At 65.4% G+C, this 54,077-nt stretch carries 62 protein-coding genes and 1 tRNA gene (3 of these 63 running past the window's edge); 39 read left to right on the forward strand and 24 right to left on the reverse strand.

Annotated features, from left to right (window positions below; translation table 11 throughout):
* Nucleotide 1: a 1-nt sliver of a ParA family protein gene (locus FHS50_RS09250; protein WP_183934157.1), read on the reverse strand. It extends 782 nt beyond the left edge of the window; just 1 of its 783 coding nucleotides falls inside the window; its start codon straddles the left edge of the window (only 1 of its three bases is visible, at nt 1); its stop codon lies off the left edge, out of view.
* Nucleotides 1-558, reverse strand: the 5' portion of a protein-coding gene (gene rsmG, locus FHS50_RS09255) for a 16S rRNA (guanine(527)-N(7))-methyltransferase RsmG (protein ID WP_246333110.1). Its footprint begins 3 nt before the window's first position; only the first 558 of its 561 coding nucleotides appear in the window; its start codon is at nt 556-558; its stop codon lies off the left edge, out of view. Before rsmG ends, FHS50_RS09250 begins: the two co-directional genes overlap by 4 nt.
* A 52-nt stretch (nt 559-610) precedes the next feature.
* Nucleotides 611-2,413 carry a tRNA uridine-5-carboxymethylaminomethyl(34) synthesis enzyme MnmG gene (gene mnmG / locus FHS50_RS09260; RefSeq protein ID WP_183934158.1) on the reverse strand — a complete coding sequence of 601 codons (1,803 nt, stop codon included), beginning with the start codon at nt 2,411-2,413 and terminating at the stop codon, nt 611-613.
* Nucleotides 2,414-2,467: 54 nt separating this feature from the next.
* The gene (gene mnmE, locus FHS50_RS09265) at nt 2,468-3,754 is read right to left on the reverse strand and encodes a tRNA uridine-5-carboxymethylaminomethyl(34) synthesis GTPase MnmE (RefSeq protein WP_183934159.1); all 1,287 of its coding nucleotides are present in this window, start codon (nt 3,752-3,754) and stop codon (nt 2,468-2,470) included.
* Nucleotides 3,754-4,488 (reverse strand): YjbE family putative metal transport protein, encoded by a 735-nt coding sequence (locus tag FHS50_RS09270; protein ID WP_183934160.1) that lies wholly within the window; start codon nt 4,486-4,488, stop codon nt 3,754-3,756. Before FHS50_RS09270 ends, mnmE begins: the two co-directional genes overlap by 1 nt.
* A 64-nt stretch (nt 4,489-4,552) precedes the next feature.
* Complete coding sequence (gene rho / locus FHS50_RS09275) at nt 4,553-5,809, reverse strand: transcription termination factor Rho (protein WP_183934409.1); 1,257 nt, start codon at nt 5,807-5,809, stop codon at nt 4,553-4,555.
* A 171-nt stretch (nt 5,810-5,980) separates the two neighbouring features.
* On the reverse strand, nt 5,981-6,433 hold the full coding sequence (locus FHS50_RS09280; RefSeq protein ID WP_183934161.1) for a CopD family protein: 453 nt from the start codon (nt 6,431-6,433) through the stop codon (nt 5,981-5,983).
* A gap of 4 nt (nt 6,434-6,437) precedes the next feature.
* The gene (hemE, locus tag FHS50_RS09285) at nt 6,438-7,460 is read right to left on the reverse strand and encodes a uroporphyrinogen decarboxylase (RefSeq protein ID WP_183934162.1); all 1,023 of its coding nucleotides are present in this window, start codon (nt 7,458-7,460) and stop codon (nt 6,438-6,440) included.
* A 295-nt stretch (nt 7,461-7,755) separates the two neighbouring features.
* Here hemE and FHS50_RS09290 point away from each other — a divergent pair, with 295 nt between their 5' ends.
* The 10 genes from FHS50_RS09290 (at nt 7,756) to FHS50_RS09335 (ending at nt 13,801) form a co-directional block, all read left to right on the forward strand.
* Complete coding sequence (locus FHS50_RS09290) at nt 7,756-8,340, forward strand: Maf family protein (protein WP_183934163.1); 585 nt, start codon at nt 7,756-7,758, stop codon at nt 8,338-8,340.
* Nucleotides 8,337-9,161: a shikimate dehydrogenase family protein gene (locus tag FHS50_RS09295; RefSeq protein ID WP_183934410.1), complete on the forward strand. Its 825-nt coding sequence runs from the start codon at nt 8,337-8,339 to the stop codon at nt 9,159-9,161. The genes FHS50_RS09290 and FHS50_RS09295 overlap by 4 nt, the downstream gene beginning before the upstream one ends.
* Nucleotides 9,158-9,751: a dephospho-CoA kinase gene (gene coaE, locus FHS50_RS09300; RefSeq protein WP_183934164.1), complete on the forward strand. Its 594-nt coding sequence runs from the start codon at nt 9,158-9,160 to the stop codon at nt 9,749-9,751. Before FHS50_RS09295 ends, coaE begins: the two co-directional genes overlap by 4 nt.
* 8 nt (nt 9,752-9,759) lie before the next feature.
* Nucleotides 9,760-10,467: a DNA polymerase III subunit epsilon gene (gene dnaQ, locus FHS50_RS09305; RefSeq protein ID WP_183934165.1), complete on the forward strand. Its 708-nt coding sequence runs from the start codon at nt 9,760-9,762 to the stop codon at nt 10,465-10,467.
* Between the two features lie 54 nt (nt 10,468-10,521).
* The gene (gene hpf, locus FHS50_RS09310; RefSeq protein WP_183934166.1) at nt 10,522-11,091 is read left to right on the forward strand and encodes a ribosome hibernation-promoting factor, HPF/YfiA family; all 570 of its coding nucleotides are present in this window, start codon (nt 10,522-10,524) and stop codon (nt 11,089-11,091) included.
* Between the two features lie 68 nt (nt 11,092-11,159).
* Entirely contained in the window at nt 11,160-11,624 is a 465-nt protein-coding gene (locus FHS50_RS09315) for a PTS sugar transporter subunit IIA (RefSeq protein ID WP_183934167.1), read from the forward strand.
* Nucleotides 11,605-12,078, forward strand: a complete 474-nt coding sequence (locus FHS50_RS09320; protein WP_183934168.1) for a PaaI family thioesterase — start codon at nt 11,605-11,607, stop codon at nt 12,076-12,078. The genes FHS50_RS09315 and FHS50_RS09320 overlap by 20 nt, the downstream gene beginning before the upstream one ends.
* A complete protein-coding gene (locus tag FHS50_RS09325; protein ID WP_183934169.1) occupies nt 12,075-12,419 on the forward strand; it encodes a DUF1491 family protein in 345 nt (114 codons plus the stop codon). The genes FHS50_RS09320 and FHS50_RS09325 overlap by 4 nt, the downstream gene beginning before the upstream one ends.
* 180 nt (nt 12,420-12,599) lie before the next feature.
* Nucleotides 12,600-13,253: a cell wall hydrolase gene (locus FHS50_RS09330; protein ID WP_246333111.1), complete on the forward strand. Its 654-nt coding sequence runs from the start codon at nt 12,600-12,602 to the stop codon at nt 13,251-13,253.
* A 77-nt stretch (nt 13,254-13,330) separates the two neighbouring features.
* Nucleotides 13,331-13,801: an MmcB family DNA repair protein gene (locus tag FHS50_RS09335; protein WP_183934170.1), complete on the forward strand. Its 471-nt coding sequence runs from the start codon at nt 13,331-13,333 to the stop codon at nt 13,799-13,801.
* On the opposite strand, the gene FHS50_RS09340 is transcribed toward FHS50_RS09335, so the two are convergent.
* Nucleotides 13,798-14,397 carry an ankyrin repeat domain-containing protein gene (locus FHS50_RS09340; RefSeq protein ID WP_183934171.1) on the reverse strand — a complete coding sequence of 200 codons (600 nt, stop codon included), beginning with the start codon at nt 14,395-14,397 and terminating at the stop codon, nt 13,798-13,800. The two genes, FHS50_RS09335 and FHS50_RS09340, sit on opposite strands and share 4 nt — an antisense overlap.
* A 57-nt stretch (nt 14,398-14,454) precedes the next feature.
* Between FHS50_RS09340 and FHS50_RS09345 the strand changes: the two genes are divergently transcribed.
* On the forward strand, nt 14,455-14,892 hold the full coding sequence (locus FHS50_RS09345; protein ID WP_183934172.1) for a YcgN family cysteine cluster protein: 438 nt from the start codon (nt 14,455-14,457) through the stop codon (nt 14,890-14,892).
* Nucleotides 14,846-15,565, forward strand: a complete 720-nt coding sequence (locus FHS50_RS09350) for a M48 family metallopeptidase (RefSeq protein ID WP_183934173.1) — start codon at nt 14,846-14,848, stop codon at nt 15,563-15,565. Before FHS50_RS09345 ends, FHS50_RS09350 begins: the two co-directional genes overlap by 47 nt.
* On the opposite strand, the gene FHS50_RS09355 is transcribed toward FHS50_RS09350, so the two are convergent.
* Nucleotides 15,533-17,665, reverse strand: coding sequence for a transglycosylase domain-containing protein (locus FHS50_RS09355; RefSeq protein WP_183934174.1), 2,133 nt, complete (start codon nt 17,663-17,665; stop codon nt 15,533-15,535). The two genes, FHS50_RS09350 and FHS50_RS09355, sit on opposite strands and share 33 nt — an antisense overlap.
* Before the next feature lie 46 nt (nt 17,666-17,711).
* Entirely contained in the window at nt 17,712-18,113 is a 402-nt protein-coding gene (gene msrB, locus FHS50_RS09360) for a peptide-methionine (R)-S-oxide reductase MsrB (protein WP_183934176.1), read from the reverse strand.
* Nucleotides 18,114-18,202: 89 nt separating this feature from the next.
* Here msrB and FHS50_RS09365 point away from each other — a divergent pair, with 89 nt between their 5' ends.
* The 5 genes from FHS50_RS09365 (at nt 18,203) to FHS50_RS09385 (ending at nt 24,191) form a co-directional block, all read left to right on the forward strand.
* Nucleotides 18,203-18,736 (forward strand): DUF4402 domain-containing protein, encoded by a 534-nt coding sequence (locus FHS50_RS09365; RefSeq protein WP_183934177.1) that lies wholly within the window; start codon nt 18,203-18,205, stop codon nt 18,734-18,736.
* Between the two features lie 160 nt (nt 18,737-18,896).
* Entirely contained in the window at nt 18,897-19,475 is a 579-nt protein-coding gene (locus FHS50_RS09370; protein ID WP_183934178.1) for a DUF4402 domain-containing protein, read from the forward strand.
* Between the two features lie 211 nt (nt 19,476-19,686).
* Entirely contained in the window at nt 19,687-20,502 is an 816-nt protein-coding gene (locus FHS50_RS09375; protein ID WP_183934179.1) for a fimbrial biogenesis chaperone, read from the forward strand.
* Nucleotides 20,503-20,524: 22 nt separating this feature from the next.
* Complete coding sequence (locus FHS50_RS09380; RefSeq protein WP_183934180.1) at nt 20,525-23,230, forward strand: hypothetical protein; 2,706 nt, start codon at nt 20,525-20,527, stop codon at nt 23,228-23,230.
* 280 nt (nt 23,231-23,510) lie between these two features.
* Nucleotides 23,511-24,191, forward strand: a complete 681-nt coding sequence (locus FHS50_RS09385; RefSeq protein WP_183934181.1) for a phosphoribosyltransferase — start codon at nt 23,511-23,513, stop codon at nt 24,189-24,191.
* A gap of 89 nt (nt 24,192-24,280) precedes the next feature.
* Here FHS50_RS09385 and FHS50_RS09390 read toward each other — a convergent pair.
* A tRNA-Leu gene (locus FHS50_RS09390) sits at nt 24,281-24,367 on the reverse strand.
* 158 nt (nt 24,368-24,525) lie between these two features.
* On the opposite strand from FHS50_RS09390, the gene FHS50_RS09395 reads away from it, so the two are divergent.
* On the forward strand, nt 24,526-24,762 hold the full coding sequence (locus FHS50_RS09395; RefSeq protein ID WP_183934183.1) for a hypothetical protein: 237 nt from the start codon (nt 24,526-24,528) through the stop codon (nt 24,760-24,762).
* Here the strand turns inward: FHS50_RS09395 and FHS50_RS09400 are convergent, their stop codons facing one another.
* On the reverse strand, nt 24,763-25,722 hold the full coding sequence (locus FHS50_RS09400; protein WP_183934184.1) for a zinc-ribbon domain-containing protein: 960 nt from the start codon (nt 25,720-25,722) through the stop codon (nt 24,763-24,765).
* 86 nt (nt 25,723-25,808) lie between these two features.
* Between FHS50_RS09400 and ftsE the strand changes: the two genes are divergently transcribed.
* The 4 genes from ftsE to FHS50_RS09420 are packed head-to-tail and all read left to right on the forward strand — an operon-like array spanning nt 25,809 to nt 28,619.
* On the forward strand, nt 25,809-26,534 hold the full coding sequence (ftsE, locus tag FHS50_RS09405; RefSeq protein WP_246333112.1) for a cell division ATP-binding protein FtsE: 726 nt from the start codon (nt 25,809-25,811) through the stop codon (nt 26,532-26,534).
* Complete coding sequence (locus FHS50_RS09410; RefSeq protein ID WP_183934185.1) at nt 26,531-27,403, forward strand: cell division protein FtsX; 873 nt, start codon at nt 26,531-26,533, stop codon at nt 27,401-27,403. The genes ftsE and FHS50_RS09410 overlap by 4 nt, the downstream gene beginning before the upstream one ends.
* Nucleotides 27,400-27,936 carry a YdcF family protein gene (locus FHS50_RS09415; protein ID WP_183934186.1) on the forward strand — a complete coding sequence of 179 codons (537 nt, stop codon included), beginning with the start codon at nt 27,400-27,402 and terminating at the stop codon, nt 27,934-27,936. The genes FHS50_RS09410 and FHS50_RS09415 overlap by 4 nt, the downstream gene beginning before the upstream one ends.
* The gene (locus tag FHS50_RS09420) at nt 27,933-28,619 is read left to right on the forward strand and encodes a lysophospholipid acyltransferase family protein (protein WP_183934187.1); all 687 of its coding nucleotides are present in this window, start codon (nt 27,933-27,935) and stop codon (nt 28,617-28,619) included. Before FHS50_RS09415 ends, FHS50_RS09420 begins: the two co-directional genes overlap by 4 nt.
* A 27-nt stretch (nt 28,620-28,646) precedes the next feature.
* On the opposite strand, the gene pheT is transcribed toward FHS50_RS09420, so the two are convergent.
* From pheT to FHS50_RS09445, 5 genes are all read right to left on the reverse strand, one after another.
* Nucleotides 28,647-30,998 (reverse strand): phenylalanine--tRNA ligase subunit beta, encoded by a 2,352-nt coding sequence (gene pheT, locus FHS50_RS09425; RefSeq protein WP_183934188.1) that lies wholly within the window; start codon nt 30,996-30,998, stop codon nt 28,647-28,649.
* Nucleotides 30,995-32,059, reverse strand: a complete 1,065-nt coding sequence (pheS, locus tag FHS50_RS09430) for a phenylalanine--tRNA ligase subunit alpha (protein ID WP_183934189.1) — start codon at nt 32,057-32,059, stop codon at nt 30,995-30,997. Before pheS ends, pheT begins: the two co-directional genes overlap by 4 nt.
* Nucleotides 32,060-32,136: 77 nt before the next feature.
* The gene (rplT, locus tag FHS50_RS09435) at nt 32,137-32,502 is read right to left on the reverse strand and encodes a 50S ribosomal protein L20 (RefSeq protein WP_183934190.1); all 366 of its coding nucleotides are present in this window, start codon (nt 32,500-32,502) and stop codon (nt 32,137-32,139) included.
* A 12-nt stretch (nt 32,503-32,514) separates the two neighbouring features.
* Entirely contained in the window at nt 32,515-32,718 is a 204-nt protein-coding gene (gene rpmI, locus FHS50_RS09440) for a 50S ribosomal protein L35 (protein WP_183934192.1), read from the reverse strand.
* Nucleotides 32,719-32,860: 142 nt separating this feature from the next.
* Nucleotides 32,861-33,793, reverse strand: a complete 933-nt coding sequence (locus FHS50_RS09445) for a ribose-phosphate pyrophosphokinase (protein ID WP_183934193.1) — start codon at nt 33,791-33,793, stop codon at nt 32,861-32,863.
* Between the two features lie 102 nt (nt 33,794-33,895).
* On the opposite strand from FHS50_RS09445, the gene FHS50_RS09450 reads away from it, so the two are divergent.
* Genes FHS50_RS09450 through ribH form a run of 9 tightly spaced genes read left to right on the forward strand, consistent with a single transcriptional unit; the run spans nt 33,896 to nt 41,550 of the window.
* Entirely contained in the window at nt 33,896-35,554 is a 1,659-nt protein-coding gene (locus FHS50_RS09450) for an NAD+ synthase (RefSeq protein ID WP_183934194.1), read from the forward strand.
* Complete coding sequence (locus FHS50_RS09455; protein WP_183934195.1) at nt 35,551-35,991, forward strand: META domain-containing protein; 441 nt, start codon at nt 35,551-35,553, stop codon at nt 35,989-35,991. Before FHS50_RS09450 ends, FHS50_RS09455 begins: the two co-directional genes overlap by 4 nt.
* A gap of 5 nt (nt 35,992-35,996) precedes the next feature.
* Nucleotides 35,997-36,512 carry a hypothetical protein gene (locus tag FHS50_RS09460; RefSeq protein WP_183934196.1) on the forward strand — a complete coding sequence of 172 codons (516 nt, stop codon included), beginning with the start codon at nt 35,997-35,999 and terminating at the stop codon, nt 36,510-36,512.
* A 23-nt stretch (nt 36,513-36,535) separates the two neighbouring features.
* On the forward strand, nt 36,536-37,840 hold the full coding sequence (gene gltX, locus FHS50_RS09465) for a glutamate--tRNA ligase (protein ID WP_183934197.1): 1,305 nt from the start codon (nt 36,536-36,538) through the stop codon (nt 37,838-37,840).
* A gap of 54 nt (nt 37,841-37,894) precedes the next feature.
* On the forward strand, nt 37,895-38,218 hold the full coding sequence (locus FHS50_RS09470) for a hypothetical protein (RefSeq protein ID WP_183934198.1): 324 nt from the start codon (nt 37,895-37,897) through the stop codon (nt 38,216-38,218).
* A gap of 20 nt (nt 38,219-38,238) precedes the next feature.
* Nucleotides 38,239-39,189, forward strand: coding sequence for a bifunctional diaminohydroxyphosphoribosylaminopyrimidine deaminase/5-amino-6-(5-phosphoribosylamino)uracil reductase RibD (ribD, locus tag FHS50_RS09475; RefSeq protein ID WP_183934413.1), 951 nt, complete (start codon nt 38,239-38,241; stop codon nt 39,187-39,189).
* 12 nt (nt 39,190-39,201) lie between these two features.
* The gene (locus FHS50_RS09480) at nt 39,202-39,804 is read left to right on the forward strand and encodes a riboflavin synthase (RefSeq protein WP_183934414.1); all 603 of its coding nucleotides are present in this window, start codon (nt 39,202-39,204) and stop codon (nt 39,802-39,804) included.
* A gap of 46 nt (nt 39,805-39,850) precedes the next feature.
* Nucleotides 39,851-41,131: a 3,4-dihydroxy-2-butanone-4-phosphate synthase gene (gene ribB, locus FHS50_RS09485; RefSeq protein ID WP_183934199.1), complete on the forward strand. Its 1,281-nt coding sequence runs from the start codon at nt 39,851-39,853 to the stop codon at nt 41,129-41,131.
* The gene (gene ribH, locus FHS50_RS09490; protein WP_183934200.1) at nt 41,131-41,550 is read left to right on the forward strand and encodes a 6,7-dimethyl-8-ribityllumazine synthase; all 420 of its coding nucleotides are present in this window, start codon (nt 41,131-41,133) and stop codon (nt 41,548-41,550) included. The genes ribB and ribH overlap by 1 nt, the downstream gene beginning before the upstream one ends.
* Here the strand turns inward: ribH and FHS50_RS09495 are convergent.
* Both FHS50_RS09495 and FHS50_RS09500 read right to left on the reverse strand, forming a co-directional pair.
* Nucleotides 41,547-42,167 carry an SOUL family heme-binding protein gene (locus FHS50_RS09495; protein ID WP_183934201.1) on the reverse strand — a complete coding sequence of 207 codons (621 nt, stop codon included), beginning with the start codon at nt 42,165-42,167 and terminating at the stop codon, nt 41,547-41,549. The genes ribH and FHS50_RS09495 overlap by 4 nt on opposite strands.
* Nucleotides 42,164-43,252: an alkene reductase gene (locus tag FHS50_RS09500; protein ID WP_183934415.1), complete on the reverse strand. Its 1,089-nt coding sequence runs from the start codon at nt 43,250-43,252 to the stop codon at nt 42,164-42,166. The genes FHS50_RS09495 and FHS50_RS09500 overlap by 4 nt, the downstream gene beginning before the upstream one ends.
* A gap of 90 nt (nt 43,253-43,342) precedes the next feature.
* On the opposite strand from FHS50_RS09500, the gene FHS50_RS09505 reads away from it, so the two are divergent.
* From FHS50_RS09505 to feoB, 4 genes are read left to right on the forward strand one after another with little or no spacing between them, the layout of a single operon-like run.
* Nucleotides 43,343-44,230, forward strand: coding sequence for a DMT family transporter (locus FHS50_RS09505; RefSeq protein WP_183934202.1), 888 nt, complete (start codon nt 43,343-43,345; stop codon nt 44,228-44,230).
* Nucleotides 44,227-44,874, forward strand: coding sequence for a COQ9 family protein (locus FHS50_RS09510; protein ID WP_183934203.1), 648 nt, complete (start codon nt 44,227-44,229; stop codon nt 44,872-44,874). The genes FHS50_RS09505 and FHS50_RS09510 overlap by 4 nt, the downstream gene beginning before the upstream one ends.
* A gap of 38 nt (nt 44,875-44,912) precedes the next feature.
* Nucleotides 44,913-45,182 carry a FeoA family protein gene (locus tag FHS50_RS09515; RefSeq protein WP_183934204.1) on the forward strand — a complete coding sequence of 90 codons (270 nt, stop codon included), beginning with the start codon at nt 44,913-44,915 and terminating at the stop codon, nt 45,180-45,182.
* Nucleotides 45,179-47,029 (forward strand): ferrous iron transporter B, encoded by a 1,851-nt coding sequence (gene feoB, locus FHS50_RS09520; protein ID WP_183934205.1) that lies wholly within the window; start codon nt 45,179-45,181, stop codon nt 47,027-47,029. Before FHS50_RS09515 ends, feoB begins: the two co-directional genes overlap by 4 nt.
* Nucleotide 47,030: 1 nt before the next feature.
* On the opposite strand, the gene FHS50_RS09525 is transcribed toward feoB, so the two are convergent.
* Complete coding sequence (locus FHS50_RS09525) at nt 47,031-49,193, reverse strand: TonB-dependent receptor plug domain-containing protein (RefSeq protein ID WP_183934206.1); 2,163 nt, start codon at nt 49,191-49,193, stop codon at nt 47,031-47,033.
* A 220-nt stretch (nt 49,194-49,413) separates the two neighbouring features.
* Here FHS50_RS09525 and ssb point away from each other — a divergent pair, with 220 nt between their 5' ends.
* A complete protein-coding gene (ssb, locus tag FHS50_RS09530; protein WP_183934207.1) occupies nt 49,414-49,914 on the forward strand; it encodes a single-stranded DNA-binding protein in 501 nt (166 codons plus the stop codon).
* Here the strand turns inward: ssb and FHS50_RS09535 are convergent.
* Together FHS50_RS09535 and FHS50_RS09540 are read right to left on the reverse strand one after the other, a co-directional pair.
* Nucleotides 49,911-50,423 carry a YceD family protein gene (locus FHS50_RS09535; protein ID WP_246333113.1) on the reverse strand — a complete coding sequence of 171 codons (513 nt, stop codon included), beginning with the start codon at nt 50,421-50,423 and terminating at the stop codon, nt 49,911-49,913. The genes ssb and FHS50_RS09535 overlap by 4 nt on opposite strands.
* A complete protein-coding gene (locus FHS50_RS09540; protein WP_183934209.1) occupies nt 50,423-50,932 on the reverse strand; it encodes a ubiquinol-cytochrome C chaperone family protein in 510 nt (169 codons plus the stop codon). The genes FHS50_RS09535 and FHS50_RS09540 overlap by 1 nt, the downstream gene beginning before the upstream one ends.
* A 108-nt stretch (nt 50,933-51,040) precedes the next feature.
* Here FHS50_RS09540 and FHS50_RS09545 point away from each other — a divergent pair, with 108 nt between their 5' ends.
* From FHS50_RS09545 to FHS50_RS09555, 3 genes are read left to right on the forward strand one after another with little or no spacing between them, the layout of a single operon-like run.
* Nucleotides 51,041-51,502: an outer membrane protein assembly factor BamE gene (locus tag FHS50_RS09545; RefSeq protein WP_183934210.1), complete on the forward strand. Its 462-nt coding sequence runs from the start codon at nt 51,041-51,043 to the stop codon at nt 51,500-51,502.
* Between the two features lie 37 nt (nt 51,503-51,539).
* Complete coding sequence (locus FHS50_RS09550; protein WP_183934211.1) at nt 51,540-52,301, forward strand: tryptophan 2,3-dioxygenase; 762 nt, start codon at nt 51,540-51,542, stop codon at nt 52,299-52,301.
* Nucleotides 52,298-53,461: an aminotransferase class V-fold PLP-dependent enzyme gene (locus tag FHS50_RS09555; RefSeq protein WP_221184916.1), complete on the forward strand. Its 1,164-nt coding sequence runs from the start codon at nt 52,298-52,300 to the stop codon at nt 53,459-53,461. The genes FHS50_RS09550 and FHS50_RS09555 overlap by 4 nt, the downstream gene beginning before the upstream one ends.
* Here FHS50_RS09555 and FHS50_RS09560 read toward each other — a convergent pair.
* Nucleotides 53,453-54,077 carry the 3' portion of a TetR/AcrR family transcriptional regulator gene (locus FHS50_RS09560; protein ID WP_183934212.1) on the reverse strand. It continues 23 nt past the right edge of the window, so only the last 625 of its 648 coding nucleotides appear in the window; its start codon lies off the right edge, out of view — the gene reads right to left on this strand; it ends in the stop codon at nt 53,453-53,455. The genes FHS50_RS09555 and FHS50_RS09560 overlap by 9 nt on opposite strands.

Here is a 54,077-nt window from a genome sequence, read left to right on the forward strand (position 1 = left end):
TCTCTTTCCCCTCCGCCTGACCGCCGAACCGAGGATGATTTGCGCCTCGGGATCGGTCGCGCTGTCGACCAGCTCGAACCTACCTTGCCAGAGGTCGCGGGCTTGTTCCAGTTCCGATTTCGCCGACCGTCCCTTGGGGAGAATCCATTGGGTCTCCGGACCTGCCAGATGCTCGGCCAGCCCCAGCAATTTGGGAAGCGCGGCGACCGCACGCGCGGTGATGATATCGGCCCTTCCCTTGGCGGCAGCCGCCTTGCCATGCACCAGCTCGACCCGGTCCTCGAGGCCGAGCGCTTCCACACAACGACGGAGAAAATCGACCCGTAATGCGCGGGGTTCGACCAGCGTGACCCTGCCGTGCGTCAGGATGGCGATGACCATGCCGGGCAAGCCCGGTCCCGTCCCGATGTCGAACCAATGGCCGTCGGGTCGCGCCGCCAGTCCCACGAGCTGCGCGCCATCGACGATATGCCGTTCGAAAAGATGCTCGAGCGTCGCCGGACTGACGAGGTTCTGCTGCTGATTTTCGGCGACCAGCATCTCCTCGAACCGCGCCAACCGCTCATCTGTTTCACGTGAAACATCGCGCCCGCTGACCGCGCTCAGCCGCTCACGCCGCGTCACGGCGCACCAGTGCAAAATGAAGCGCGCTCAGTGCCGCGGGCGTGATTCCCCTCACCCGCGACGCCTGCGACAGGCTGTCGGGCCGGGCCTCGGAAAGCCGCTCCTGCATTTCGCTCGACAGTCCCGGCACCGTCGAAAAATCGAAGTCGCCGGGGATGGCAATCCGTCCATCCGAAGCAAGCCGTTCCCACTCGCGGCGCTGCCGCTCGATATAAGGCGCATATTGCGCATCGGCGATCACCTCGTCAGTCAGTGCATCGTGGGCCAAGCGCTCGCGCACCGCTCCCACCGCCTGGTCGCGTCGCAACCATTCCGACAATGGCCGGCGCTCGCTTCCCGCCAACCCCAGGTCCGACGCCCCCACGACGTCATCGAGCAGTTCGGTCCGCTCTGCATGCCGTTCAAAGTGCCGTTCGATCCGCTCGACCATCTTCTGATCGACACCCGAAGCAATAGCATCGGCGCCAAGCCGGCGGACCGCATTGTCGGCCCGCAGATGCAAGCGATATTCGGCCCGGGCAGTCATCATCCGATAAGGCTCGCTCACTCCGTGGATGGTGAGATCATCGATCATCACCCCGATATAGCTCGACATCCGGTCGAAAGTCGTCGGCTCGCGGTCGAGCGCTTCGGCCGCCGCATTGATCCCGGCCACCAGCCCCTGTGCCGCCGCTTCTTCATATCCAGTGGTGCCATTGATCTGCCCCGCGCAGAACAGTCCATCCACCTCTTTCATTGCAAGCCGCTGGTCCAGACGGCGCGGATCGATAAAGGCATATTCAACCGCATACCCCGCCTGACAGATCTCGACCTGCTCGAGCCCCTCGATCGTGTGCAGCATCTCGACCTGCGCATCCTCGGGCAGCGAAGTCGATATCCCCGCCGGATAGACCAGATGACTGTCGAGCCCCTCGGGCTCGAGGAAGATCTGATGCCCATCGCGATCGGCAAAACGGCGCACCTTGTCCTCGATCGACGGACAATAGCGCGGCCCCCTCCCCTCGATCGTCCCCGCATAGAGAGGCGAGCGGTCGGCATGCTTGTCGATCACATCATGCGTAAGCGGATTGGTTCGCGTAATCGCGCATGCGAGCTGCGGCAAACTGCGTTCCGTCGAGCGCAGCGAAAAGGTCCAGTCCTGCCAATCCGAAGGCTGCGGTTCGAGCCGCGCCCAGTCGATCGTACGACCATCGAGCCGCGGCGGCGTACCGGTCTTGAGCCGTCCTTGCACCAGCCCCTCGGCAATGAACTGCTCACCCAACCGGCTCGCTGCGCGTTCCTCGACACGACCCCCGGTGCTTGTCTCATGCCCGCGATAGAGCTTCCCGCCGAGAAAGGTTCCCGTTGCGACAATCACCGTTCTGGCCTCGATCAGCCCCTGCCCGGCCAGCGTGACGCCACAAACCCGCCCCTCGCGGATCTCGATCCCCTCCGCCTCACCGATCAACCATTCGACGGGCTCCTGCCCAAGCTCGTTCTGAACCGTCTCGCGGAAAATCCGCCGATCCGCCTGAATACGCGGACCTTGGACGGCGGGACCCTTGCTGCGATTTAGGAGGCGGTAGTGAATGGCCGCCTGATCGGACGCGTAAGCCAAAATTCCGCCGAAAACATCCAGCTCCCGCACAAGATGGCCCTTGCCGACCCCGCCGATCGAGGGATTGCACGACATCTGCCCGGCATTGTCTCGTGCGAAGCTGATTAGTCCCGTACGCGCACCTCGACAGGCGGCAGCATAAGCAGCTTCCACCCCCGCATGACCCGCACCGATGACCAAAACGTCGAACATGTTCGCGCCGTTAGCAAAAGTAACGCCGAGACATAAGATGTTTCACGTGAAACACTATTTTCCGAGGCAGAAACGCCCAAAGATCCGGTCGAGGAGATCTTCGACACCGCTCCGACCAAGGAGATGGTCGATCAATTCCCGGACGGACCGCAAATTCTCGGCAAGAAGCAATGCGTCATGCGGAACCGGATCGCCAAGGATTTCTCTAGCTTCGATCATCCGGGCCCGCTGCCATTGCGTGAGACTAAGTCCGTTGTCCCCAGGCAAAATCGTCTCAGACAATTTCTTCAATGCCGAGAAGAGCGGAATGAGGCTCTGAGGATCGTGCGCAGACAGATTGAACGCTCCCTTGACCGGCGCGGATCTCTGGTCCGCTTTCGACGCGATCACGATCAACCGTTCATGCTCGGGTGACTCCCCAGGCTCGCCGAGCCACAAAAGGATGTCAGCCTCGCCGATATTACGTTTCGTGCGCCCCACTCCGATCTGCTCGATGACGTCCTCGCTTTCGCGGAGCCCAGCGGTGTCGACAAAGACATAGGCCGTGCCGTCGATCCTCAGCGGAACTTCAATGATATCGCGCGTCGTGCCTTCCACATCGCTGACAATTGCGCGGTCGGACCCTGCGATAGCATTGAGAAGGCTCGATTTTCCGGCGTTGACCGGTCCCGCCAGGACCACGCGGATCCCGTCGCGGATCGGCCGACGATCGGGCAGACGCAACCATCCCTCAATCTCGTCGCGGAGCGCCTCGCAATCGCGCACAAGCGCTTCTTCGCGCCCTCCGGTCTCATCCTCGTCCCCGACATAATCGATCGCCGCCTCCGCGCGCGCCGACAGGTCGAGCACTTTTTCGCGTAATTCCTCCCATTCCCTCTTGAGACCGCCGCGTAAGAGCTCAAAGGCAGCTTTGCGCTGCTGCTGGCTTTCGGCGTCGAGGAGATCGGCCAGCCCCTCCGCGCTGGTCAGGTCCATCTTGCCATTGGCAACCGCCCGGCGCGTGAATTCCCCGGGTTCGGCTTGCCGGATACCACTGACTGACGTCATGGCGTCAATCATCGCGGCAACGACCGCCTTGCTGCCATGTGTATGAAATTCTACGACATTTTCGCCCGTTACGCTATGCGGAGCGGGAAAGAGGAGCAACAGTCCCTCGTCGATCGGTTCCTGCGTCGCAGCAGCAACAAAGGTGCGCATTGCCGCCACCCGGGGCTCGGGCAAGGGCCCCGACATATGTTCGGCCAGCTCGAGTGCCTTCGGTCCCGACGCGCGGATCACCGCGATCGCGCTCGGCAGTCCTCCCGAGGAGAGAGCGACAATCGTGTCGCTCCCCTCGGTCATCAGCCGAACAGCACGCCAATCCCGACATTGGGATCGACGAAGCCGTCATAGATCATCTTGCCCGCGACATAGAGGATGACCAGCAGGCCGACATAAGCGATCCAGCGATAGCGCTCGATATATTTGGCGATGACATTGGCCGCGAGCCCCATCAGCGCCACCGAAAGGATGAGGCCGACGATCAGGATGCCAGGATGCTCCTTCGCCGCGCCCGCGACCGCGAGCACATTGTCGAGGCTCATCGAGACGTCGGCAACCGCCACGGCCCAGGCCGCTGCGGCAAAGCTCTTGACCGGCTTCACGCCGCTGTCTTCATCGCCCACCACTTCGGGGCTGCCCATGCTCTGGCCTTCATGATGCAGCTCGCGCCACATCTTCCATGCCACCCACAGAAGCAGCAGCCCGCCCGCGAGGATGAGGCCGACGATCTGGAGAAGCTGGGTAACGATCAGCGCGAAAATGATGCGCAGGACGAGCGCCGCAAGCACGCCGATGATAATCACCTTGCGCCGCTGGTCGGGCGGAAGCCCGGCCGCCAGCGCGCCGACCACGATGGCATTGTCGCCCGCGAGTACGAGGTCGATCATCAGGACCTGCAGGAAGGCCGCCATGGCCGCAGGCTCGGTAATGTTGGAAAAATCATGGACGATCGCGGCCCAGATGTCGGCCGGCCCGCCAAAGGAAAAGGCCTCGCCCGACGCGGCCGCGAGAAGGAAAAGCAATTGCTCGATCATGGTGCCCCCAACAGATGGCTCGTCGTCACGGTTCCCGGCGGGACCATTGCCCCGCGCGGCGTCCTTACTGGTTCATGCTCGCGAAGAAATCCTCGTTCGACTTGGCATCCTTCATCTTGTCGAGAAGGAATTGCATCGCGTCGATGGTGCCCATCTGCATGAGGATGCGGCGAAGCACCCACATCTTCGACAGCGTTGCCTGGTCGACCAGCAATTCTTCCTTGCGGGTGCCCGACTTGCCGACGTCGAGAGCGGGGAAGATGCGCTTGTCGGCGACCTTGCGGTCCAGCACGATTTCGCTGTTACCGGTGCCCTTGAACTCTTCGAAGATAACTTCGTCCATCTTCGATCCGGTATCGATGAGCGCGGTCGCGATGATCGAAAGCGAGCCGCCTTCCTCGATGTTGCGCGCGGCGCCGAAGAAACGCTTGGGACGCTGCAGCGCATTGGCATCGACGCCGCCGGTCAGCACCTTGCCCGACGAGGGCACCACGGTGTTGTAGGCGCGGCCGAGGCGCGTGATCGAGTCGAGCAGGATCACCACATCCTTCTTGTGCTCGACGAGGCGCTTGGCCTTCTCGATCACCATTTCGGCGACCTGGACATGGCGCGAGGCCGGCTCGTCGAAGGTCGAGGACACCACTTCGCCCTTCACGCTGCGCTGCATGTCGGTGACTTCCTCGGGCCGCTCGTCGATGAGCAGGACGAGCAGGAACACCTCGGGATGGTTGTCGGTGATCGCCTTGGCGATATTCTGGAGAAGAACGGTCTTACCCGTGCGCGGCGGCGCGACGATCAGCGCGCGCTGGCCCTTGCCGAGCGGCGAGACGATGTCGATCACCCGTGCCGACTTGTCCTTGACGGTCGGGTCGGAGCTATCGAGCGTGAGCTTCTCGTCGGGATAGAGCGGCGTGAGATTGTCGAAATTGACGCGATGACGCACCGCTTCGGGATCGTCGAAATTGATCTGCGTCGCCTTGGTCAGCGCGAAATAGCGCTCGCCGTCCTTGGGCGAACGGATCTCGCCCTCGACCGTGTCGCCGGTACGCAGGCCGAGCTTCTTCACGAGGTGCGGCGCGACATAGATATCGTCGGGCCCGGCAAGAAAATTGGCTTCGGGCGACCGCAGGAAACCGAAACCGTCGTTGAGCACCTCGATCGTGCCCATCCCCATGATCTGCTCGCCTTCCTCGGCATGGGCCTTGAGGATCGAGAACATCAGATCCTGCTTGCGCAGCGTCGACGCGCCCTCGACGCCCAATTCCTCGGCCATCGCGACCAGTTCGGCGGGAGCTTTGGTTTTCAAATCCTGGAGATGCATCATGGTCTTTGTCTTTTCGGTCTGGGAAACCAACAGGGCAGGGCCGCAGGACGCGGGCGATGCCGGCGCGGCCGGGAAACGCCAACCATGGGAAAGGTCAGGCGGGCCGCTTGGCCTCGCAGGTAAAAGCGCGCCGCAGCCGAGTCAATCGCCCATCGGCGGTGCGGGCGGTCAGAAAGGCCGGACGATCACGAGGATGACGATCAGCACCGTGAAGATGCCGGGTACCTCGTTCATGATGCGAAGCGAACGCCCCTCGAGCGGCCGTTCGCCGCGCGCCAGCTTCTTGCCGAAGGCGCTTACCCAGCCTTGGTAGCCCGTCAGCAGGATGACGAGCAGGAACTTGGCATGGAACCAGCCCTCGGCAAAGGCGCCGAGATGGAAGGCCAGCGACAGGCCGAGCGCCCAGCTGATGAGCATCGCGGGGGTGAGGATGATGGTGCGCGCCCGGTCCTCGCGCTCGATCCATGCCCGGTCCTCGGCCGACCCGGGCGTGGTCGCATGGTGATGGACATAATAGCGCGGCACGATGAACAGCCCCGCGATCCAGAAGATGATGAAGATGACATGCGCGGCCTTCACCCAGGGGTAGCCCGCGCCCAGGAAACCGATCCATTCGCTCATGTTCTCAGGCCCCCTTCACCCGCGCCAGCATCCGCTCGACATGCTCGATCGGCGTGGTGCGATCGATGCCATGCCCCAGATTGAAGATGTGCGGCCGATCCTTCAAGGCCGCGATGATGCGATCGACCGCCTGGTCGAGCCGATCGCCTCCGGCCAGCAGCGCCATCGGATCGAGATTGCCCTGCACCGGCATCCCGGCCGGAAGCGCCTGGTGCGCCCATTCGGGATCGACGGTCTCGTCGAGGCCCACCGCATCGACACCGGTCTCGCTCGCATATCGTGCAAGCTTGGCGCCCGCGCCCTTGGGGAAACCGATCACGGGCGTGTCGGGATGGCGCGCCTTCACTGCCGCGGCGATGCGCTGGGTCGGGGCGATCACCCAACGGTCGAATTCCTCGGGCGACAGGCTGCCCGACCAGCTGTCAAACAATTGCACCGCATCGACGCCCGCCTCGATCTGCCCGCCAAGATATTCGATCGTGACTTGCTCGATACGCTCGATCATCGCGCCGAACCTTTCGGGCTCGCGATAGGCCATGGTGCGCGCCTCGGCCTGGTCGCGGCTTCCCTGACCGGCCACCATATAGGTCGCCACCGTCCAGGGACTTCCGGCAAAGCCCAGGAAGCTCGTCTCGGGCGCCAATTGCGCCTTCACCCGGGCCACGGTCCCGTAAATCGGTTCAAGGCGCTCCATGACCGGCTGAAGCCCCTCCAGCGAGGCGTCCGACAGCGGCGGCGCGAGCCGCGGACCCTCGCCCGCGACGAAGCTCAGCTCCTGGCCGAGCGCATGGGGAACGATCAGAATGTCCGAAAAGAGGATCGCACCATCGAAGGCAAAACGGCGCAGCGGCTGCATGGTGATCTCGGCCGCGGCCTCGGGATCATAGGCCATGTCGAGAAATCCGCCCTTCTCGGCACGCAGCGCGCGATATTCCGGAAGATAGCGTCCGGCCTGGCGCATCATCCAGACGGGCGGCGGGTCCCGGCGTTCGCCCCGCAGGACGGCGAGCAAAGGCTTATCGGCCACCCTCTTATTCTCCTTATATATATATTAGAATCTAGATAGGAATCGTAGTTGGCGCGTGGGTGGCGGGGTTTAAGCGTCCGTCCCGCTTTTGCCAACATGGCGCGTCGCATCTTGAATCAAGCGATTCAGGCACTTGCCTTGCCTTTCCCCCATGACTCACAGCCGCGCCGGTTCGACCGGACCCTGTGGATGAACTGTGGAATGGCGCGCGGATGGCAAAATGACAATCATCGCGGTTCCGCCATCCCCAGTTTCGCGCTAGGCCAAGCCCCATGGTTATCCACAGACTTGTCCCATGGGCCTGATCCTCGCTTCCGCCAGCGGAATCCGCCGTGCCATGCTCGACCAGGCAGGGCTCGACTATCGGGTGGTACCGGCCGACCTGCCCGAAGGCGCGATCAAGGCCGCCCATGTCGGCAGCGTCCCCGAACTCGCCCGCAAGCTAGCCATTGAAAAGGCACTGAAAGTCAGTCGCTCCCACCCCTCCGACCTGGTCATCGGAAGCGATAGTATCGCCCTTTTAGGCGACCATGCCTTCGACAAGCCCACCAGCCGCGAGGATGCCGCCGCGCACCTCCGGCGTTTCAGCGGTAAGTCATTGAAATTGATCAGTTCTGTCGCTCTTTCGCGCGGCGGGGAAAAGCTCTGGAGCACGGTCGACGAAGCGCGTCTCGACGTCCGCGAATTGAGCGAAAGCTTCATTGCCGACTATCTCGACAAGGAATGGCCGGCGGTCAGCCAATGCGTCGGCGTGTTCCGTTTCGAAGGCCCGGGCGTCCTGCTTTTCGAAAAGGTCGAAGGCAGCTATTTCACCATCCTCGGAATGCCCCTCCTGCCCCTTCTCGGAGCGCTCCGCGAGCAAGGCGCTCTCCCCTCATGAGCGAGGATGGCCTCCCCTATGCCGAGGTGATCGGCGACCCGATCGAAGGGAGCAAGTCACCGGTTATCCACCGCTTCTGGCTGGAAAAGGCGGGGATCGCAGGCGCTTACGACCGTCGCCGCGTAGAACGCGGTAAACTCGACGCCTATCTGGCGGAACGCAGGCCCGATCCCGACTGGCGCGGCGCCAATGTCACCATGCCGCTGAAGCTCGATGCGATCGCCGCCGCCGACCGCGCCACCGACCGCGCGGTCGCCGCGGGCGCGGCCAATCTCCTCGTCCCGCGCGATGGCGAGCTGGTCGCGGGCAACAGCGATGTCGGCGCGGTGATGTTCCTCCTCGCCCGTCTGCACGAGGAAGGCCGGGCGATGGGCCGCATCACCCTTTTTGGGAATGGCGGCGCGGCCCGCGCGGTGCTCGTCTCCTGCCGCTCGCTCGGGCTGGTCGACGTGGTGATCCACGCCCGCAACATGACCCGCGCGGTCAAGCTCGCGGTCGAGTTCGGGCTCGCCCATCCGCCTCGCCCCTTCACAGCCCCGGTCACCGGCGACGGCATCATCAATGCCACTCCGCTCGGCATGGACGGCAACAAATGTCTCAATTGCGACGTCAGCGGCCTGTCCGACAATGGCTGGGTATTCGATCTCGTCACCGCCCCCGCCAGAACCCCGCTGATCGAAGACGCCGAAAAGCGCGGGCTGGCGATCGTCGACGGCATCGACATGCTGGTCGAACAGGCCGCCGCCAGCTTCCAGCTTTTCTTCGACGCCGAGGCCCCGCGCGACTATGATGCCGAGCTGTTCGAAAGGCTCCGCGCATGAAGACGCTCGCGATCACCGGCTCGATCGGGATGGGCAAATCGACGGTCGCCGCAATGTTCGCCGAGGCGGGCATCCCGGTGTTCGACGCCGATGCCACCGTCCGCGCGCTCCAGTCGGGCAATGGCCCGCTGGTGAAGCGCATCGAAAAGGCCTTCCCGGGCTCGACCGCCGACGGCGCGGTTGACCGCGACGCACTCGGCGCGATGGTGCTCGGTCATCCCGAAGAGCTCGCTCGCCTCGAGGGCATCGTCCATCCCGCGGTGCATCACGAACGCACCCGCTTCATTCTCGAAAACGGCAGCGCCCCCGCGCTCGCCTTCGACATCCCGCTGCTTTTCGAGACCGGCGGCGAGGACAAGTTCGACCATGTCATCGTGGTCTCCGCTCCCGCCGAACTCCAGCGCGAGCGCGTGCTGTCGCGGCCCGGAATGACCGCCGAAAAGCTCGATGCCATCCTCGCCCGCCAGATGCCCGATGCCGAAAAACGCGCCCGCGCCGACTTCATCGTCGACACCTCGGGCCCGGTCGAGGAAACGCGCCAGCAGGTCGAGCGGATCATCGCTTGTCTGGACCTGTCTCCCGCGCAATAATGAGCGCCATGCGCGAAATCATCTTCGACACCGAAACGACCGGCCTCAGCCCCGCGGGCGGTGACCGCATGGTCGAGATCGGCTGCGTGGAAATGATCGACCGGGTCGAGACGGGCCGCACCTTCCACGCCTATTTCAATCCCGAACGGCCGATGCCGAGCGAAGCCGAGGCAGTGCACGGCCTCTCCGATGCCTTTCTCGCCGACAAGCCGCGCTTTTCCGAAAAGGCCGACGAGCTTCTCGACTTCCTCGGCGACTGTCCGCTGGTCGCCCATAACGCCAGCTTCGACTTCGGCTTCCTCAACCATGAGCTCGAGCGCTGTCAGCGGAGCGCGGTCTCGATGGACCGGATGGTCGACACGCTGGTTCTCGCCCGCAGCAAGCATCCCGGCGCCAAGCACAGCCTCGATGCGCTCTGCTCGCGCTTCGGGGTCGACCGCTCGCAGCGCGTGAAGCATGGCGCGCTTCTCGATGCCCAGCTTCTCGCGCAGGTCTATGTCGAACTGACCGGCGGCCGCCAGATCGGCCTGTCGCTGGGTGCCGAGGAAAAGGAGCCCGCTCCGCTCGCCGCCGCGGTCGGACTGGCTTCGGCCGCCACGCGCCCGGCGCGTGCCCCCCGCGCCCATGCGCCGAGCGCCGCCGAATTGCAGCGTCATGCCGAATTTATCAGCCAGATGGGCGATCCCTTGTGGAACAGGATCGCGGCTACCACGTAGTTGTTATTGGCGACCGGCTCCGGTTCGCCACTTTAGAACGGAAAGGAGAGGCGGATGGACATCCGTGTCGCAGGTCACCAGGTCGATACCGGTGAGGCGCTCCGCAATCATGTCAGCGAGCGGATCGAGGGCATGGCGGAAAAATATTTCTCCCGTGCCATCGGTGCCAATGTCACCTTCGGGCGCGGGCCGCATGAGGCCTTCACCTGCGATATTGTCGCTCCGGTCAACCAGGGCATGGTCCTCAAGGCCTCGAATCAGGCGCAGGATGCGCATGTCGCCTTCGAAGGCGCCGCCGACAAGATCGAGCGGCAGCTCAAGCGCTATCGCGAACGGCTCCGCGAACGGCGCACCGCGAGCAATGACCATCCGGTGGACATCGACGCGGGCTATACCGTTTTCGCCGCCAGCAATGACGAGGAAGAGGTCAAGGCCGACAGCCCCGCGATCGTCGCCGAAACGCGCACCGACATCCCGGTCGCCAGCGTTTCCGACGCGGTGATGATGCTCGATCTTCGCAACACCAATGCCTTGATGTTCAAGAACGGCCAGTCGGGCGAATATAATATGGTCTACCGCCGCGAGGACGGGACCATCGGCTGGGTCGAACCACGAAGAGGCTGACAAGGCCGCTGCTTTCCGATAGGGGGCGCGCCTAGCGGAGTGCCCCCGCGTACAATCACTGAAGTATCATGCAGCTATCCGAATTCATCGACATTCCGGCCATCCGGACCAGCCTCTCGGCGCGCAACAAGCGCCAGCTCCTGCAATCGCTGGGGCAGGCGGCTGCGCAGAAACTGGGCCTCGATGCCGCCGCGATCGTCGATTCGCTGCTCGAGCGCGAACAGCTCGGCTCGACCGGCTTCGGTGGCGGCGTGGCGATTCCGCACGGCAAGGTCGAGGGGCTCGACCGGGTCTATGGCCTGGTTGCCCGGCTCGAGGAACCGATCGACTATGGCGCGATCGACAAGATGCCGATCGACGTGGTCTTCCTCCTGCTTTCCCCGCCCGATGCCGGCGCCGAACATCTGCGCGCTCTCGCGGCGATCAGCCGGGTGATCCGCCATGGCGAAACGGTCGAGAAGATCCGCGGCGCGCGCAGCCGCGACGCGATGGCCGCGCTCCTCCTGGGAAGCGATGAACCCGCCAACGCCTGACCGCGACGCCCATGGGGCCGAAGCGCATCTTCGTGCGCTCGAGGGCCTCTACGCCTCGGCGCCGGTCAACGGCCTGTTCCGCTCGAAACTCCACCTGGAAGAGCCGGGACTGGCGCGCATCGAATTCAATGTCGCGCGCGAACATTATCATGCCGCGCGAGCCGCGCATGGCACGCTTTACTTCAAGATGCTCGACGATGCGGCTTTCTATGCCGCCAACAGCCTGGTGAGCGACCGCTTCCTTCTCACCACCGCCTTCAACCTGCATTTCACCAAGCCGATGCGCGAAGGCCCCGCGATCGCCGAAGGCTTCTGGGTCAGCGGCAAGCGCCGCGTGTTCGTCGCCGAGGCGCGGATTCTCGATTCCGAAGGCGAGGAATGCGCGCGCGGTACCGGCACCTTCCTGCGCAGCCATATCGCTCTGTCGGGTCTCGACGGCTACGCTCCGCGATGAGCGGCGAGCGTCTCGCCGCCCATCTCGAAGCCGCCGGGCTGATGGCGCGCGCCCGCGAAGCCGGGGGCTTTGCGACGGTCCTACAGAAAGGCGATGCCGAGCGCGGCTCGATCGTGCTGATGATTGCCGAAAAAGGCCGTCATTACGGATGCTTGGAGCGGATGCTGTCGCCTTCGGGGCGCTACGAATGGACCCGCTCGGGGCCCGATGGCGAAGCGGAATTGGCGGAAATCCAAGACTTTGTGGCAAAAAAGCGGCGATTCGATCCGGACTTATGGTTAATTGAACTGGATATCGCGGACGCCGAACGGTTCGTCGCTGAAACGACCGAATTTTCTTGATTGTGCATGCCCACGGCTAGAATGGACCCCGCAACGTAATTGCGGGGGGTATCCTTCACCAGCACGAATGCTGTGACGTGATGCCACGCAGACGGGGAGTACGGCTCCTGGTTCGAAAAACGCCGATAGAGCGCAATCGTTCCCGGATCACCAAGCTCACCGCATCTGATACGGATATTCATGCGAACTCTTCGGCGTACGGCGCTCCTGGTTCTGGCAACGATCTCGGCAACCGCGGTGGCACCCGCGGAAATGAATCCCTCGATCGATGCGCAAAACATGCTCACCGCTTCGGCATCGCCCACCGTGGCCATGCCCGCGGTCGATGAACTTCTGAAGGCCGAGGCGACGGGCGATCCGCTCGCGCCGCTGCCTCTCGAGGAAGAAGCCATCGAGGAAGAAGAAGAAGAAGAAGCGCTTCCCGAAGATCTGCATTCGCTCGTTTCCCACTTCTGGGGCGACAATCCCCGCGACCGCGAGATGGAATGCCTCGCCGGTGCGGTCTATTTCGAAACCCGCGGCGAACCGCTCGAAGGCCAGCTCGCCGTCGCGCAGGTGGTTGCCAACCGCGCCGAATCCTCGCGCTTCCCCGACAGCTATTGCGATGTCGTCTACCAGCGCCACCAGTTCAGCTTCGTGCGCGGCGGCAAGATGCCTCCGATCAAGCGCGGCTCGAAGGCCTGGAAACGCGCGGTGGCGATCGCCCGCATCGTCGATGGCGACCATCTCGACAGCTCGGTGCCCGACGCGCTCTTCTTCCATGCGCGCTATGTCAATCCGCGCTGGCGCCTGACGCGCATCGGCAATGTGGGGAACCACATCTTCTACCGCTAAAAGGTAGGACATCCGCCGATCACCAAGGGGGACCGCCGGCGCTGGCCTGCGGTCCCCTTTTGTTCTAGGCAGGATGCATGGCCGACTGTCTTGCCGATTCGCCCGCGCGTGCGCTCGATGTCGCACGCGGCGTGACGCGCCTCTTCGCCCGCTCGCAAAGCTTCATGGTGTGCGAAGTGCCGCTGCCCAACGGCCGGCGCGCCGATCTCATGGGAATCGACCGCAAGGGAAAGCTGGTAATCGTCGAGATCAAGGTCGCGCGCGCCGATCTCATGGGCGATCGCAAATGGCGCGACTATCTCGACTATTGCGACCATTTCTACTGGGCGGTGACGCCCGAACTCGCTTCGCTCTGCGAGACCGAGGATTTTCTTCCCGAGATGTCGGGGCTGATCGTCGCCGATCGCTATGACGCGGCGCAGCTTCGCGATGCCGCCGATCTCAAGCTCGCTCCGGCCCGGCGCAAGGCCGAGACGCTGCGTTTCGCTCGCCGGGCCGCGCGGCGTCTCGCCGCCGACATCGACCCCAGTCTCGGGGACGAACGCTAGGGCAGTTCGATGATCGGCCCGAAGGTCAGTTCGCTTTTGGGCTTCTTGCCGCCGCTTTCGATGATCGCCAGCAGTTCGGGATTGCGATTGTCGCGCTTGGCATAATCGCGCGCGGTCAGTCCCGCCGAATGGTCGGCCTGGTCGGGATCGGCGCCATTTTCCATCAACAATTCGACCAGCCGCTTGTTGCGCAGGCGGACGGCCATCATCAACGGGGTCTCGCCCCAGCGATTGCCCTGGTTGACCTTCGCTCCGCCCTTGATCAGCGCCGAAACGCCCTCGACCCAGCCCAATTGGGTGGCCATGGTCAGCGGGGTATCGCCCTGGCGCGACGGCTCGTTGGGATCGGCACCATGACGAAGCAGCGTACCGACCCAGGGCAGCGCCTTCTTCTTGGTGACGATGTGCAGCGCGGTCTCGCCGTCATAGCCCTTGAAATTGGCGATGCGCGAACCCGGCTGCTCGAGCAGCGGAAGCGCGGTTCCCCCGTCAAGGTCGCGCACCGCCGACAGGAAGGTCTCGCCTTCGCTGATCTTCTGCGCGGCGGCAGGCGTGGCGATCATCAAGGCGGACAGCAGGATCCAGAAAGGTCGCATTCAATTCCTCGTTCACTCTTGTCTTGGTGCGCGGCTCGCGGCTTAAGGGGTTTTGGAATGAATAGCAAAAAGCCCTTTTGGGAAAAGCCCTTATCCGAACTCGACCAGGGCGAGTGGGAAGCGCTGTGCGATGGCTGCGGCCGCTGCTGCCTGCACAAGGCCGAGGATGCCGACACGGGCGCCTATTATGCCACCGACATCGCCTGCCGCCTGCTCGACCGGGAAAGCGCGCGCTGCACCGATTATGCCCGCCGCCGCGCCCATGTCCCCGATTGCGTCACGCTCACCAAGGCCAGCGTCGATTCACTCGGCTGGCTTCCCGAAACCTGCGCCTATCGCCTGCGCGCCGAGGGCAAGCCGCTCTTTTCCTGGCACCATCTGCTCTCGGGCAGCCGCGAAAGCGTGCACGAAGCGGGCATCTCGATCCGCGGCTGGACCGTCAGCGAGGATGAAGCGGGGGAGATCGAACATCACCTCATCGACCGCCCCTTATGATCTCGACGGGCTCGAGCTCGTCTTTCGCCGTCACCCCCGCGCCCGCCGGATGCGCCTGCGCTACGATGCCGAGCGCGACCGCCTCCTGCTCACCTTGCCTCCGCGCGCCAGCCAGGCCCGCGCCAGGGCGTGGGCGCGCAGCCAGTCCGACTGGATCGCCGAGCAGCGCGCCGCGCGCCCACCGTCGATCCCGCTCGCCCCGGGCGAACATATCCCCTTCTGCGGCGAGGAACTCCTGCTGGTCCACGACCCCGCCGCTTCCCGCCGCCTCCATCATGGCGACGGCCGCCTCGTCGGCGGCGGCCCCGAAGAGGCCTTCCCCGCCCGCGTCCACGCCTGGCTCCGCCGCGCCGCCCGCGACCGCTTGAGCGAAGATGTCGCATTCTACGCCGAAAAGGCCCGCGTCACCGTCACCGGAGTCGCCATCGGCGATGCCCGCACCCGCTGGGGAAGCTGCAGCCCCGAAGGCAAGCTGCGCTTCAGCTGGCGCCTCGTCTGCGCCCCGCCCGAGGTCCGCCGCTACGTCGCCGCGCATGAAGTGGCTCACCGCCGCCACATGGACCACGGCCCCGATTTCCACGCCTTCGAGGAAGAATTGTACGGCGCCCCGACGCGCCCAGCGCGCCGCCTCCTGCGCGAACTAGGGCCGCGGCTGCAACGGATCGGGCGGTGACGGCGGCGGCGTGACCACGCGCCCCTGCCCGGGCGCCTGCTGCGGCTGCACGGGCCGCTCGGTGATCACCGGGATCTCGACGCCCTGCGGCGGCTGTTGCGGAGGTTCGCGCCGCTGACCCCGCCGTAGCGCTTCGTCGATCCAGCTGAAGCCCTCGTCATTCTCCCCGCCCTGGTCGCGCGGAGCGAGAGGATCGACCACGCCGGGCTGCAGGGGCTCGATCGGCCCGATCGGATTGCCGAATTCGTCATAGAGCGGCCCGTCGAGCAACCATGCCTCGTCGTCGGGCTCGACCTGCCATTCGGGCAAGGGCGCATTGGTCTCGAACTGCTCGACCGGCCGGTCGGCCACCGCCGCCCGCATGAAATCGGCAAAGGCGCGCGCAGGCGCGGTGCCCCCGCCCAGTCCCGGGACCGCCTTGGCATCGTCGCGCCCGAACCAGACCCCCGCGGTCAGCCCGCTCGAAAAGCCGATGAACCAGCCGTCCTTGTTCGAATTGGTGGTGCCGGTCTTGCCCGCGACCGGACGCCCGATATTGGCCGCCCGCCCGGTGCCCGATCGCACCGCGGTCTGGAGAAGATCGGTCATGTCGGTCGCGACCCAGGGCGACACCAGCACCCGTTCCTGGGCGGGCCGATGCTCGTAGAGCAGCCGTCCGTCGGCGGTCACCACGCGCTTGATCGCATAAGGCGGCAGGCTGGTGCCCCCGCGCGCCACCGCGGCAAAGGCCCGCGTCATGTCGAGCAGCCGCACTTCGCTCGTCCCCAGCACCATCGAGGGATAGATGGAGATATCGTCGGTGATGCCAAAGCGTGTCGCCATCCGTGCAATGGTCGAAAAGCCCAGTTCCGCGCCGATCTTGGCACTCACCGTGTTGACCGAGCGGGCAAAGGCCTCGCGCAGCGTGATCGGCCCGAGGAAGCGGCGGTTGCTGTTGCGCGGGGTCCAGCCGTCGATGGTCACCTGCTCGTCGACCACGACGTCGCCAGGCTTGTAACCATTCTCGAGCGCGGTCAGATAGACGAACAGCTTGAAGGCACTGCCCGGCTGGCGGCGCGCGACTGCGGCGCGGTTGTAGATCGATTCGACATAATCCTTGCCGCCGACCATCGCGCGCACCGCGCCGTCGCGGTCGATCGCCACCAGCGCGCCCTGCACGCCCGAAGGCGCATGGGCGTTGATCGCCTTGTCGGCGGCATCCTGCATCTCGGGATCGAGCGTGGTCCACACGTCGATCGGCGCCGAGGTCTCGTCGATGAGCGTGTCGAGCTGCGGCAGCGCCCAGTCGGTGAAATAGCGTGCACTATTCTCGTTGGTCCGGCGCTCGAGGCGGATTTCGGCGGGATTGACGCTCGCGGCGGCGGCGGGTGACAGGAAACCATGTTCGACCATCAGGTCGAGCACCACATTGGCACGGTCGCGCGCGGCCTCGATGTCGGCGGTCGGCGAATAGTTGGACGGCGCCTTCACGAGACCCGCGATGATCGCCGCTTCGCCGAGGCTCAACCGCTCGGCGCTATGTCCGTAGAAGGTGCGGCTCGCGGCATCGATGCCATAGGCGCCCCCGCCGAAATAGACGCGGTTGAGATAGAGTTCGAGGATCTGGTCCTTGGAGAATTTCTGCTCGAGCGCGAGCGCGATGATGCCTTCGCGGATCTTGCGCCCGATTTCCCGCTCGGGAGTGAGGAAGACATTGCGCGCCAGCTGCTGCGAGATGGTCGACACGCCGCGCACGCGGTGGCCCTTGGTGATCGAATCGAGAATGCCGCGCCCGATGCCGATCGGATCGACGCCGGGATGATGGCGAAAACGCCGGTCCTCGACCGCGATCATCGCGGTCTTCATCGTCTGGGGAATCTCGTCATATTCGAGCCAGCGCCCGAAACTCGGCCCCATCGAGACGAGCACGCTGCCATCGTCGGCGCGGATGCGGATCGTCTGGCCGAGGTCGTCGCGCCGCTTGAGCTGTTCGTATGAAGGAAGCGACTGGTGCGCCACCAGCACGGCAATGAACAGCGCCGCCAGCGCAGCCACGCTCAGGATGCCAGTCCATTTGAAGATCTGCACCGCGACGCGGCGGGTTCGGTTCTGCTCGGCCATCAATCCTCGGTGCTAGTCGGCGCAGGCCCGTGCGACAAGCGCGCTTTTACTCGTCTTCCTCGGCGGCAAAGTCGAGCGATGCCGAGTTGATGCAATAACGCAGGCCCGTCGGTCCGGGTCCGTCGGGAAAGACATGGCCAAGATGCCCGTCGCAAGATGAACAGCGGATTTCCACGCGCTGCATGCCATGGCTGTCGTCGCGATGCTCGCTCACCGCTTCGGCATCGGCGGGCGCGGTGAAGCTCGGCCAGCCGCAGCCGCTGTCGAACTTGGCATCGGCGCCGAACAATTGGGCGCCGCAGCCCGCGCAATGATAGGTGCCATCGCGCTTTTCCATGTTGAGCGCGCCCGAAAAGGGCGGCTCGGTGCCGGCTTCGCGAAGGATCCGATATTGCTCGGGGGTCAGCCGCGCGCGCCACTCGGCGTCGGTAAGATGATTGTCGGCCATGATTCTAGTTTTCCGGTCCGGTCTCGTCGCGTCGAAGATGTGAATCGCTATTAACCCTGTTTTCACCCCTATTGGCTAGTGTTCCCGCCATGATGGACCGATTTGTCCTTCCCCTGGCGGCGCTGCTTCACGCGCTGCCTTTCGCCGTTGCTGCGCCCATGCCGGCCGCGGCACAATGCCGCTTGTGCGAGGAACGCAGCGTCCATGTCGACCAGCGCAAGGCAGGCGAGGAACGCATCGGCCTGCAGGTCGAAACGATTCTCGACTTTGATTCGATCGTGCTCACCGGAGAGGGTTTCGGCAGCGCCACGCTCGGCGCCAACGGAACGCGCATGGCCGAAGGCAATGTCGCGATCCTCTCCTCGCGCGCGATGGTCGGCCAGGTGGTGATCCGCGGCGAGGCCGACCGGCTGGTGACCGTCCGCCTGCCCGAGCGAATCGAGCTCTTCTCGACCGATGGCGACCGGCTGATTCTCGATTCGATCGACCATGACCTGCCGCGGATTCCCCGCCTCGATGCCGAGGGAATGCTGCGTTTCCAGTTCGGCGGACGGCTCCTCGTGGAGGGCGATGCCGAGGGCGACTATCGCGGCGAAGTCCCCATAATCGCTGAATATTTGTGAGAAATCGGTCCGTTTTCGATTAAACCTTAACGGCGATTTTACCATGTTGCTGAGCAAAGCCGTAAGCAGAGACGGTTAATGCCAATCCCACGGATCGCCGGCCGCCTTGGCAGGCAGCCGATGAGAAATGACCATTTTTGGACCAGTGGGGAAATTGAACATGACCAGCATCAAGAAGATCACGGCGCTTGCCGCTACCGTTGCCGCCACCGCTCTCGTGGCCGCCCCGGCGCAGGCCGCTCCCGTCTCGGACAACACCGGCAAGGCCAAAGTGAAGATCGTCAAGCCGCTCACCATCTCGAAGGCGGGTGACCTCGATTTCGGCACCATCGTTCTTCCGGCGACGCCCTCGGGCGCCAGCACGACCGTTTCGGTCTCGGCCGACAACACGGCAACCTATTCGCAGAACTGCGCCGCCGACGGCTTCACCTGCTCGATCGCCAATGGCGGCGCTTCGACCAACGTGACCTACACGCTGACCGGCACCAACAATGTCAACGTCAATGTCGACATCGACCCGACCGTCACCATGACGCGTCTCACGGGCACCGAAACGATCGTCGCTTCGCTGACCACCAACCTCACCAACAGCGATGCCGACGCTTCCTATGACATGCAGCTCGCCAATTCGGGCGCGCCGGGCACCGACTTCTGGGTCGGCGGTTCGCTGACCGTCGCCGACAACACCGTCGACGGCGTCTATGAAGGCACCTTCACCGTCACCGCCGACTACGAGTAAGGCGGGACCGCCAGGGGAGGCGTCCATTCCCCTCGGCACCGAAAAGGGGCGGCGTACCTGCGAAGGGTGCGCCGCCCTTTTTTTGGGCGCCGCAATCGCCCCGCGATCCCCCGGTTTCACCGAACAGGGTTTGCGCAATATTAACCATTACGGACCAAAACTGGCTTCGAAACGGCCCCTTCGAGGGGCATCTGTGATCGGAGACCAGTCCATGACCCACCGCTTCGGGCGTCTCGCCCTTCTTGCCGCCGCTTCGCTCGGGCTTGCCGCGCTTCCCGCCAAGGCGGGCGTGGGCGACCTCCTCGTCGCGCCTACCCGCGTCATCCTCGACGGCGGTCGCGGCACCCAGGTGCTGCTCAACAATATCGGCGAGGAAGAAGCGACCTACCGGCTCACCGCCGAACTGCGCCGCATGGGCGAGGATGGCTCGCTCGACGATGTCGAAACGCCCAACACCACCGAGAAACTGGCGCGCGACATGGTGATCTTCGCTCCGCGGCGCATCACCCTGCCCCCCAACCAGCCGCAGGCGATCCGCATCGCCGCGCGCGCTCCGGCAGGCGTCCAGGACGGCGAATATCGGATTCATCTCCTGTTTCGCGCGATTCCCAAGCCGCGCCCGGTCGAGGAACGCGCCCAGACCGAGGGTCTGAGCTTCCGTCTCACTCCCGTCTATGGCGTGACCATCCCGGTAATCGTCCGTCTCGGCCGTCTCGAGGTCCAGGCCGCGATTACCGACGTGCGCAAGGTCGAACAGGGCGAACGTACCGCGATCGCGGTGGATCTCACCCGTTCGGGCCAGCGCTCGACCTATGGTCGCATCGATGTCTTCAAGGAAGGCGAGGAAGAAGCGATCGCTTTCCTCAACGGGGTCGCCATCTATCCCGAAATCAATCGCCGCACGGTCACGCTCCAGGTCCGCGAGGACTATCAGGGTCCGCTCACCGGCAAGGTGAAGGTCGAATATCGCGCCTCGCCCGACGAAGGCAGCGCGCTGATCGCCTCGACCGACGCGGTGCTGCGCTAGGAAGAGGAACGGGAGCGGGGGGATGATCCGCCAGCTCGTCACGGGCGTAGCGGCGCTGCTGGCACTGGCTGTCGGCGGCGCCGCTCCCGCGTCCGAGACCAGCCCGGTGACCCAGCAATGGACCGCCGATCCCGAAACCCAGTTTCTCCTCGACATGCAGGTGCGCGACCTGCTGCTCGGCAATGGCGTGCGCGCCTATGACACGCCGGGCGGCCCCTGCGTGCTGTTCGGCGACTTCCTCACCGCGCTCGACGTGCCGATGAAGCTCGATCTCGAACGGCAGAAAGCCTCGGGCTGGGCCTTTTCCGAGGAAAACCGCATCGAGATCGACCGCGAAAGCCAGACGGTCACACTTTCTGGCAAACGCAAATCAATAGCAACAAATGACATTCGCACCGTTCCCGAAGGCTGGTGCGTTGATCCTGCCGCGCTGGCCGACTGGTTCGGGGTGGGGGTGCGCGCCAATCTGGCGGGATCGGTGCTTTCGCTCGAAAGCGAAGCCCGGCTTCCCGTCGAACGGGCGGTCGAACGGCGCAAGCGGGCCGAACGGCTCGCCCAGCGCGCGGCCTTCGACCTCGCCAGCCTGCCCCAGGTCAAGCTGCCGTACCGCATGTGGCGCACCCCCGCGCTCGACGTGGTGGTCTCGGGCGGTATCACTTATTCGGCGCACAGCGGGCTCGAGGTCGATCGCAACATGTCGGTCTATGCTTCGGGCGAACTCGCCAAGATGTCCTTCGATGCGCGGCTCACCAGCTCGCCCACCGGCGCAGGCGGTCTCCTGCGGATGCGCGCCTACCGTTCCTCGATCGACGGCGGCCTTCTCGGCCTGCTCGACGCCACTCATGTCGAACTGGGTGATCTCGTCACCGGGGCGAGCGGGGTGGGCAATGTCGCGGGCAACGGGCGCGGCGCGCTCGTCACCAATCGCCCGCTTCGCCGCTTGGCCCAGTTCGACACCGTCAGTTTCGAAGGCGAATTGCCCGCCGGCTGGGACGCCGAACTCTATCGCAACGGCCAATTGCTCGGATTCTCGGTTCCCACTCCCGACGGCCGCTACCTCTTTGATGATATTGAATTGCAATATGGAAAGAACGACATCGAGATCGTTCTTTACGGCCCGCAGGGACAGGTCCGCCGCCGCGTCGAGGAAGTCCTCGTCGGGGACCAGCAGATCCCGCCCGGCGAAACCTGGTATTTCGCCAGTGCCAGCCAGCCCGGCCGCTCGCTCCTCGACTTGAGCGGCCGCGACGGCATCACCGGCTCGGGTGTCCGCGCTCAGGCCACGCTGGCAGTCGATCATGGCGTCGACAAACGCCTCTCGGTGGGCATGCTCGCCCAGACACTTCTCCTTGAAGATGAACGACTTACCTATGTCGAAGGCGCCGTTCGCCGCACCTTCGGCAATGCCCTGGTCGAGCTAACCGCCGCAGTCACCGACAATGGCGGCCAACGCTACCGCGCCCGCGCCATCGGCCAGCTCGGCGACGTCAGCCTCAGCGCCCAATCGACCTTCAACCGGAATTTCGACCTCACCAAGCGCAGCGACCCGCTCGAACAGGAACATGCCATCTCGGCCAGCGTCCCGCTCAAGCTCGGGCGCAAGACCGTCCCGGTCTCGGCGAGCACCAGTTTCCGCCGCTACGAGGACGGCTCGACCGCTTTGTCGGCGGCAACCCGGATGAACATGATGGTCAACCGCTTCAACCTCGCCGCCGAGGTGGATTGGGAGCGCCAGCAGTTCCGCGGCCCATCGCCCCCACCGCGCGAAAGGCTCACCGCTCGCTTCGTCGGGTCGGGCCGGATCGGCGACGTGCGCCTGCAGGGCGATGTCGACTGGAACCTCATGGGCGGGGGCGGCGTGAGCCGCGCCGGCCTCAACGCCTATTGGAGCGCGAGCGAGACCGTCGACTGGGACGCCGGGCTGGTGTGGGAGCCGTCGAGCGACCGGATCCGCGCGCGGGTCGGTCATATCCGCCGGTTCGACTTCGCGTCGGTCGCGCTCACCGCCGAAGCCGCGAGCGACGGCAGTGTCGCGGCGGGTTTCAACATGGCTTTCTCGATCGACGCGCCGGGCGGAAACTTCCGCCCCACCGCGCAGACCCTCGCCCGCACCGGCTCGATCGAGGCGGTGGTGTTCCGCGACGATAATGACAATGGTCGTCGCGATCCGGGCGAGCCCCTGCAGGAAGGTGCGCTTCTCACCGCGGGTCATCATGGCGAAGCTCGGCCGAGCAATGCTGAGGGCCTTGCCCGCGTTGCCGGGCTGCAAACCCATTCGCCCATCGCGGTGGGCCTCGATACCGCCGCTCTCGATGATCCTACCCTCGTCGCCCGCGACGGGCTGCAAGTGGTCGTGCCGCGCCCCGGCGTCACCGCCCAGCTCCTCATTCCGCTCGTCGGTTCGGGCGAAGTCGAAGGCATGCTGCTCGGGGTCAGCGGGCTGCCCCGCGAAGGTGTCGGGCTCGAACTGGTGGACCGCCATGGCAAGGTCGTCGCTGCCACGCGCACCGAGTTCGATGGCTATTTCCTCTTCGAAAAGGTCGCCTATGGCGACTATCGCCTGCGCCTCGCGAGCGATTCGGCCAATGTCCTTGCTGCACGGCTGTCGAAGGAAACCCGTGTGAGTGTCCACCCCGACAAGCCCTATCTGCGCATCGGGACCGTGACGCTTGATGGCGAAGCACCGCAGACCGCTTCCCTCCAAGCTGAATTCGCCGCCGCACCCTGAAGCGGGCCATGGCGCAATCCCGATCGCGATTGACGACCGTCAAGTCGCCTCGCGCCCGATCGGCTAGTCTTTCAAGGCTGGGTATCGAGCCGGGCGACGTTGAGGATTATCGAATGCGATAATCATGGTCCGAGGGTCGACGATGACATGCTCAGCTTGATCCGCGGTGCTTCCCAAGACATTGCCTGAAGAAGGCAACGGACCAGGGGAAGTGCCGCGGACGACATTTTGGGTGTCCGTTCGGGCGCCCCTGCCATCCTTCCCGGTTCGGAGATGCGAAATGGGCCGCGAACCTCTCTTTGCCGATCGCCGCGAAGCCGGTCGCGCGCTTGCCGAGCGACTGTCCGCCTTTGCCAGGCGCCGTCCCGTGATCCTTGCCTTACCGCGCGGCGGCGTTCCGGTGGCGTTCGAGGTCGCGCGTGCGCTCGAAGCACCGCTCGACTTGCTCATCGTCCGCAAGATCGGGCTTCCCGGCCATGAGGAATATGGCATCGGCGCCGTGGTCGATGGCGCCAGCCCGCAAGTCGTGATGAACGATGATCTGGTCGCGCGGCTTCGACCCGATCTCGACGCGGTTCGGCGCACGATCCAGCGCGAAATGCAGGAAATCGAACGGCGGCGCTCGGTCTATCTGGCGGGACGCGAGCCGATCGACCTCGCAGGACGGGTGGTGATCATCGTCGATGATGGAATCGCCACCGGAGGCACGGTCCGCGCGGCCCTGAAGGCGGTGCGCAAGAACGACCCCGATGCCCTCATCCTCGCGGTCCCGCTCGCGCCGCCCGACATGATCATCGAACTCACGCGCGACTGCGACCTGTTCGTCCATTTGGAGGCGCCGCATCCCTTCGATGCGGTGGGCGCCCATTATCGCGATTTCCGCCAGGTCGGCGATGAAGAAGTGATCGCGCTTCTCGACGAAGCCAAGCAATTCGCGCCCGACGCGCTGGCGGCGAGCTGACGGCCCGCCGACACTCGGCAGCCACGGCAAGAATCATCCGCTTCGGAGCATCGCGGGGGGCACCCTTGGGTGCCGTCCCCGGAGAAAAATGGTGCGGTCGAGAAGACTCGAACTTCCACGGCCTTTCGGCCACAACGACCTCAACGTTGCGCGTCTACCAGTTCCGCCACGACCGCACTCGAGACTGGATGACAAAAGGACATGTCATCCCTGGCAAGGCGCGCCCTCTAGCAAAGCCTGTCGGGGCTGGCAACGGCCCTTTTTCCGATCCATTTTGGGACAATCCCTAATAAGGGGTTAACCATCCCGGGTCTTTGTGCATTACCACTGCATCATGACCCTGTTGCTTGCCCTTTCCATGGTCGCTGCCGCGCCGCAGCAGGCCGCCCAGCCGGCCCCCGCCGCACCCCTGGTGCAGCGCGCCTCGGCACGGGCGAGCGTGCGAATCGTCAAGCCTTTCCGGCTCGTCGCGGGCGATATGCGCGAAGTCGAGGGAGCCAGCCGCCGCACCACGCAGGTCAGCGATCGCGACGGTCAGCTACGCCAAGCGACTTTGGTCGAATTCGAATGATCAGGCGGCGGGATCGCCGACCGTCACCGTCAGCTTTTCACCGCCGCCCGGCACATCCACTTCGGCACTGTTGAAGCTCGCGCTCTCGCCGGGGGCGAGCGTCTGGCGCGGCGGAGCGATGGTCCAGGCATGGACCAACTGCCCCGAAGCCGAGCGCAGTTCGGCGCGGAGCGGCGGAACGCGCTGCTCTATCCCCGTCGGATTGATCACCCGGCCACGCACTGTGAGCAGCTCGTTGCCGCTTTCCAGCGCTTCGCGGCTATGATCGTCGAGAATGAGTTCGAGCGGCGTCTCGGCGCTGGCCTCGGCCATGCCGATCGCTTCCTTCCATGCGGGCGGCGCGAAATAGGTGAAGGCCGCCGCTGCCGCGCCGACCAGAGCGAGCAGGAGAATGACTACGAGCCAACCGCGACGCGGCTTTTCCTCTTCCTCATAGTCCTCGGTGACGAAGGCATATTCATTGCTTTCCTCGACCGGCGGCTTGAACGAGGGTTCGGCTTCTTCGCGCACGGGCTCTTCGACGGGCTCGGGAACGGGCGGGATCTCGGGCTCGGAGATGTTGACCTCCTCGCTCGCGCCCGCAGCGATGATGCCTTCGACGGTACCGGTAGAAAATCCCGGCTCGGGGGCTGCGGGCGGCGGAGGCACTTCCTCGGGTTCGGGAATTTCGGGAGGCGACACCACCGTATCGCGCGGCGGCGGAGGCGCGGCTTCGCTTTCCTCTTCCACCGCCACATCGTCGGCGGGCGGGACATTCGCGACCGGATCGGACGCTTTTTCCTCGGTTGGAGTGGCCGGTGCCGGCTCCTCGCTTTCCTCAGTGGGCATCGCCACCTGGGTTTCGGGGTCCTGGTGCCAGCTATGCTTGCAACTGGCACAGCGCACCTTGCGTCCGCCGGGCGGAATGGCTCCGTCCTTGACGACATAGCGCGTGCTGCACGATGGGCAGGTTAAGATCATGGCATCCCCGTCTATTTAAATGGGGATAAACAGCAAGTTTTGCGTGTTGGCAAGCATCGCGCGCCTGTGCGACACTATGATCGGACATGATGGGGACTGCCGGGGTGATCGTTTCCTTTGAATCGGTGGGTTTGCGTTACGGTACCGGCGCTGAGATTTTGCGGGATCTCGATTTCAAGCTGGTGGCGGGCGGGCTCTATTTTCTGACCGGCCCCTCGGGGGCGGGAAAAACCTCGCTTTTGAAGCTGCTATACCTTGCCCAGCGTCCCACGCGCGGCCGCATCTCGCTGTTCGGCCAGCCGCTCGACGAAGTTGATCGCAATGCCCTGCCGGGCCTGCGCCGCCGGATTGGCATCGTCTATCAGGACTTCCGCCTGATCGATCATCTGAGCGCCTTCGACAATGTCGCGCTGCCGCTTCGCATCGCGGGACATGCCGAGGACGATATCGAGACCGCGACCAACGAGATGCTCGGCTGGGTGGGGCTGTCCGACCGCGCCGGAGCGCGTCCCCCGACGCTGTCGGGCGGCGAGCAGCAGCGCGTGGCGATCGCCCGCGCGGTGATCGGGCGGCCCGACCTTCTCGTCGCCGACGAACCCACGGGCAATGTCGATGCCGAGATGGCGCGGCGACTGATGCACCTGTTCGGCGCGCTCAACCGGCTCGGCACCACGGTGGTGATCGCCACCCATGACATCGGGCTCATCGGCGAGACTCCGGGCGCGACTCTCATCCGCCTCGAAAAAGGCGGGATCGTCGATCCCACGGGCGGGCTTGCCCATCCCCCGGTGCGGCGCGGAGAAAATGCATGAGGCCGCAATGGGCGCTCACCGCCGCCGAACGGCAATTGCTTCCCGCGGGGCGCCGTCGCGGGCCGACGCGCGGGCTGATCGCGATCATGATGTTCGTGATGGTGATCGTCGCCGCGGCGGGGCTGGCGATCGGCAATGCCGCAGCGCTTCTCTCGCAAGCCACTGAAGCGCGCTACAGCATCCAGCTGCCGGGCGGAGCAGGGCAGGGCGATGCCCTGGCCCGCGCCGCGCGCGATCTCGACGGGGTGCGCTCGGCGCGCGCGGTTCCCGAGGAAGAGGTCAACGAAACGCTTGATCGCTGGCTCGGTCCCGCGGCGCGCGAAGCCGATCTTCCGGTGCCCGCACTGGTCGAGGTCGAGTTCGATGACAATGCCGACGCCAAGGCCATCGAAACGGCGCTCCGGAGCGAGTTCGCCGACGCGATGCTGGTCGCCAACCGCAGCACCATCCAGCCCCTCCTGCGCTCGCTTCGAGCCCTGGGATGGGTCGCCGCCAGTCTCGTCATTCTCGTCGGCGTGGCGGCAGGGGCGGCGGTCGTGCTTGCCGCGCGCGCCGCGCTTGCGGCCAATCGCGACACGATCGATGTCATGCACGGCGTGGGTGCGACCGACGAGCAGGTGGTGCGCCTCTTTCAATATCGCATCGCGCTCGACAGCCTTGTCGGCGGCGCCCTGGGGGCCGGACTGGCAGCGCTCGTGCTGCTGCTCGTTTCTGCGAGCGGGCTGGCAATCGCCGGGCGCATGGCGGGACAGGCTTTGCTCTTCCCGGTCGACCTCTTGATGCTCGCTCTGCTGCCGCTCGGCGGGGCACTGCTTGCGACACTGGTTGCAAGACGCGCGGTTTTGGTCTCTCTACGCGCCTTGCCATGATCCTTCGCCTCTTTTCCTTTGTTGCGCTCCTTTATGCGCTCGGATTCGCACTGTTCAGCGTGACGCTGGGCGAGCCTGCGCGCGAGGACGCGCCCGAAACCGCCGCGATCGTCGTGCTCACCGGCGGTAAGGGCCGGATCGAGCAAGCGGTCGACCGGCTGGCGGCGGGCAAGGCGGAACGGCTGCTCATCGCGGGCGCCGATCCGGTGGTGACCGAGGCCGATCTGGTCGAACGGCTCGGCGGCAAGGACGAACTCATTGCCTGTTGCGTCGATCTGGGCTCGGAATCGGTCGATACCCGCTCCAATGCCGAAGAAGCGCACCGCTGGATCGAAAAGCATGGCTATCGCGAACTGCGGCTCGTGACTTCCGACTGGCACATGCGCCGCGCCGCCTATGAATTCCGCCGCGAAATGGGCGATGAAGTCGACATCATCTTCGACGCGGTGCCCACCCGGCCCGGCCTGTTCACCCTGTTCGGCGAATATAACAAATACGTCCTGCGCCGGATCGGCGTGCTCATGGGGGTATGATGGCCTTTCTGCGTTCGACCCTCTTTCACCTGCTCTTCTATCCCGGCACGCTGCTCTATTGCCTTGCCGGACTCGCGGTCGCGCCGACGGGGCAGGGGGCCCTGCGCCATGTCGTCCATGGCTGGTCCAACTTTCACCACTGGCTGGTGCGCCATGTGCTCGGCATCCGCATGGAATGGGACGGGCAGATCCCCGACGGGCCCTTCCTCATCGCGGTCAAGCACCAGGCGATGGTCGAGACGGTCGAGGCGCTGCGCTTCGCGCACACACCGGTGGTGGTGATGAAGCGCGAACTGACCACCATGCCGATCTTCGGCTGGGTCAACCGGCGCTATGGCGTGATCGGGGTCGATCGCGAAGCGGGCGCGAGCGCGCTCCGCTCGATGATGAAGGAAGGGCAGAAGGCGGTCGCGGAAAAGCGGCCGGTGGTCATCTTCCCCGAAGGCACGCGCGTGCCCTTTGGCGCCGCGCCGCCGCTTCGCCCGGGCTTCGCGGGTCTCTACCGCGTGCTCAAGCTGCCGGTGGTGCCGGTCGCGCATGACAGCGGCAAGCTGTGGCCGCGCGGCTATGTCAAACATGCCGGGACGATCCGCTTCAAGGTGGGAGAGGTGATCGAGCCGGGCCTGCCGCGCGGCGAGGTCGAGGCGCGCGTCCACGCCGCGATTAACGCCCTCAATCCCTAAGGTCCGTCAGGTCCGGATCTCCCGGGCCTAGCCTCTCAGCTTGGCGCCCTTTTTCTCCGCCGCGGCAATGATCGCCTGCGAGATCGCGCCGATTTCCTCGTCGGTGAAGCTCTTGTCCTCGGGCTGGAGGGTGACTTCGACCGCGAGGCTGAGACCGTCCTTGCCTTCGAAACGGTCGAAGGTGCGGACCTCGGTAATCCTTTTCTTGTCGGCACCCGCGATCGCCCGCTCGAGATCGGCGGCAGCAAGGTCGGCGGGAACGATGAAGGCGAAATCGCGGATCACCGGCTGCAGGGCAGAGGGCGCATAGGCCGCGCGTGCCCGGTCATTGTTGCGCGGTGCCGGGATCGCTTCCATGTCGATCTCGGCGGCCACGGTGCCGGTGGGCACGTCGAGCTGCTTCGCCAGCGCGGGATGCAATTCGCCGAACCGGGCGAGGATCTTCTTGGGACCAAGGCCGAGCTTGGCCGAGCGCCCGGGATGCCAATGCGGCCCGGCGTCCATGAACAGCTGGAGATTGGCGACGGGTGCGCCCGCTGCTTCGAGCAGCGCCAGCGCTTCGGCCTTGGCGTCGAAGGCGTCGAAACTGACCGCCTTGCCCTGCTGCCAGCCGCGCGGACGCTTCTGTCCGGCCAGCAGGAGCGTCGCGGTCGGCTTCTCGCCCTCGGCGAGATAGCGGCGCCCGATCTCGAACAGCCGGACGCTGTCGGCGCCGCGATCGAGATTGCGCCGCGCCGCGCCGGCAAGCCCCGGGAGAAGCGAAGGGCGCATCACCTTCATTTCCTCGCTGATCGGGTTGGCGAGCATATGTTCGCCCCCGCCGAGCAGTTCGGCCTGCTCTTCGGAAATGAAGCTCCAGGTGATGGTTTCGTTGAGCCCGCGTGCGGCAGCGGCGCGGCGGAGGCGCCGTTCGGCGACCTGCGCGCGCGATGCCACCGGCCTGGCCACGCCGTCCTGCCTCGGCAGCGCGGTCGAGGGCACCTGGTCATATCCGACGATGCGGGTGACTTCCTCGACCAGGTCGGCGGGGCCATAGACATCGCGCCGCCACGTCGGGACGGTGACCATGTCGCCATCCACCTCGAAGCCAAGCGACCCGAGGATCTCGGCCTGCTTCTCGGGAGCGACCTGCATCCCGCCCAGCGCCTCGGTGCGGTTCCAGTCGAACCGGATCTGGCGGCGCTCGGTCGGCGGGTCGCCCGCGCGCGTCACCTCGCTCGCTTCGCCTCCGCAGATGTCGAGAATGAGACGGGTCAGGATCGCCAGCCCCTCGTCGAGAAAAGCCGGGTCGACTCCCCGCTCGAAGCGGCTGCGCGCATCGCTGGTAAGGGTAAGCTTCTGGCCGGTGCGGGCGATCCGCTCGGGATCGAAATAAGCGACTTCGAGAAGCACGTCCTGCGTCTTTTCATCGACGCTCGTCTTCTCGCCGCCCATGATCCCGCCGATGTCGTGCACGCCATTGTCATCGGCGATCACCGTCATCGTCCCGTCGAGGACATATTCCTTCTCGTTGAGCGCCAGCACCTTTTCGCCGTCGGCCGCGCGGCGGGCCGCCACCGCGCCCTGGAGCTTGGCGACATCATAGGCATGGCTCGGCCGCCCATGGTCGAGCATGACATAATTGGTGATGTCGACCAGCGCCGAGATCGGCCGCTGGCCCGCGGCCTTGAGGCGGCGCTGCATCCAGTCGGGAGACGCGCCATTGGTCAGCCCGCGAATGGTGCGGCCATAGAAGGCCGGACAGCCTTCGGGATCCTCGGTGCGGATCTCGACGGGGTTGGCGAACCGCGTCTCGATTTCGGGAATGTCGAGCGGCTTGAGCGTGCCCAGCCCCGCGGCGGCGAGGTCGCGGGCAATGCCGCGCACGCCCATGCAATCCTGCCGGTTGGGGGTGATCGCCACGTCGAACAAGGGATCGTCGAGCCCGGCATAATCGGCATAGCTGGTGCCGACCGGCGCATCCTCGGGAAGCTCGATGATGCCGTCATGATCCTCGCCCAGCTCGAGCTCGCGCGCCGAACAGAGCATGCCGTTGGATTCAACCCCGCGAATGACGGCCTTGCCCAGCGTGAAATCGGGGCCCGGAACATGGACGCCCGGCCCGCCGAACACGCCGCGCATGCCTGCGCGCGCATTGGGCGCGCCGCACACCACCTGCATCGGCCCCTCGCCGGCATCGACGCTCAACACCTGAAGCTTGTCGGCTTCGGGATGTTTCTCGGCCGACAGCACCTTTGCCACCGTGAAGGGGCGAAGCGCATCGGCGGGATTGCTCACTTCCTCGACCTCGAGGCCGATCGCGGTCAGCGTCTCGGCGATGTGCTCCGCGCTCGCGTCGGTATCGAGATGCTCCTTGAGCCAGGACAGGGTGAACTTCATGCGCCCACTCCCGCCGAAAGGGTGGGAACGTCGAGAAAGCGGAACCCGTAGTGGCGAAGCCAGCGCAGGTCGCCGTCGAAAAAGGCGCGCAAGTCATCCATCCCATATTTGAGCATCGCCAGTCGGTCGATCCCGCAGCCGAAGGCAAAACCCTGCCATTCGTCGGGGTCCAAACCGCAGGCCTCGATCACGCGGGGGTGGACCATGCCCGACCCCAGCACTTCCATCCAACCTTCCGAACCGCCGACCACGCGGCGGCCCTTCTCCTCGGACCAGCCGACATCGACCTCGGCCGAAGGCTCGGTGAAGGGGAAATAGCTCGGCCGCATCCGCAGCACGACATCGTCGCGCTCGAAAAATGCCTTGAGGAAAGTCTCCAGCGTCCACTTGAGATGCCCCATGTGGATGTCGCGATCGATCACCAGCCCCTCGACCTGGTGGAACATCGGGGTGTGGGTGGCATCGCTGTCGCTGCGATAGACCCGGCCCGGCGCGATGATGCGGAACGGCGGCTTGCCGCTCATCATCGTGCGGATCTGCACCGGCGAAGTGTGGGTGCGCAGAACGAGCGGCGTCTCGCCTTCCTCGGCCTCGACGTAGAAAGTGTCCTGCATCGCGCGCGCCGGATGCGCCTCGGGAATGTTGAGCGCCGAGAAATTGTGCCAATCGTCCTCGACCTCGGGGCCTTCGGCAACGGCAAAGCCCAGGTCGGCAAAAATCTCGGCAAGCTCGTCCATCACCTGGCTCACCGGGTGGATCGACCCCTGCGGCCCGCCATCGACCGGAAGCGAAAGGTCGAGCCGTTCGGTTGCCAGCCTGGCTTCCAGTTCGGCCTTCTCGAAGGCTTGCTTGCGCGCGGTGATTGCGTCCTGCACCGCTTCGCGGATGGCATGGATCTTCGGGCCCTCGACCTTGCGGGTGTCGGGATTCATCTTGCCCAAGGTCTTCAGAAGCGCGGTGATGCTGCCCGACTTGCCGAGCAGTTCGACGCGCAGCGCCTCGAGCGCGCTCATATCCTCGGTACCCTCGATGCGGGCGATTTCCTGGTCACGGTCGATCATGGGGGCTTTCCATAAAGAAAGGGCGCGGAAAGCCAAGCCTTCCGCGCCCTCCAGAAATGCTTTTGCCGTCAGCGCCTTCAGGCGGCTTCGGGCAGTGCCTTCTTGGCCTGCGCGACGATCGCGCTAAAGGCTTCCGGCTCATGCATCGCGAGGTCGGCCAGCACCTTGCGGTCGAGATCGACCTTGGCCAGCTTCAGCGCGTGCATGAAATTGCCATAGGTCATGCCTTCGGCGCGAACCGCGGCATTGATGCGCTGGATCCACAGGGCGCGGAAGCTGCGCTTCTTCGCCTTGCGGTCGCGATAGGCATATTGACCGGCCTTTTCGACGGCCTGGCGGGCGATGCGGATCGTGTTCTTGCGACGGCCATAATAGCCCTTCGCCGATTTCAGGAGCCGCTTGTGCTTTGCGCGCGTGGTGACGCCGCGTTTAACTCGTGCCATTTCCGCTTCTCCTTACTTGAGGCCGTAGGGTGCCCACTGCTTCACCGTCTTGGCGTCGCATTCGGCAAGCACCTTGGTGCCACGGTTGCTGCGGATATATTTGGCGTTGTGGCTGATCAGGCGGTGGCGCTTTCCAGCGACGCCGGCCTTGATCTTGCCGGTAGCGGTCATCTTGAAGCGTTTCTTGACGCCGCTCTTGGTCTTCAGCTTGGGCATTTTCGTCTCCTAAACTCACCCGGATTTCCCGAGCGACGATTTCAACCTGCCACGGCAGCCCTCACTGGCCGGACCGGTCGGATTTCCAATGATTTGGAAGATCAGTGCGCGCACATAGAGAGGACGCGGCGATTCTGCAACCCTAGTCGAACAGGCTCGACACGCTCGATTCATCGGCAATGCGGCTGATCGCTTCGCCGAACAGCGGGGCGATGGTGAGGCGGCGGATCTTGCCGCCATCGTCCATGCCCTCGTGATGGATCGAATCGGTGACCACCAGTTCGGTGAGGTCGGACTTGTTCACCCGCGCCTCGGCGGCGCCCGACAGGACACCATGCGAACAATAGGCGAGCACTTCGGTCGCGCCCTGCTCCTTCATCGCGGCGGCGGCGTTGCACAAGGTGCCGCCCGAATCGACGATATCGTCGACGAGGATGCAGGTATGGCCCTCGACATCGCCGATGATGTTCATCACTTCGCTTTCGCCCGCGCGCTCGCGGCGCTTGTCGACGATCGCCAGCGGCGCATTGTCGAGCCGCTTGGCAAGGCTGCGTGCCCGCACCACCCCGCCGACGTCGGGCGAAACCACCATCAGCTTGCGGTCGCCGTACCGCGCCTGGATGTCGGCGGCCATCACCGGCGCGCCCCACAGATTGTCGGTGGGAATGTCGAAGAAGCCCTGGATCTGGCCGGCGTGCAGGTCCATCGTCAGCACACGGTCGGCACCTGCCTGGGTGATGAGATTGGCCACCAGCTTGGCCGAGATCGGCGTGCGCGGGCCGGGTTTGCGGTCCTGCCGGGCATAGCCGAAATAGGGGATGACCGCGGTGATGCGCTTGGCCGAGGCACGGCGCAGCGCATCGATCATGATGAGCAGTTCCATCATGTTGTCATTGGCGGGATAGCTCGTCGACTGGACCACGAACATGTCCTGCCCGCGCACATTCTCCAGCACCTCGACGAAGATTTCCTCGTCGGCGAAGCGCTTGACGCTGGCCTGCACGAGCTGGATTTCCAGATAGTCGGCGATGGCCTTGGCGAGCGGCGGGTTGGAGTTGCCGGCGAGCAGTTTCATGGCTTGGATTCCCCTCGGGATTCGATTTGACCTCCCTTAGCGGCGGAAAAGTCGTTCGGGCAACCTTGCGAGTGCGCATCACCCGCTCTACGCCTCGCTGCCATGAAATTCCGCCTTGCACTTTGCCAGATGAACCAGAGGGTCGGCGACCTTGCCGGCAATGTCGCGCGCATCCTCGAATGGCGCGCCCGCGCGGTCGAGGCCGGTGCCGACCTGGTGCTCTTTCCCGAGATGCAGGTCACCGGCTATCCGACCGAGGATCTCGTCCTGAAGCCCGAATTCGTGCGCCGCGCGATGGCCGCCAACGAAAAGCTTGCCGATGCCACCGCCGACGGCGGGCCGCCGATCATCTTCGGCTCGATCTATGCCGAGGGCGGTGCGCTCTACAATGGCGTGCTGATGGCGCAGAACGGCGGGATCGTCGAACGGCGCGCCAAGCGCGAACTGCCCAATTACGGCACCTTCGACGAATTGCGCGTCTTCACCCCGGGCCCGATGCCCGAGCCGGTCGAATGGAACGGCATCCGGCTCGGCCTGCCGATCTGCGAGGATATCTGGCAGGAACGGGTGTGTGCGCATCTGGTGGATCGCGGCGCCGAGATCCTGCTCGTCATGAACGGCAGCCCGTTCGAACTGCACAAGGACGATATCCGCCAGAAGATGGTCCGCGAACGGGTCAAGGAAACCGGCCTGCCGCTCGTCTATCTCAACCGCGTCGGCGGGCAGGACGAACTGGCCTTCGACGGGTCGAGCTTCGTCTGCAACGTCGGCGGCTCGATCCCCGTCCAGCTTCCCGACTGGGACGAAAAGATGACGCTGTGCGACTGGGAAAAAGGCGAGGACGGCTGGTATTGCGAACCGGGCGAAATGGCCGCGCTCGATCCCTATCCCGAGGATGTCTATCACGCGATGATGACGGGGCTCGCCGAATATGTCGACGGCAACGGCTTCCCGGGCGTCATCCTCGGCCTGTCGGGCGGGATCGACAGCGCGCTCTCGGCGGCGGTCGCGGTCGATGCGCTGGGTGCCGAGCGCGTCTGGTGCGTGATGATGCCTTCCGACTATACCAGCAGCGACAGCCTCGAGGATGCCAGGGCCTGCGCCGAAATGCTCGGCTGCCGCTACGACATTATCCCGATCAAGCCCGGCACCGAAGCGATGGAGCAGATGCTCGAACAGCCCTTCCACGGGACCGAACCGGGGCTCGCGGAAGAGAATATCCAGTCGCGGCTCAGGATGGTCACGCTGATGGCCTTGAGCAACCGCTTCGGCCCGATGGTGCTCACCACCGGCAACAAGAGCGAGATGAGCGTCGGCTATGCCACGCTCTATGGCGACATGGCGGGCGGCTATTCGGTGCTCAAGGATGCCTACAAGACCACGGTGTTCGAACTGTCGCGCTGGCGCAACCGCGTCCGCCCGCGGCTGGCAAAGGGACCCGACGGGCCGGTGATGCCCCAGCGGGTGATCACCAAGCCGCCGACCGCCGAATTGCGCCACGACCAGAAGGACGAGGACAGCCTGCCCCCCTACAAGCTGCTCGACCGCATCCTCGAAGGGCTGATCGAGGACGAGATTTCGGTCGCCGCCACCGCGCGGCGCACCGGCGCCGACGAGGAATTGGTCAGCCAGATCGAGAAACTGGTCCTGCGCGCCGAATATAAGCGCCGCCAGGCCCCGATCGGCATCAAGATCGGATCGCGCAATTTCGGGCGCGACCGCCGCTATCCCATCACCAACCATTTCAGGACCGGACTATGAAATTTGCCTGCCTCCCGCTGATCGCCCTGCTTGCCGCCTGTTCGCAGGCCAGCGAGGAACCGGTGCCTGTCGCCAACGAGACTGCGCCCGAAATGGAGGCCGAAGCGCCCGCTCCGCCCCAGATCGAAGGCCGCTGGGAAGTGGCGAGCTATCGCAACGCCCCGCTGCCCGCCTCGGCAGCGATGCGCGCCAGCGCAAGCGAAAGCGAACTCACCGTGTCGAGCAGCTGCGCCAATATGCGCTGGAGCTATGAGCAGAACGGCAACATGATCCGCTTCACCCCGGTGTCGGGCCTGTCGGGCGGCTGCGCGGCCGATCCCACCAGCTTCGAAAATGGCGTCGCGCAGGCGATCGGCGATGCCAATATCGTGATGGACATGGGCGGGCGGCTCCAGCTGTCGGGCCCGGGCGGGGTCGTCGACCTCCAGGCTCTCTAAGGCTCATGCGCCTCGCCTTCCTCGGCGCTTTGTCTCTCGCGGGCTGCCAGCCTGCGGAAAGCGGCGCGGACAATGCGGTCGATCGCGCCGAGGAAGAATTGCCCCCCGAGGTCAAGCCGCTCCCCATCGGCGCGACCGCGCCTGCCGACATTGGCGGAGCGTGGCGCGTCGCGGGCGTCAACGGCAAGGAAATCGCGCTCGATTGGGGCGTCAGCGCCGAAATCGAAACCGGCCGAGAGGCGGCCCGCCTCACGCGCATCCGCGTCCAGTCGCAATGTATCTGGTTCGAACGGACCTTCCTTCACGACGGGATGCGCCTGCTGCCCGCACCGCCTCCACCCCCGCCCGGCGGAGAGGAGTCCGCCACGCGGCCCATCGTCACGATGTGCGCGCGCGGCCTGCTTCCGCAGGAAGAGGCGATGAAGGCGGCGCTCATGGGGGCCGAATGGGCCTATCGCCTGCCCGACGGCTCGCTGGTGCTCGACGGGTCGGCGGGCACGCTCACCCTCTTCACGCAATAGGTGAAGAGGGCTAGGGGCGGGCCATGAAAACGCGTTTCGCCCCTGCGCCCACGGGCCGGCTCCATGTCGGCAATATCCGCACGGCACTCCACAATTATCTCCTCGCGCGGCGCGAAGGCGGGACTTTCCTCCTGCGCATCGACGACACCGACCGCGAACGCTCGCGCGAAGAATATGTCGAGGCGATCGGCGAGGATTTGCGCTGGCTCGGGCTCGAACCCGACGAGACCGCGCGCCAGTCGCAGCGGTTCGACCGCTATGAAGAGGCCTTCGAAAAACTCCGCGCGGCGGGGCGCATCTACGCCTGCTACGAGACCCCCGAGGAACTCGAGCTTCGCCGCAAGGTGCTGCTCGGGCGCGGCCTGCCGCCGGTCTACGAGCGCAAGGATCAAGACGCGCCCGTGCCCGAGGGCCGCGATCCGCACTGGCGCTTCCGCCTCGACCATGACGCGCCGATCGAATGGGAAGACCGTATCCGGGGCGTGCAGAAATTCGACCCCAGGCTGATTTCGGATCCGGTGGTGCGCCGCGCCGACGGCAGCTGGCTCTACATGCTGCCGAGCGTGGTCGACGATATGGACCTCGGCATAACCCATGTCGTGCGCGGCGAGGACCATGTCACCAATTCGGCGATCCAGCTGCAGATGTTCGATGCGCTGGGTGCCAGGCGCCCCGTCCTCGCGCACGAAGCCCTGCTCGTTGCCGCCGAAGGCAAATTGTCCAAGCGGCTCGGCTCCGTCGGGGTCGAGGAAATGAAGGCGCGCGGGCTCGAACCGATGGCGTTGCTCTCGCTCCTCGCGCGGATCGGCACCTCGCAGCCGGTCGAGCCAATGGACGATCTCGACCGCCTCGCCCAAGGGCTCGACTTTGCCCATTTCGGTCGTGCGCCCGCGCATTTCGACATGGCCGAGGTCGAGGCGCTCAACGCCAAGCTTCTCCACGCCGCCTCCTACGAGGAGGTCGCTGACCGCTTGCCCGACGAAATCGGCGAAGCGCATTGGCAGGCACTTCGCGGCAATATCGCGCATCTTGCGGAAGCCGCCGATTATGTCCCGATCTTCACGGGCGAGATCGACGCTCCCGAACCGAGCGAAGAGGATCGCACTTTCCTCGAGACCGCCGCCAACCTCGCCGAGGGGCTCCCCTTCGACGATGGGATCTGGTCCGCGCTCACCGCTGCGCTCAAGGAAGAAACGGGACGGCGCGGCAAGGCGCTCTTCCTTCCGCTTCGCCTCGCGCTCACCGGCCGGTCCTCGGGTCCCGAGATGGCGGCGATGCTGCCGCTCATCGGCAAGGAGCGGGCGGTTCGCAGGCTGCTCCGCCGCTAGCGCGCACTGCTGCCGGGGCTGGCGCGGCCCGCCGCCCCGCCCTATCTAGACGCAATGTCCATCCTTCCTCCCATCTTCGGACCGCGCGAAGCCGGCAATGATCTGATTGCCTTCCTTCGCCGCCGCAGCCGCGAACAGACGATCGGCGCGATCCTCGCGGTGCTCGTCACGGTGATCATCGTGCTCGTTTTCTTCATCGATCCCAAGGTGAACACCGCGCCGGGCGCGACGATCACCTATGTCGAAAGCTGGGACGCCGACCGCAGCGACGAGGAAATCATCGCGCAGCAGCAGGCCGATATGAAAGCCGCCGAGGAAGCGCGCCGCCTGCGCCAGGAGGAATATCGCGAATTGAGCAACCAGCTGGGCATTGAATGAGCGGAAGCGCCGTCCGCTGGATGGGCGAAGCGATCGCGCTCGGGCGCTCGGCGCTCGGCGAGACCGCGCCCAATCCCAATGTCGGCTGCGTGATCGTCCGCGATGACCGGATGATTTCGGGCGGCGCGACCGGGCGCGGCGGACGGCCCCATGCCGAAAAGATCGCGCTCGACCAGGCGGGCGAGGCAGCGCGCGGCGCCACGCTCTACACCAGCCTCGAACCCTGCGCCCACCGCAGCGACCGAGGCCCCACCTGCGCCGCGATCATTCCCGAAGCAGGCATCGCCAGGGTGATCATCGCCACCGAGGATCCCGACCCGCGCACCGCGGGCGAAGGCATCCGCGCGCTTCGCGATAGGGGCCTGAGCGTCGAGGTCGGCGCCTGCGCGCAGCAGGCGCGTGACAGCATGGCGGGCTATTTCATGCGCGTCACCAAGGGGCGCCCGCGCATCACGCTCAAGCTCGCGCTCTCGATCGACGGCAAGATCGCGCTGCCCTCGGGCGAATCCAAATGGATCACCGGCGAGGATGCGCGCGCCCATGTCCATCTCGAACGCGCCCATGCCGACATGATCCTCGTCGGCCGCGGCACGCTGCGCGCCGACAATCCCTCGCTCGACGTGCGCCTGCCGGGGCTCGAGGAACGCTCCCCCCGCCGCGCGCTCCTCACCCGGGGCGATCCGGTCGAGGGCTGGGAAACGCTGTCGAGCCCCGAACAGGTCTATGACCTCGACGGCGTCAACGAACTTCTGATCGAAGGCGGGTCGGGCGCGGCCACCGCTTTCCTCAAGGCCGACCTCGTCGACCGCATCCTCATCTACCGCGCGCCGCTGCTCATCGGCGAAGGGCGCAACAGCGTGGGCTATATCGGGCTCGACGCGATTGCCGATGCGCATGGCCGCTGGCAGGTCAGCGACGGCAAGGCGCTTGGCATCGACCGGCTGGAAGTCTACGAGCGCGTCCGGGGATAAGGAGGCAGCACCATCTTCACCGGCATCATCACCGACATCGGAACCGTCCGCAGCGCCGAGAAGCGCGACGACCTGCGGCTCGTCATCGGCTGCTCCTACGACATGGGCTCGGTCGATCTGGGTGCCTCGATCGCCTGTTCGGGCGTCTGCCTCACGGTGGTCGACAAGGGTGGGGACTGGTTCGCGGTCGATGTCAGCGACGAGACCATCGCCCGTACCGCCGATGCGCTGTGGCACGAAGGCGCACGCCTCAATCTAGAACGCGCGCTCAAGGTGGGCGATGAACTGGGCGGGCATATCGTCACCGGCCATGTCGACGCGGTGGCGAAGATCGTCTCCGCCGAGGAAGTGGGCGGCTCGACGCGGCTCGCCATCGAGGCTCCGCGCGTGCTCGCCGGCGCGATCGCGCCCAAGGGCTCGATCACGCTCGACGGGGTCTCGCTCACCGTCAACCATGTCGAGGACCAGGCCGAGACGACCCGCTTCACGGTCAACCTCATCCCCCATACCGCCGAGCACACCACCTTCGATCAAGTCAGCGAAGGCCGCTCGCTCAATCTCGAGATCGACGTGCTCGCTCGCTATATCGACCGGATGCTCGCCAACCGGATGTGATGAAGGCGCTTGCCTAATCACATTTCAGTGTGATAGCGGCGCCGCCATGTCTATCCAATTGATCGAACGCGTCACCGCCCTCGTCGAGAAAGGCGAGATCAGCCGTGCCGGTCTCGCCCGCGCCGCCGGGCTCCATCCCAACAGCCTGCGCAAACTCGGCTCGGAGGAATGGAATCCCACCGCCGACACGCTCGGCCGCCTCGAAAAATTCCTCGGCAAGAGCGAAGTGCTCGTCGGCGCCGAGGAAATCATCAACGAAGCGCGCAATGGCCGCATGTTCATCCTCGTCGACGATGACGATCGCGAAAATGAAGGCGACCTCGTCATTCCCGCGCAGATGGCGACTCCCGACGCGATCAATTTCATGGCCCGCCACGGGCGCGGGCTGATCTGCCTTGCGCTCGGCAAGGAACGGGTCGACCAGCTCGGCCTCGAACCGATGGCGCGGGTCAACCGCGAAAGCATGGGGACCGCCTTCACCGTCTCGATCGAGGCGCGCGAAGGCGTCACCACGGGGATCAGCGCCGCCGACCGCGCGCGCACCATCGCGGTCGCCATCGACGCTTCTAAGGGCAGCGACGACATCGTCACTCCGGGCCATGTCTTCCCGCTCACCGCGATGCCGGGCGGCGTGCTGGTGCGCGCGGGCCATACCGAAGCGGCGGTCGATGTCTCGCGGCTCGCAGGCCTCAATCCCTCGGGGGTGATCTGCGAGATCATGCGCGATGATGGCACGATGGCGCGGCTCGACGACCTCATCGATTTCGCCGCGACCCACGGCCTCAAGATCGGCACCATCCGCGACCTCATCGCCTACCGCCTCAAGAAGGATCATATGGTCGAGGAAGTCGCCGAAACGCGCTTCAATGCCGAAAGCGGCGCGGCCTGGACCGCGCGCGTCTTCCGCGACAAGGCCACCGGCGCCGAGCAGATGGCGCTCGTTCATGGCGCGATCGACCCCGACAAGCCCACGCTGGTGCGGATGCACAGCCTCGATCTCTTCACCGACGTGCTCGGCGAGAAAAGCGAGCGTTCGGGGCTCCTGAAGGGCGCGATGCGGATGATCGAAAAGGAAGGCGCGGGCGTGCTCGTCGCGCTCCATGCCGCTTCGCCCGGCTCGCTCAGCCTCGCCACCAACTTGCGCTCGGGCAAGCCCGCGCAATCGAGCGAGGCGATCCGCAGCTATGGCGTGGGCGCGCAGATCCTCGCCGCGCTCGGCATCCATGACATGATCCTTCTCTCGAACACCCGCCATTCGCCCGTCGCGCTCGACGGCTACGGCCTCGCGATCGTCGAGGAACGACCCATCGAAACGGGAGAAGCCTGATGGCGCGCATCCTGATTGCCGAAGCCCGCTTCTACGAGGAGCTGAACGACCAGCTCCTCGCCGGCGCCCGTGCGGCGATCGAGGCGGCGGGGCATGAACATGAAACGATCACCGTGCCGGGCGCGCTCGAACTGCCGGGCGCCATCGCGCTCGCCTCCGAAAGCGGGCGCTACGATGCCTATGTCGCGATTGGCATCGTGATCCGCGGCGAGACCTATCATTTCGAAATCGTCGCGGGCGAAAGCGCGCGCGGGCTGATGGCGCTCACCATGGACGGGCTGGCGATCGGCAACGGCATTTTGACGGTCGAGAATGACGCCCAGGCCGAAGTCCGCGCCAATCCGGCCAAGAAGGACAAGGGCGGCGAAGCGGCGCGCGCGGCGCTGGCAATGCTCGAACTGCGCGAACGCTTCGCCTAGTTGGCGGCGGGCGGATCGAGCGCCAGCTCGAACCACAATTCGTTGCGCCGCAGCGGGCCGGGCATCGCGGGCGAATTGAAAAAGGCATATTCGGGCGTGTCGAAGAGGATCTCCTCCTCGCGCGTTCCAAGCCATTCGCGCAGCCTCTTTTCCTCGGCCTCGAGATCATATTCCTCGGGCCGCCCCGAAAAGCGCACCAGCGCGATCCGCCGCGCCTCGACATGGCGCAGTTCGACATCGGCAGGCGGGCGCGGCAGCGTTTTCACGCTTTCGCCCTCGGGCATCACGAAGCGCACCGTCCAATGGTCCTCGCTGGCCTGCCGCTCGATCACCGGCGCGGTCATCGGCAGCGAATCCCCGTCATGGCTGCGCGCGAAGATATAGTCGGCGAGCGTGCGAAAACCCGCGCGGATCGCTTCGCGGCGCGATCCCGAACAGACGGTCTCGGCGACCCACATCGGCAGATAGTCGCGGATCTCGAAATCGCCCTCCTTCTCGACGAGGAGATAATCGGGTTCGGGCGTCGCCCGCTCGCGCAAAAGATAGCGCGCACCGCCCGCAAGCGTGAGGCCAAGCAGCAGCCCGCCCCCCAGCAGCCATTTGCCCCTGCGCTTCATGCCGTCACCTCCTCGCCCATCGCGGGATAGTCGACATAGCCTTCGGGCCCCCGCGTGTAGAAAGTCGTCTTGTCCCAGTCGTTGAGCGGCGCGTCCTTGCGGAAACGCTCGACCAGGTCGGGATTGGAAATGAAGGGGCGGCCGAAGGCGATGAAATCGCAAAGCCCCGAATCGAGCATCGCCTGTGCATCCTCGCGCCCGAAATCGCTGTTGAGCCCCATCTTGCCACCATAGACCGCGCGCATGTGCGGGCTCACTCGCTCCATCTCGGTCGCGACGAAGGTCGAATCGGGACCGGGTTCGCGCATCTCGAGCCAGGGCAGCCCGATCTCGTCGAGGATTTGCGCCGCGGTAGTGAACAGCGTCTCGGGATCGCTGTCGTCCACGCCCTGAACCGCGCCCAATGGCGACAGGCGAAGCCCGGTGCGCTCCATCCCGATCTCGCTCGCCACGGCTTCGCACACTTCTCGCATCAGGCGACAACGGTTCTCGGCGCTGCCTCCATATTCATCCTCGCGCCGGTTCACTCCGTCGCGCAGGAACTGGTCGATCAGATAGCCATTGGCGCCATGGATCTGCACGCCGTCGAACCCAGCGCGCATCGCATTGGCGGCGGCGCGGGCATAATCGGCCAGCGTTTCCTCGACATCGCTTTTGGTCATCGGCCGCGCCTCGACCGGCTCCTGCTTGCCTTCGAATGTATGGAGCCGCACGGGCGCGGTGGTGGCGCTCGACGACAAGGGCGCATCGCCGCCCATCGAGGGATGCACCAGCCTTCCCATGTGCCAGAGCTGCGCGACGATCCGTCCGCCGGCTTGGTGCACCGCTTCGGTAACGGGTTTCCAGCCCTCGACTTGCGCATCGCTCCACAGGCCCGGCGCATAGGGCCAGCCCAGCCCGCGCTTTGAAATGCCCGTCGCTTCGGAAATGATCAGGCCCGCACTCGCCCGCTGGCGATAATATTCGACCGCCAGCGGCCCATGCACACCCTCGCGGTCGGCGCGCCCGCGGGTCAAGGGAGCCATCAGGATGCGGTTGGGACAGTCGATCGCGCCAAGCGAAATCGGGTCGAACAGGCTGGTCATCATTTCTCCGGTCGGTTGGCGGTCGCTTGTCACTTTCAATGCCTCAACGACAGGCTTGTATCCCTGCCCCGCCCGATGCAAGCCCGCCAGATGAAAGCGCCCGTCGCCCCTTTCATCCCCTTGCTTGCCCTGCTCGGCGGGTCGAGCGCGCTGGCGCTCGGTCCCTGGCTCGTCCGGCTTGCCGATGTCGGGCCGCTGGTGTCGGCCTTCTGGCGGCTGTCGCTCGCGGTGCCGATGCTCGCGCTTCTCGCGCTGGCGGTAGGACAGTCGCTCCGCGCACCGCCGCGCCGGGCCTTCCTCGTCATCATGCTCGCCGCCGCTTTCTTCGCTGCCGACCTCGCTTTCTGGCACATGGGCATTCACCTCACCAAGCTCGGCAATGCCACGCTGTTCGGCAATTTCGGCAGCTTCGCCTTCGCCATCTACGGGCTGTGGCTGGCGCGCAAGCTTCCCACCGCCGGACAGGTCGCCGCGCTTCTGCTCGCCGCGCTCGGAACGGTGCTTCTCCTGTCGGGAAGCATGGAAGTGAGCGCCGCCAATCTGCGCGGCGATCTGCTCACCCTGCTCGCGGGACTTCTCTACGCGGGCTATCTCATCGGGGTCGACCGCGCCCGCGCTTCGATCGAGCCTGTCACGCTCCTGTTCTGGGCAACGCTGTGGGGCGCGATCTTCCTCGCGCCGGTGACCTTGCTCTCGCCCGACCCCGTCTTCTCGGGCGAATGGAGCGCGCTTATCGCGCTGGCCTTTTCCAGCCAGCTCGTCGGGCAGGGCCTGCTCGTCTATGCGATCGGTCGCCTGCCCCCGCTAGTGGTCGGTCTCGGGCTTCTCACCCAGCCCGCCATCTCGGGCCTGATCGGCTGGTGGGCCTATGGAGAGGTTTTCACCCTTATCGACTGGACCGGCGCGGTCGCGGTCGCGGCGGCACTGGTGCTCGTGCGCTTGCGTCCGCGCCCGCGCATCGCCACTATGGTGCCATGACCTCTCCGCTCGAAAATCTCCGGCGCAAACTGTCGCTCGTCGTGGCCGAAAATGCCGTGTTCGACGGTTGGACCGACAAGGCGGTGATTGCCGCCGCCGACCAGCTGGGGATCGACCGCGATCAGGCGCGGCTCGCTTTTCCCGACCGCCCCGCCGACATGGTGGCGGCCTGGATCGAAGGCGTCGACGCCGCGATGGTCGAGGCCTTTCCGCCCGAAAAGATCGCCGCGATGAAGGTCCGCGACCGCATCCGCAACCTCATCTGGTTCCGATTGGAAACCGCCGCCCCCGCGCGCGAAGCGATGCGCAGCGCTCTGTCGATCCTCGCCATGCCGCAGAATGTGCCGCTGGGCCTGCGCACCGGCTGGAACAGCGCCGATCTCATGTGGCGGCTCGCCGGCGACACTTCGACCGACTATAATCATTACAGCAAGCGGCTCATTCTCTCGGGCGTCTACGGCTCGACCCTGCTTGCCTGGCTCGATGATGACAGCGATGGCTGGCAGGAAACCGCCGCCTTCCTCGATCGCCGCCTCGCCGACGTGATGCGCTTCGAAAAATTGAAGTCGAGCTGGAAGAGCGGATCGGCGCACCGTCCCAGCATCACCCGCTTCCTGGGACGGCTTCGCTACCCTGCACGCTAGGGCTGGCCATTCTCTGTCGTTATTGATAATCAGTCGCAATGACGAAGGCGAATCTTCCCGATACCCTCGCGCTCGACCAGCTTGCGGTCGGCGTGCGCGCGCATATTTCGGACATCGACTGGTCGATCCTGGCCGTTGGCGATGCCCTGCGCCTGAAGAATTTCGGCTTTGACGAAGGGGTGGCGATCGAAGCGCTCCATCTCGGGCCGTTCGGTCGCGATCCGCTGGCGGTCAAGGTGGGCCGCATGACCGTTGCCATCCGCCGCGCCCATGCCGCGGCGGTTCGCGTCGTCCCGCTCGCGGCGTGACCCCGACAAAGCTTGTCGCCGTCGCTGGCAATCCCAATGCCGGCAAGAGCGCGCTGTTCAACGCCCTCACCGGCGCACGGCAGAAGGTGGGCAATTATCCCGGCGTGACGGTCGAGCGCCATGCCGGCCGCCTGCGCCTCGGCGAGGACCGCTTTGCCGAGCTGGTCGACCTTCCCGGCGCCTACAGCCTCGATCCCGGCAGCCCCGACGAAGCGGTCACCCGCAGCGTGGTGATGGGCGAAGGCGAATATGAACGCCTTCCCGATGCGCTGGTGATCGTGCTCGACGCCGCCAATCTCGACAACCATCTGCGCTTCGCGCTCCAGCTCATCGGGCTCGGACTGCCCACCATCGTCGCGCTCAACATGATGGACCTCGCCAGGCGCGACGGCCTCGAAGTCTCTGCCGAGCGCCTGTCGGAGGAACTGGGCGTCCCCGTGATCGAAACCGTCGCGGTTCGCCGCAAGGGGATCGAGGAATTGCGCCTCGCGATCGACGAGACGCTGGCCAGTCCGCGCGACATCCGCCCGGGCGAGGGGCCGGTCGAGGACATTCTCACGCTCCAGCGGCGCGCCCGCGACATTGCGGTCAAGGCGATAATTTCGGAAACCCCGGTGCGGCGCATCACCCACCGGCTCGACGGGATCCTGCTGCATCCGCTGATCGGCCCGATCATCCTCGCGCTTCTCCTGTTCACCATTTTCCAGGCGGTGTTCGCCTGGGCGGCTCCGCCCGCCGATGCGCTCGAAGGCGGGGTGATCGCGCTGGGCGAATGGGTCGCCGCGACGCTCCCCGACGGCTGGCTCAAGTCGCTGATCGTCGACGGGCTGTTCGCGGGCGTGGGCGCGGTGGTGGTCTTCCTCCCGCAGATCCTCATTCTCTTCCTCTTCATCCTAATCCTCGAAAGCACGGGCTATATGGTCCGCGCGGCTTTCCTGATGGACCGGCTGATGAGCCATGCCGGGCTCAACGGGCGCGCCTTCATTCCCCTGCTGTCGAGTTTCGCCTGCGCGGTGCCGGGCATCATGGCGACCCGCACCATCGACGATCCGAGGGACCGGCTCACCACCATCCTCATCGCGCCCCTGATGACCTGTTCGGCGCGGCTGCCGGTCTATGCGCTGATCATCGCGGCCTTCATCCCCAACCGCACCGTCGGCTGGGGCATCGGGCTGCAGGGCCTCGTGCTGTTCGGCCTCTATGCCGCGGGCGTCATCGGCGCGCTCGTCGTCGCGACCATGCTACGCCGCTCGGTGGTCAAGGGCACCGGCGGAAGCTTCATGATGGAAATGCCCAAATATCAGCTTCCCCAGCTGCGCGACGTGGCGATCGGCCTGTGGCAGCGCGCGGTGATCTTCCTGCGCCGGGCGGGCACCATCATCCTTGCCACCACGGTCATCCTCTGGGCGCTGGCAAGCTTTCCCAAGGCCGCGCCCGGCGAGAACCAGGTCGAGGCCTCGATCGCGGGCCACATCGCCAGCGGCATCGAGGTGGTGGTCGAACCGATCGGCTTCAATCGCGACATCAGCCTCGCCTTGCTGCCCGCGATGGCCGCGCGCGAAGTTGCGGTCGCGGCGATCGGCACCGTCTATGCGCTCGACGCCGAGGACGAGGAAGGCCTGGCAACGCTCGAGGAACGGCTCGCGGGCCGGTGGAGCCTCGCGACCGCGCTCGCATTCCTCGCCTGGTTCGTGTTCGCCCCGCAATGCGTCTCGACGATCGCGGTGACCCGCCGCGAGACCAATGGCTGGAAATGGCCGGCCTTCATGGTCGGCTATCTCTTCGCCATCGCCTATGTCGCGGCGGGGATCACTTATTGGACGGCCGTCGCCTTCGGTCTCGGCTGATTCAAAGCTGCCCGCTGATCGAGAAGCGGAAGATCGGCCCGAAACTGCGTTCCCATTGCTCGGTAAAGGCCACCGGCCCGTCACGCCGGTCGACATAGGCAATCCGCTCGAACCCGTCCTTGGTGCCGAGCAGGTTCACCACGGTCGCCCGCATCGTCATGCCCGCGACATCCTTATTCTCGACGAACAGCCAGGCGACCGGCTTGGTCTGGTAGCCGTGCGCCCATTGGTCGAGGCGGAAAGTAGGCGCCTGTCGCCCATATTCCATTCCCCCGCCCCAGGCCCAGTCGCTGCCCGGGATGTCGTGGCGCAGATCGAGATTGGTGTAGAAACGCTGGATCCCGCTGATCTGTCGGTCGAGCCCGGTCAGCGGGTCCTCGACGCTGGTGTCGGTGACCATCCCGAAAAGATTGAGCCGCGCACCCTTCCAGCCGATGGGGTCGAACAGCAAGGTGCCCTCGATCATCCCTTGCACGACGAAGGCGCTGTCGAGATTGCCGAGCGCTTCCTCGGTGGGCGAGACGGGAATCGAATCGACGATATCGCTGATCTCGGCGACGCGGATCTCGGGCGTGATCGAGCCCCATGCACCGAGCTTCTGCACGAATTCGAGTTCGGCGCGCCACCGCTGCGGCGGGACCAGGTTGAAATTGTTCGACCGGTCGGTGTCGTTGGCGACATCGACCGAAGCGAGGAAATCGAAGAAGTTGAGCTGGTCGACTCGCCGCTCGATCTTGGCATTGACCGTCAAATCGTCGCTGGCGGTCCAGGCCAGCGTCAGCGAACCCTTGGGCCGCCAGAAGCTGCGCGTGAGGTCGCCCGCCGAAATCTGGCTATATTCGCCCCCTAGGCCGAATTGCACGTTGAGGTCCGATCCAAGGGGACGGCCATAGGTGACGATCGATTCGGCGCGCTTCTCCTCGACCCGCGCATTGGCGCCGGGCAGCGCGACCGGCTGCTCGATGCCATTTTCATCGCGCAGGAACAGCGAGGCTTCGCTGTCGAGCGAATTATAGGCGCCCTCGAGGCTCCACTGCATGTCGCCGCCGAGCGCCTTGAAACCATATTCGCTGCGCAGGATCGTCTCGGCTTCGTCGACTTCCTGCTCGAACCGACCGCCGCGCACCACCGATCCGGGTTCGCGCAACTGGCGGGTGAACTCGCTGAAGGTCGGGCTATGCTCCTGCCGCCGCAAGCCGATCAGCTTGAGCCGCCCGCCACCGAGCGCGAATTCATAATCGCCGCCCAGTTCGTAATTCCACTCGTCCTCGCCGCCGAGATTGAGCTCGTCGACGATCGCGTCGTCGGAATTGACCGCCACGCCCTCGATCCGCCGGTCGAAAAAGACCAGCTGGAAGGAGCCGTTGACGTTCAGAAGATTGCCGTTCCCGGCCATGCGCGACAGCGACGCCGAAAGCTGCGGCCGGTCGCTGAAATAGGTCGCATCCTCCTCGGTGATGGCAAGCAGCTGGCCATTGCCGTCGCGCCGCACCTCGGGGCCGCGGTGGCCCTGCCGCCCGGCATCATTCTCGAGACTGACGGTCACGTCGTTGCGCCCGATCGCGCCGCTCGCGCTCACTTCGAACTTGGAATAGAGATTCTCGTGATTGCGGCGGATCTCGGGTTCATATTCGAAATTGCCCGACCATTTGCCCGACTTGGCGATGACATTGGCGACCTGACCGCTGAGGCCCGGAATCGCCAGTGTCGCACCGTCGACGATGTCGATCCGCTCGACCGCGTCGGCCGAGATGCGCGACAATGCATCGCGCGCATCGTTCGACTTGCCCGACACGCGCTGGCCGTTGATGAGCACATTCTGCTTGGCCTGCCCCAGCCCGCGGCTGCCATCGTCGCCGCCCTGGATGGTGAAGCCCGGAATGCGCCGCACCATGTCGAGCGCGTTCTGCGGCGCGAACTGGACGAAATCGGCCGGGGTGAAGCTGCGCGACGCCAGCGGCCCCTGCGGCTGGAGCGGATCGGTCGCGGCGGCCTGGCTGTCCTCGCCGCTTTCATTGCCTCCCTCGGGCGGCGGAGTGTCGCTCGCCGGATCGCCGGGCGTCGCGGGCAAGGCATCCTGCACGCTCGTTGCCGCCATCACGGGGCCGGCGGCGCCCATGGCGATGATCGCCAGCACGCTCGTCATGATCGGAGTTTTCGTCATTCCCTTTTGCTTTCCTTGGTCACGGCCCCACCCGCACCTGACAAGCTGACAAGTGCAGCATTGGATGAACGCCATGTGAATTGTCGCGGGCGCTTCGACCAACGACGCCGCGCCGCCAACCAGCGACCATCAAGGTTGCCTCTCGAAACCCGCTTTCGCCCATGGACAGGGTGGAGCGCCCTGCCTATCGAAAGGGAAAGAGACAAGAGGAGAATTACCCATGGCGGGCGTGAACAAGGTCATTCTGGTAGGCAATCTCGGCGCGGACCCCGAGGCGCGCTCGCTGTCGAATGGCGGCGAGGTGGTGAACCTGCGCGTGGCGACCAGCGAGACCTGGAAGGATCGCGACGGCAACCGGCAGGAACGCACCGAATGGCACCAGGTGGTGATCTGGAACGAAAATCTCGGCCGGGTCGCGAAAAACTATCTGAAAAAGGGCAGCAAGGTCTATCTCGAAGGCCAGCTGCAGACTCGCAAGTGGCAGGACCAGAATGGCAATGACCGCTATTCTACCGAAGTGGTCTTGCAGCGCTACCGCGGCGAACTGGTGCTGCTCGATCCGCGCGAAGGCGGCGGCGGTGGCGGCGGCTACGGCAACCAGGACCAGGGCTTTGGCGGCGGTGGCGGCTTCGGCGGCGGAAGCGGCGGTGGCGGCGGACAGCAGTCGCGTCCCCAGCCCGCGGCCTTCGACAACGACCTGGACGACGACGTTCCCTTCTAGGGCTGGTCGTCCGTCTTCTTCTTGAGCGCCGACAAGGCGCCGAAGGGGCCGGCTTCCTCCTCCGAGAGGACGCCGGCCCTTTTCAGTTCGGCATCGGCATTGGGGCTGCGCGGATAAGGCTCGAGCGACAGGCTCAGCGTATCGACCAGCGCATCGCCCAGTTCGATCCGCGCGCCATCGTGGAAGACCACGTCCATTTCGCCTTCGTCGAGCTCGACTTCCTCTTCCCCGCCTTCGATCGGCGCGGGGATGAAGCGGATCGCGAACGCCTCGTCGACATGTTCGGGTACCGGTTCGCCGGTCGCCACGCAGGCCTGCACCGCATCGGCCTTGACCCGCCCTTCGGCACTCACCGCCTCGCCGTCCCGATGAAGCACCGCATGGGCCGAGAAATGCTCGAGCGCCTCGAGGCCCAGCCGGTCGGCGATCGCCGCGCGTTCCTTCTCGTCGGCGGTCACGTCGATCCGGTCGCCGTCGCGGATCTCGCTCAATCGGATCGGGTCGATCATCACCATTTTCCCTGCATTACTTCGTCATCGTCGGCCCCGTCGAGCTGCTCGGAGAAACGGCGCAGCCGCTCGGCGGCGAAGGTCGCTGATTCCTCGCACGGCGGCTTGTCGCGGAAGATGCTGAAATCGCTCGCCGCCTGCCATTCTTCCTCGCCGTCCTGCGCGCGGCGCCAGATATCGACTCGGCTGGCGAGCGCGCCGACCAGCCCGCGCACCTGCTTGCCGATGGTGGTGTCGAAGCCGATCTCGCGCATCTGCGCGTCCATGTCGGCAATGAATTGTTCGGTGAGCGAGACCGAGCCGCGCACCGCTTCCTCGCTGCCCCGTTCGAGCCGCAGGATGGTGAGCGCGACCAGGCTCGAAAGCACGGCAAACCGCCCGTCCATGTCGTCCTCGACCCTGCCGTCGCGATACCATTCGGGCCGGCGCGCCTCGGCGACCAGCGCCGCATAGGGCGCGCCCGCATCGGCTCCGCTGCTGGACCTGAACAGGGACAATATCCGTCGCATGCCTCTTCCTTTCGGGCGAACGGCCCTTGCGCCATCGCCCTTTGGCCGCATATTGGGCGAAAGGCCGCGCTGCAAGGGCGCGGGCACGAATCCCGATGAGGCCCGAATATGCGTTTGAAGTTGATGATCACCCTGGCTGCCGCCACCGCGCTCGCAGGATGCGCGGGAATCCGCGATCAGTCGGGCTATATCGCATCGGAAGAGCTGGTTCAGGCGATCGAACCGGGAATCGACAATAAGGAATCGGTGCAGGCCACGCTCGGCCGCCCGACCTTCACCGGCCAGTTCGACGACAACCAATGGTATTATGTCAGCCGCCAGACCAGCCAGTTCGCTTTCCGCCGCCCGCGCGTGACCGACGCCCGGGTGCTGGCGATCAGCTTCGATGCGCAGGGAAATGTCGTCTCGGTGAACGAGACCGGCGAGGAACTGGCGATCAACATCACGCCCAATGGCGACGAGACCCCGACCCTGGGCCGCGAACGCAGCTTCTTCGAGGAATTGTTCGGCGGGATCGGACAGGTCGGCGGCCTCGGTCCGGGCGGCCCGGGTGGCGGCGGCCCGCGCTAGGCTTGCCGCACGGCGGCGGCCCGCCTAATCGGATGGCATGACCGCGACCCCATCCTCGATGAGCTATAGCGAGTTTCTCGCGCTCGATACCCTGCTCGATGCCCAGCACATGCACTCCGACGTGCATGACGAGATGCTGTTCATCATCATCCACCAGACCAAGGAACTGTGGCTCAAGCAGATCCTCTTCGAACTGGATCATGCCACCGAGCTTCTGCGCCGCGACCAGTTCACGCTGGTCCACAAGGCATTGTCGCGGATCAGCCGCATCCAGACGGTGATGACATTGTCCTGGGATATTCTCGCGACGCTCACCCCCGCCGATTATATGAAATTCCGCCATGTGTTCGGCACCGCCTCGGGCTTCCAGTCGGCGCAGTTCCGCGAGATGGAATATCGCATGGGCATCAAGGACGCCCGCTTCCTCCGCAACTATGAGGATGGCAGCGAAGCGCGCGCACGGCTCCAGCAGGCGCTCGACGCTCCGAGCCTGTGGGACGAAGCCGTCGCCGCCCTCGAACGCGCGGGCTTTTCGGTCGGCAGCGAACAGGAAATCGCCGCTGCCTGGCTCGCCGTCTATCGCGACACCGAAAGATACCCCGAACTCTACGGCCTCGCCGAAAAGCTCGTCGATCTCGACGATGCGCTCGCGGCCTGGCGCCACAAGCATGTGCTCACGGTCGAACGGGTGATCGGCCAGAAAACCGGTTCGGGTGGCTCTTCGGGCTCGGCCTATCTCAAGTCGACCCTCGACAAGCGCGCCTTCCCCGCTCTCTGGGACCTGAGGACCGAGATTTGAGCTTCAAGCCGCTTTTCTCCAAGAGCCTTTCGGCCGATCCCGACCGGCTCCACTTCGCCGCGCACAGCCACCATCTCTGGCCCGATGCCTCCTTCGCGGGGCAGGTCCGCTGCTGGGAGGATGCCGCGCGGCTCGCCGACCGCAAATGGGACAGGGTGATGGGTGAAATCTGGCCCGCCGCCTGCGCCGAGGTGGGCCGCGAACTGGGCCATGTCCCCGCCGACCGCATCGTCTTTGCCGGCAACACGCACGACTTTCTCGTTCGCCTTGCCGCCGCCGCGCCCCAGCGCTTCGGGCGCAAGCTGCACATTCTCACCAGCGATGGCGAATTCCACAGCGCGCGCCGCCAGTTCGCTCGCTGGGTCGAGGAGGATTCGATCCGCCTCGAGACCATCCCCGCCCTGCCCGCCGAAAGTTTTTCCGAGCGCTTCACCCAGGCCGCCGCCACGGGCGATCATGACCTCGTCCTCGTCAGCCAGGTGATGTTCGGTTCTGGCCGCATCGCGAGCGATCTCGACCGGCTCGTCGAACTGTCGCGCCCCGAAGGCCCCTGGGTGGTGATCGACGGCTATCACGCCTTCATGGCGATCGAGGAGCCTTTTCCCGAACGCTGGTCCGACAAGGCCTTCTACCTCGCGGGCGGCTATAAATATGCGATGGCAGGCGAGGGGATGGGCTTCATGTCCTGCCCGCCGGGCTATGGCGAACGCCCGCCGATCACCGGCTGGTATGCCGAGTTCGAGGATCTCACCCTACCGCCCGGCATGATCGGCTATGCGCGCGATGCGATGCGCTTCATGGGCGCGACTTTCGATCCGAGCGCGCTCTACCGTTTCCTCGCGGTGCGCGAAGCGCTTGCCGAGAACGGCCTCGACACTGCACGCATCTCGGGCCGGGTCGCGCGCCTCCACGCCCAGCTGGTCGATGGGCTTGGCGACACGGTCTTCGCGCGCGCCGAACTATTGAACCCGCTCGATGGCGGTCCGCACGCCCGCTTCCTCGCCTATCGCCACCCCGACGCGGCGCGCTGGTGCAAGGCGCTCGGCGAGCGCAATTGCATCGTCGATGTGCGCGGCGAGGTGATCCGGCTGGGCCTCGGCCTTTATCATGACGAAGAGGATATCGACCGCTTCGCCGCGCTGGCCCGCGTTCTAGCCTAGCCCTTTTTCGAGCAGGCGGTTGGCGGCGCGCGCCACCGCTTCGGGATCTTCCTTGCCCCACACGCCGAAGCGCAGTCCCAGGAAGACATTCATTCCCATCACCGCCCAGGCGCGCACTTCGCGCTCGAGCGCGTCTTCGGCGGGCCGGATGTCGTCGGCGCGGGCCAGCCGCTCGGAAATGCGCGCCGCCGAATCGCGATAATGTTTCTCGAACCCGGCCGGATCGACGAATTCGGATTCATCGATGATCCGATAGACTTCCTTGTGGCCCCGCACGAACTCGAGAAAGGCGTGGAGCGCGCGCCGCTCGCTGTCGATCCCGCCGGTCGCCCCGGCAAGCGCGGGGGCGACATGATCGCGCACCCGCGCCGACATGTCGGCGACCAGCGCCGCGAACACTTCCTCCTTCGAATCGAAATAGGTGTAGAAAGTGCCGAGCGCGACCTTGGCCCGCTGGGTGATCGCAACGATCGAGGAATCGGCAAAACCCACCTGCCCGAATTCGATCCGCGCGGCATCGAGGATCGCCGCGCGGGTCTTTTCGCCACGCGCGGTGCGCGGCTGCTTGGACGCGCCCGATCGCTTGGGGCCAGCGCCTGTCCGCCCGGTTTCGCTG

This window comes from Sphingomicrobium lutaoense (assembly GCF_014195685.1).
Classification (GTDB): Bacteria; Pseudomonadota; Alphaproteobacteria; order Sphingomonadales; family Sphingomonadaceae; genus Sphingomicrobium; species Sphingomicrobium lutaoense.

Coding starts and splice junctions, on each gene's coding strand:
- FHS50_RS09295 (WP_183934410.1), top strand. CDS start 8,337: ATGAGCGAGGATGGCCTCCCCTATGCCGAGGTGATCGGCGACCCGATC.
- FHS50_RS09415 (WP_183934186.1), top strand. CDS start 27,400: ATGATCCTTCGCCTCTTTTCCTTTGTTGCGCTCCTTTATGCGCTCGGA.
- ssb (WP_183934207.1), top strand. CDS start 49,414: ATGGCGGGCGTGAACAAGGTCATTCTGGTAGGCAATCTCGGCGCGGAC.
- FHS50_RS09350 (WP_183934173.1), top strand. CDS start 14,846: ATGAAGCGGGGGAGATCGAACATCACCTCATCGACCGCCCCTTATGAT.
- FHS50_RS09515 (WP_183934204.1), top strand. CDS start 44,913: ATGACGAAGGCGAATCTTCCCGATACCCTCGCGCTCGACCAGCTTGCG.
- FHS50_RS09385 (WP_183934181.1), top strand. CDS start 23,511: ATGGGCCGCGAACCTCTCTTTGCCGATCGCCGCGAAGCCGGTCGCGCG.
- FHS50_RS09340 (WP_183934171.1), bottom strand. CDS start 14,397: ATGCGACCTTTCTGGATCCTGCTGTCCGCCTTGATGATCGCCACGCCT.
- FHS50_RS09380 (WP_183934180.1), top strand. CDS start 20,525: ATGATCCGCCAGCTCGTCACGGGCGTAGCGGCGCTGCTGGCACTGGCT.
- ribB (WP_183934199.1), top strand. CDS start 39,851: ATGTCTATCCAATTGATCGAACGCGTCACCGCCCTCGTCGAGAAAGGC.
- FHS50_RS09375 (WP_183934179.1), top strand. CDS start 19,687: ATGACCCACCGCTTCGGGCGTCTCGCCCTTCTTGCCGCCGCTTCGCTC.
- FHS50_RS09290 (WP_183934163.1), top strand. CDS start 7,756: ATGGGCCTGATCCTCGCTTCCGCCAGCGGAATCCGCCGTGCCATGCTC.
- FHS50_RS09420 (WP_183934187.1), top strand. CDS start 27,933: ATGATGGCCTTTCTGCGTTCGACCCTCTTTCACCTGCTCTTCTATCCC.
- mnmG (WP_183934158.1), bottom strand. CDS start 2,413: ATGTTCGACGTTTTGGTCATCGGTGCGGGTCATGCGGGGGTGGAAGCT.
- ribH (WP_183934200.1), top strand. CDS start 41,131: ATGGCGCGCATCCTGATTGCCGAAGCCCGCTTCTACGAGGAGCTGAAC.
- dnaQ (WP_183934165.1), top strand. CDS start 9,760: ATGCGCGAAATCATCTTCGACACCGAAACGACCGGCCTCAGCCCCGCG.
- pheS (WP_183934189.1), bottom strand. CDS start 32,059: ATGATCGACCGTGACCAGGAAATCGCCCGCATCGAGGGTACCGAGGAT.
- FHS50_RS09365 (WP_183934177.1), top strand. CDS start 18,203: ATGATGGACCGATTTGTCCTTCCCCTGGCGGCGCTGCTTCACGCGCTG.
- hpf (WP_183934166.1), top strand. CDS start 10,522: ATGGACATCCGTGTCGCAGGTCACCAGGTCGATACCGGTGAGGCGCTC.
- FHS50_RS09410 (WP_183934185.1), top strand. CDS start 26,531: ATGAGGCCGCAATGGGCGCTCACCGCCGCCGAACGGCAATTGCTTCCC.
- FHS50_RS09395 (WP_183934183.1), top strand. CDS start 24,526: ATGACCCTGTTGCTTGCCCTTTCCATGGTCGCTGCCGCGCCGCAGCAG.
- FHS50_RS09330 (WP_246333111.1), top strand. CDS start 12,600: ATGCGAACTCTTCGGCGTACGGCGCTCCTGGTTCTGGCAACGATCTCG.
- FHS50_RS09470 (WP_183934198.1), top strand. CDS start 37,895: ATGTCCATCCTTCCTCCCATCTTCGGACCGCGCGAAGCCGGCAATGAT.
- FHS50_RS09500 (WP_183934415.1), bottom strand. CDS start 43,252: ATGACCAGCCTGTTCGACCCGATTTCGCTTGGCGCGATCGACTGTCCC.
- FHS50_RS09545 (WP_183934210.1), top strand. CDS start 51,041: ATGCGTTTGAAGTTGATGATCACCCTGGCTGCCGCCACCGCGCTCGCA.
- FHS50_RS09460 (WP_183934196.1), top strand. CDS start 35,997: ATGCGCCTCGCCTTCCTCGGCGCTTTGTCTCTCGCGGGCTGCCAGCCT.
- FHS50_RS09345 (WP_183934172.1), top strand. CDS start 14,455: ATGAATAGCAAAAAGCCCTTTTGGGAAAAGCCCTTATCCGAACTCGAC.
- FHS50_RS09400 (WP_183934184.1), bottom strand. CDS start 25,722: ATGATCTTAACCTGCCCATCGTGCAGCACGCGCTATGTCGTCAAGGAC.
- FHS50_RS09455 (WP_183934195.1), top strand. CDS start 35,551: ATGAAATTTGCCTGCCTCCCGCTGATCGCCCTGCTTGCCGCCTGTTCG.
- FHS50_RS09550 (WP_183934211.1), top strand. CDS start 51,540: ATGACCGCGACCCCATCCTCGATGAGCTATAGCGAGTTTCTCGCGCTC.
- FHS50_RS09505 (WP_183934202.1), top strand. CDS start 43,343: ATGAAAGCGCCCGTCGCCCCTTTCATCCCCTTGCTTGCCCTGCTCGGC.
- FHS50_RS09495 (WP_183934201.1), bottom strand. CDS start 42,167: ATGAAGCGCAGGGGCAAATGGCTGCTGGGGGGCGGGCTGCTGCTTGGC.
- FHS50_RS09280 (WP_183934161.1), bottom strand. CDS start 6,433: ATGAGCGAATGGATCGGTTTCCTGGGCGCGGGCTACCCCTGGGTGAAG.
- FHS50_RS09315 (WP_183934167.1), top strand. CDS start 11,160: ATGCAGCTATCCGAATTCATCGACATTCCGGCCATCCGGACCAGCCTC.
- FHS50_RS09535 (WP_246333113.1), bottom strand. CDS start 50,423: ATGATCGACCCGATCCGATTGAGCGAGATCCGCGACGGCGACCGGATC.
- pheT (WP_183934188.1), bottom strand. CDS start 30,998: ATGAAGTTCACCCTGTCCTGGCTCAAGGAGCATCTCGATACCGACGCG.
- ftsE (WP_246333112.1), top strand. CDS start 25,809: ATGATGGGGACTGCCGGGGTGATCGTTTCCTTTGAATCGGTGGGTTTG.
- FHS50_RS09270 (WP_183934160.1), bottom strand. CDS start 4,488: ATGATCGAGCAATTGCTTTTCCTTCTCGCGGCCGCGTCGGGCGAGGCC.
- gltX (WP_183934197.1), top strand. CDS start 36,536: ATGAAAACGCGTTTCGCCCCTGCGCCCACGGGCCGGCTCCATGTCGGC.
- rplT (WP_183934190.1), bottom strand. CDS start 32,502: ATGGCACGAGTTAAACGCGGCGTCACCACGCGCGCAAAGCACAAGCGG.
- coaE (WP_183934164.1), top strand. CDS start 9,158: ATGAAGACGCTCGCGATCACCGGCTCGATCGGGATGGGCAAATCGACG.
- FHS50_RS09335 (WP_183934170.1), top strand. CDS start 13,331: ATGGCCGACTGTCTTGCCGATTCGCCCGCGCGTGCGCTCGATGTCGCA.
- FHS50_RS09525 (WP_183934206.1), bottom strand. CDS start 49,193: ATGACGAAAACTCCGATCATGACGAGCGTGCTGGCGATCATCGCCATG.
- FHS50_RS09510 (WP_183934203.1), top strand. CDS start 44,227: ATGACCTCTCCGCTCGAAAATCTCCGGCGCAAACTGTCGCTCGTCGTG.
- FHS50_RS09325 (WP_183934169.1), top strand. CDS start 12,075: ATGAGCGGCGAGCGTCTCGCCGCCCATCTCGAAGCCGCCGGGCTGATG.
- rho (WP_183934409.1), bottom strand. CDS start 5,809: ATGCATCTCCAGGATTTGAAAACCAAAGCTCCCGCCGAACTGGTCGCG.
- ribD (WP_183934413.1), top strand. CDS start 38,239: ATGGGCGAAGCGATCGCGCTCGGGCGCTCGGCGCTCGGCGAGACCGCG.
- mnmE (WP_183934159.1), bottom strand. CDS start 3,754: ATGACCGAGGGGAGCGACACGATTGTCGCTCTCTCCTCGGGAGGACTG.
- msrB (WP_183934176.1), bottom strand. CDS start 18,113: ATGGCCGACAATCATCTTACCGACGCCGAGTGGCGCGCGCGGCTGACC.
- FHS50_RS09540 (WP_183934209.1), bottom strand. CDS start 50,932: ATGCGACGGATATTGTCCCTGTTCAGGTCCAGCAGCGGAGCCGATGCG.
- FHS50_RS09450 (WP_183934194.1), top strand. CDS start 33,896: ATGAAATTCCGCCTTGCACTTTGCCAGATGAACCAGAGGGTCGGCGAC.
- FHS50_RS09320 (WP_183934168.1), top strand. CDS start 11,605: ATGAACCCGCCAACGCCTGACCGCGACGCCCATGGGGCCGAAGCGCAT.
- rpmI (WP_183934192.1), bottom strand. CDS start 32,718: ATGCCCAAGCTGAAGACCAAGAGCGGCGTCAAGAAACGCTTCAAGATG.
- FHS50_RS09370 (WP_183934178.1), top strand. CDS start 18,897: ATGACCAGCATCAAGAAGATCACGGCGCTTGCCGCTACCGTTGCCGCC.
- FHS50_RS09445 (WP_183934193.1), bottom strand. CDS start 33,793: ATGAAACTGCTCGCCGGCAACTCCAACCCGCCGCTCGCCAAGGCCATC.
- FHS50_RS09355 (WP_183934174.1), bottom strand. CDS start 17,665: ATGGCCGAGCAGAACCGAACCCGCCGCGTCGCGGTGCAGATCTTCAAA.